The sequence below is a fragment of the Serratia ficaria genome, assembly GCF_900187015.1.
GTDB classification, from domain to species: Bacteria; Pseudomonadota; Gammaproteobacteria; order Enterobacterales; family Enterobacteriaceae; genus Serratia; species Serratia ficaria.
Genome location: NZ_LT906479.1, coordinates 2835992 through 2891848, shown reverse-complemented (window position 1 = coordinate 2891848; position 55857 = coordinate 2835992). Strand labels below are relative to the sequence as shown.

Here is a 55857-nt window from a genome sequence, read left to right as displayed (position 1 = left end):
CAGCATCCTTACACCAAGGCGCTGATGTCGGCGGTGCCGATCCCCGATCCGGACAAGGAAAAGGAAAAGCGGATCCAGTTGCTGGAAGGGGAACTGCCTTCGCCGATCAACCCGCCGTCGGGCTGCGTATTCCGCACCCGCTGCCCGATAGCCGGGCCGGAGTGCGCCAAAACGCGTCCGTTGCTGGAAGGCAGCTTCCGCCATGCGGTATCCTGCCTCAAGGTCGATCCTTTATAGCGTTTAGGGTTTATGCCAACAAAAAGCCCCGCTGATTCAGCGGGGCTTTTTTTATCCGGCGGAGCGGAAACTCACTCTTTCCACAAAATGTGGCACAGCTTGTGGTCTTTCTCGCGGCACAGCAGCACCCGGGCGAACACGTCGTTGATCGGTTCGCCGTCGCTGTCCGCCAGGCCAATCACCACTTCGGCGAAGAAGTCCGGGTTCAGATCGAAATCCACATGTTCCTGCCAGTCTTCGGCCGGGTCGTACAGCTCGGCGCCGCCGCGTTCCTCAAACTGCAGGTTGAACAGCAGAATATCCGCCGGATCCAGATTGTCGCCGGCCAACTCCAGGAAAATGTCGTAGGCCTGTTCCAGCGTTTCGTCTTCGGTAAGGCGGTTATTCAAATCCATAAAAAAATCCTGATAACAAATGATTTGGCGTTATTAAAGCACGCTCGCCGCGGCTTTTACAGCAGCGGGCTGAAAAAGTAGAACAGCCGCTCGAGCAGGCGGTGCCAGTATGGCCGTTTCAGCCACTCCTTGGCGTCCAGCAGCTGCGAACGGGCGATATAGTCTTCCTGCACGCAGGCCAGATCGCTGCCGAAGCCGTCGTCGTCGATCACCAGCGTGATCTCGAAGTTGAGCCACAGGCTGCGCATGTCGAGGTTGACGGTGCCGACCAGGCTGAGCTGGCCGTCGACCAATACGCTCTTGGTATGCAGCAGGCCGCCTTCGAACTGGTAGATGTTGACCCCGGCCTCCAGCAGCTCGGAGAAGAACGCCCGGCTGGCCCAGCGCACCATCATGGAGTCGTTGTCGCGCGGCACGATGATGCTGACCTCTACGCCGCGAAGGGCGGCGGTGCAGATGGCGTGCAGCAGATCGTCGCTCGGCACGAAGTAGGGGGTGGTCATGATCAACTGTTCGCGGGCGGAATAGACCGCGGTCAGCAGCGCCTGGTGGATCATCTCCTCCGGGAAGCCCGGACCGGAGGCGATTACCTGAATGGTATGGCCGCTTTCCTGCTCGAACGGCATGATATTGACGTCCGGCGGCGGCGGCAGAATGCGCTTGCCGGTTTCTATCTCCCAGTCGCAGGCGTAGACGATGCCCATGGTGGTGGCCACCGGGCCTTCCATGCGCGCCATCAGGTCAATCCACTGGCCGACGCCGGCGTCCTGTTTAAAGTAACGCGGGTCGACCATGTTCATGCTGCCGGTGTAGGCGATGTAGTTGTCGATCAGCACCACCTTGCGGTGCTGGCGCAAATCCATGCGGCGCAGGAACACGCGGAACAGATTCACCTTCAGCGCTTCGACCACTTCGATGCCGGCATTGCGCATCATTCCCGGGTAGGGGCTGCGGAAAAACTGCAGGCTGCCGGCGGAATCCAGCATCAGGCGGCAGTGCACGCCGCGCCGTGCGGCGGCCATCAGCGATTCGGCCACCTGATCGACCAGGCCGCCCGGCTGCCAGATATAGAACACCATCTCGATATTGTGGCGGGCCAGCTCGATGTCGCGGATCAGCGCCTTCAGGGTGTCATCGGTGGTGGTGAGCAGCTGGAGCTGGTTGCCCTTGACGCCGTCGATGCCTTGCCGGCGATCGCACAGCTGGAACAGCGGTCTGGCGACCTCGCTGTATTCGGTGGCAAAGATCCTGCGGCTTTCCTTCAGTTCGTTCAGCCAGCGGGCGGTGGAAGGCCACATCGCCTTGGCGCGCTCGGCGCGCCGCTTGCCCAAATGCAGTTCGCCAAAGGATAAATAGGCGACGATGCCGAACAGCGGCAGAATATAGATAACCAGCAGCCAGGCCATGGCCGAAGGCACGGTGCGGCGTTTCATCAGAATGCGCAGCGTCACCCCGGCGATAAGCAGCCAGTAACCGAACACCATGAGCCAACTGATTACAGTATAAAATGTTGTCATAAAGGCGAAAAATCCCGTTCGCAAACCACCAACGAAGAGTGTACGCACAGATTGATAAAGGGGAAACCTTTTATCGGCGCTTATGTTGCATAAATATGATGAAGTTAAGGCACTTGCTGAAAATAAAATGTGGCTTTTCGGACGCTTGCCCGGCAGCGGCCGCAGCGACGGCGACTTGGATCGCCGGCGGAAAGGGCTATAATGCCCGCGGTTGGCATTTGACGGACGAGTGATGAAATTATGAGACGCAGTAGAAACGAAGTGGGCCGCTGGCGGATGTTGCGGCAGAGCCAGCGCCGCAGGCATCGTTGGCTGGAGCGCCAGTCGTGCAGCAACCGGCATATCATCCGGGTGTGCCGCCGGCTGGACGACCAGCACCGGCGCTCGCTGCTGTTCGTGGTTTCCTGCGAATGGTAAAACGAAAACAGTCCCGTCAGGGACTGTTTTATCATGGCGGCAGGAATTATTTGCCCAGGTAGGCGTTGAGCATCCAAACCTGTTTTTCCTGCTCCTTGATGTAGTCGCTCATCAGCGAAGCGGTGCCTTCATCGCCCGCGTCGGCGGCCAGCGCCAGCAGCGCGCGCTGTTGCTGCAGCAGTACCGAATAACCGCCCAGCAAGCCGCCCAGCGTGCCTTTATCGTCGGTCACGTTGGTGTCCTCCTTGATATCGGCGGTTTTCAAATAGTCGCTGTATGCATGCCGCGGCTGTGAACCCAGCGTCAGAATACGCTCCGCCAGCTCATCCACCTTGGTCAGCAGATCGTTATAGGTCTCTTCGAATTTAACGTGCAGCTCAAAGAAATGCGGGCCGCTAATATTCCAGTGGTAGCCGCGCACGTTCATATATAACACCTGGTAATTCGCCAGCAGCGCGTTCAGCGCTTCGGCCAGCTTTGCCGATTGTTTACTGTCGAGGCCGATATGGGTCTTGGTCGCTTTCTTCGCCGTTGCCATAATAATCTTCTCCTGATTATTCGTTCCGAGGGTAGACAGGATAGTTTCCATAACACACACAGTAACCGGATTTATCACAGGGTTAAATGCGATTTAAAGCATCATTGCCATCGCTAAAACCAATGGCGATAAATCCGTGAAGCAAATTGCCCAATCAGTTTACGCAGGATCTGTTAACGGCAAAAGTCGGTTTTGCCGCTTATTTGCGCAATGCCAATTTGACCGCGCCGGCGCCCAGCGCCATTAATGACGCCGCGGCGATCAATACGGCAATAAACGCCTGGTCGAAGGCCTGACGCGCCAATTGGGTCAATTGCTGCGCTCGATCGGCCGCCAGACCGGCGGCCAGCCGCAGCGCTTCGTCGATGCTGTCATAGGCCAGGTTTCCCACCGCCAGATCGGCCGGCAACGCCAGGCTGTGGCTGTAAACCGCCGTCATCAATCCGCCGAGCAGCGTGATGCCCAATACGCCGCCCAGTTCATAGGACACATCCTCAATCGACGCCGCCATGCCGGATTTCTCCTCCGGCGCGCTTAGCATGATGGCGGTAGACGCGGAGGTGATTGCGCCGCCCAGCCCGAACCCGCTGATAAACAGGCAAACCAGCTGCAGCGCCAGGCCGCTTTGGTACAGCGCCGCCAACCCGGCGATGCCGAGCGCGGTCAGCATAAAACCGCCGAGGATGATGCGGCGTTCGCCATAACGCGGCAGCAGCAGGCCGGCCATGGGGGCGGCCAGCGCCGAGGCCAGCGGGATAGGCAAAATGAACAGCGCCGCCTGCAAGGGGCTCAGGCCCAATACCAGCTGCAGGCGTTGGCTCAACACCAGCTCGACGCCGATCAACGCCACCATCGACAGCAACGCCGCCGGCGAACAGCGGGTTGCGGAACAGCGAAAAGTCGATCATCGGGCTGTCGCTGCGCAGTTGGCGGCGCACGAACAGGGTGAGAAACAGCACGCCGATGATGGCGGCCATCGCCAGGGCGCCGAAAGAGGGCGCCGGCTTGCTCAACTCTTTCAGGGCGTAGATAGCGCCCACCAGTCCGGCCATGATTTGCACCGAACCGACAATGTCGTAAGGGCGCGGATTGTCTCCCCCGCAGTGCGGGATCAAGCGCCACGCCAGCGGCAATACCAGCAATACCACCGGCACGTTGATCAGGAATACCGATCCCCACCAGAAATACTCCAGCAGCAGGCCGCCGACCACCGGGCCGATGGCCGCGCCGCCGGACGCGACCGCCGCCCAGATGCCGATCGCCAGCGCGCGTTCGCCATCGTCGGTAAACACGTGGCGAACGATGGACAGGGTCGCCGGCATCATCATCGCCGCGCCCACGGCGAGGAACACCCGCGCGGCGATCAGCCATTCCGCGCTGGGCGAGAAGGCCGCGCACAGCGAAGCGGCGGCGAACACCGGCAGGCCGGAGATAAACAGCCGCTTATGGCCGATGCGATCGCTCAGCATGCCGGCGCCGGGCAACAGGCCGGCGACCACCAGCGGGTAGGCGTTGACGATCCAGAGTTTTTGCGAGGCGCCGGCGTCCAGCGCCTGGGTCAGCCGCGGCAGTGCGGTGTATAACACCGTCATATCGATGACAATCAGAAACAGTGCGCTGGAGATCATTGCCAGGATCAACCAGCGGTTATTGGCGTGCATAATAATATTCCACAAATGTGGGCGACGCGGTGGCGCCGCCATAGCGAGTAACCCACCGGGGTTGCCGGGTGATATACTGGTGCCAATATATATCCATACGTACGTATTGAAAAGAGGGGTTTCTCAATGGGGCGTCAACGCAGCATCGATCGCGACAAGGTTCTGGACGTGGCCGAAGAGATAGTCGCCACCCAGGGCGCCGCCGGCCTGACCATTGATTCCGTCGCCAAGGCGATGGGCATCTCCAAAGGCGGAGTGCAATATTGCTTCGGCAGTAAGGACGCGCTGATCGATGCGATGTTCGATCGCTGGGGCAAGGCTTACGACCGGGTATTCGACGCCATTGCCGGTGAGGATCCTTCGGCCATCACCAGCGTCAGGGCGCATATGCAGGCGACCTGCAGTTCGGATCAGGCCTCCAGCGCCAAGGCGGCGGGGCTGATGGCGACGTTGATCCAGACGCCGGAACACCTGGAAAGCTCGCGCGCATGGTATCGCAGCCGCATCGCCGGGCTGGATCTGCGCAGCGAAGAGGGCAAGCGCGCGCGGCTGGCTTTTCTGGCCACCGAAGGGGCTTTCATGCTGCGTTACTTTGGCTTAATGGATATCGATCAGGCTGAATGGGAAACGATGTTCACCGATATGCAGGCGTTGATTCTGGACCCCAAATAGCCGCCTATCGCAGCGATAGATGGAGCAACGCCGGCGGGCGGGAGTATGCTTGCCGGACAAGATATTCCCTCGAAGAACCCTTTGGCCAGCCGCTCCGTGCTGGCTTTTTTTTGTAAAAAAGCCGCGAAATTTCGCGGCTGTCGGCAAGGTTGGGCGATTAGACCTGTCGCAGATAGACATCGGTAATGCGCAGATCGAAATTGCTCTTCATTTTCGTCGTGTCAACCAACAGGAAAGCATGGGTAGCCCAATCCGGCGCTCGCTCAAATGACGGCGGCTGGGTGGCGTAACCTTGCATTTGCCCTGGAATAACTTCGGTTTTCAGCTGGGATTCGCTGCCGCTGAAATTATAGGTATACGAATGGCCGGTTTGCTGCATCAGGATTTTCGGTTCGACATCCTGTTGCGCGCCAAACTCGCTCAATTTTGCCCAAACGATTTTGACCTGACAGCTTTGCCCCTCTCCGGCATAGGTATTGGCGCGAATATGATGAATGACGCTGCCGTAACCTTTCAACTTGATGGTTCCCAGAACGGCCTGGAACACGCCGCTTCCTGCGGCAAGGTTGCGCCCCAGGGAAACGAAGCCGGTTTGCCGAATGATGCTGAAGTTGGTGCTGTTTTCGGTACCCCAACCATAGCGGGACTTGCGCACGGTGTTGACGCCGCCCGGCGGCAGTACCCACACTTCCTCGGTCCATTTTTCATTGCCGGCGCCGCTGGTATAGGTCGAACTGTCGAGCCAGTTGTCCTGCACCGCCGCATCGGTACGTACCTGCGTCAGCAGATACGGCCAGGCGATGGGCAGATGCGTATCGTGCAACGATACCGAGCCGGTGCCGTCGAACCAGCCGCTGACGTTGGCATCGCCGCCTTGTTGCATTTGGCCGATATTGACCTTTTCAAACACCACTCGCGCCAGGTTGCCGACATAAAAAGGGTTGCTGGTGGTCGGGTAGGTGGATGGACTGCCGCCGGCTTTGAAGGTGAACAGGCCGCCGATAACGTTAACTTTGCAACTTTTATCGTCGGGGACGTTCATGATGTAATTCTGCGGCCCGTAGCCCTCGACATGGCAATCGCGGAAAATATGCTGCCCGCCCTCGATGTGCATGTATTTTCCCACGTGACTGGTTGAGGTTTGTTCGCCATTTTTCCCGTAGATATAGTCGAAGGAGCAATTGAAGAAATAGCTGTAGCCGCCCTGCAGTTTTACGCCGCAGTTGCTTTGCGCGAACACACAGCTGTGGAAGTTCATTTCTTCGCCGGAGTCTGTGGCGTTGTTCGGGAAGTAGTAGCAGATGTCACAGTGGTTAAAGGTAAAGCCGTACATGCGCAGGAAGTAGAAATGGCTGGTTCCCGTCAGGCCGTAAGCAAAGCCTTCGACAGCGCCGCCCTGGAAAGTCAGCGAGTTGCGCGCATAGCTCTCCGACAGCGACGTGGAGAAGGTCATGCCATCGACGAATGAGTCTGCGCCGGGGCCAATCATGCGCAGATTGCGGGCGCTGAGATTGCCCTGGGTATAACCGGCGCCGTTTTGCCATGCGATGGCGGCCATGCGTTTCGCCTCGGTGCCGTGCGCGAGGGCCGAAAAGTCCAGCAGGGCGCCGGAGAAATCGTAATCGACCGTTTTTACATTGAGATTCAGCGTCGCCAGGCATTTGAAACGGCCATTGCCAAATACCAGGTTGCCGTTTTTCAGTATGCGCGAACCGCTGAGGGACGCCAGCGAACTGGCGTAGTCATGAGCCTGTTGAATGGCGGCGGTGTCATCATTGATGCCGTCACCCTTTGCGCCATACACATAAGGGGACAGCGTGCCGGCAACGTCGAGTGTACGCACCCAGACCCATGAGGCGTTGGGGCGAATAAACATGCCGCCGTCGTCAGCGGGGGTCGATTGCGCCTTGGCGACGAAGGTGCCGCCGCCGGTGGGTTGGCGGTTGTTGGCGCTCCAGTCGTCATAATAAGCCGCAACGGCGATCTGTTCACCGGCGGCAGTCGGTATGCGGCTTCTCAGCGTGGCGATGTCAGGGCAAGTATCCATATTTTTTATCCTCAAAGAATACTGTAATTATATACAGCAATTTGAGTCTATGCCTTGATGCGCCGGGTATCAAAGGAAGGCCGTTGTGCTATTCGTCAGTGAACGCGCCGCGCTCCGGCAGGCCAAACAGCCGGGCCGCATTGCCATCCAGAATGGCGGCGATCTGCGGCTCCGGCAGGCCGGAGCGCCGGATATACTCCACCGTGGTTTGGAACAAATCCCCTGGCTGGAACGGGAAATCGGTGCCGAACAGCAGCCGTTCGGCGCCGAACGAGTCTACCGCGGCGCGCAAGGCGGGAGGGTGATCATGGCCGACGGTGTCGTACCACAGGCGCTGTGCGGCGAGGCTCGGCCGTTCGGGGGTATTCGGCGCTTCCCAGGCCAGGGTTTGATCGATCCGTTCCAGCGCCATCGGCAACAGGCCGCCTAAATGCGGCACGATGATTTTCATCCGCGGGAAACGTTTAGGGATGCCGTTAACGATGAGGTGCATCGCCGCCACGGTATCCTCGACCGGAGCGCCGATCGCCCAGGTCAGCTGATAGTCGGCAATCAATGGAGACAGCGCGCCGCGGCCTGCCGGATGAAGGGCCAGCACGCTGCTGCGGCGATCGAGCTCCTGATAAAGCGGGTCGAACAGCGGGTTGGCGATGGAGAGGCCCAGCACCGAAGTGGTGATGCAGGCGCCCAGCATGCCCAGTTCGGAGAGCGCACGCTCCAGCTCGCGCAGAGAGGCGTCGATATGCGGCAGCGGCAGGGAGGCGATTGCGCGAAATCGGCGCGGATATTGCTGCACCACGGCGGCGTATTCGTCATTTATCCGCCGCGCCGCGTCGACGGCGGTTTTTTCATCTTCGAAGTGCGGGGAGAGCGGCGTCGCCGACAGAATTTGCATGTCGATATCGGCGGCGTCCAGCAGGGCGAAACGCGCGGCGAGTTCGCGCGCGGTGCTGCCCGCGCCCAACTGTCGATACTCGGCAACCTCCCGTACGCCTAGCGACTGCAAAAGGTCCAGATACTCCGCGCTCCACAGGTGGGCATGTACGTCCAGTCGCATCGGTCTTCTCCCGGTTGTCGAAAATCGCTCTTTGACAGTATAGGCGCGGCGGGTTTCACTCACCGCGGCCGGGCATTTTTTGGACCGGATGGATGGGGGAAAAGCACGTTCTGGACAGGGAACGCGCTTGGTTAATGCGCAGGAGTGGGGTCAGAACACCTGTTTGAACGGCTTGACCGTCACTTCGGCATAGACGCCGGCGGCGACGTAAGGATCCTGCTCGGCCCAGGCCTGGGCGTCGGCCAGCGAGGCGAATTCGGCAATCACCGTCGAACCGGTAAAGCCGGCGGCGCCCGGGTCGTTGCTGTCGATGGCCGGGTTCGGCCCCGCCAGCACCAGACGGCCGGCGTCGCGCAGCGCCTGCAGGCGCGCCAGGTGAGCCGGGCGCACCGACAGGCGATTTTCCAGCGAGTGGGGAACGTCTTGCGCGTAGATCAGATAAAGCATGTTTCACCTTTAAAATCATTGCTATAAAACGGTAAATCCAAGGTAACGCAAAAGGCGGGACAAGGGAACGGCGCCCGACGGATTTTCATTGCGGTTGGCGCTTATGCCTTGAAGCAGCTAGTTTTTATTCGTATAGTGCGCCGCGCGGTTAAACAGACATGTCTCGGAGGTGAGGAAATGACGGAACTGGTGAGGGAAAAACTCGATTTGCCCGAGGGGAAAAGCAAACTGCTGCTGCATTCTTGCTGTGCGCCCTGTTCCGGCGAAGTGATGGAGGCCATTCAGGCTTCCGGCATCGAGTACGCCATTTTCTTCTATAACCCGAATATTCACCCGCAAAAGGAATATTTGCTGCGCAAGGAGGAGAACATTCGCTTTGCCGAGCAGCACGGGGTGCCTATCATTGACGCCGACTATGATACCGACAACTGGTTTGCCCGCGCCAAGGGCATGGAGCATGAGCCGGAGCGCGGCATTCGCTGCACCATGTGTTTCGATATGCGCTTTGAACGCACCGCCCTGTATGCGCATGAACATGGCTATGACGCGATTTCCAGCTCGCTGGGCATTTCCCGCTGGAAGAACATGCAGCAGATCACCGATTGCGGCATCCGCGCGGCGGAGAAATACCCCGATCTGCTGTATTGGGACTACAACTGGCGCAAGAAGGGCGGCGCGTCGCGAATGATCGAAATCAGCAAGCGCGAACGCTTTTATCAGCAGGAATACTGCGGCTGCGTTTATTCGCTGCGCGATACCAACCTGCATCGCAAAGCGCAGGGACGACCGCTGATTAAGCTGGGCGTGCTGTACTATGGCGACGAAGAATAACCCGCAATCGCGATAACGACCCGCTACGGCGGGTTTTTTTATTTTTAGCGTGAGTGAAACAGGTTAACGAAGCGTGTAAATCGCTCAGTTAAAAGGCAACGCGAAGGTTAATATCCTTATGAGTTTGCTGGTTTTAACCGCCAATACTGACGATTAAAGCGATAGTTTGCCTTTCGTTATTGAATATGATTGCTATTTGCATTTAAACTTGGCGAACCAGAGGAAACAGAATCATTATGCCGCTAAAAAAGATGTTCCTTAATCGCCGTTTGTCAGTGCCGATTGTCCTGTCCGTTGGCTTACATAGCGCCCTGGTGGTGGGCTTGCTCTATGCTTCCGTCAAAGAAGTGATGGACCTGCCCAAGCCCGAGGACGCGCCGATCAGCGTCATGATGGTCAATACCGCCGCGATGGCGGAACCGCCGCCGCCCGCGCCGGCCGAACCCGAGCCGCCGCAGGTGGAGCCAGAACCCGAGCCGGAACCGATACCGGAGCCACCGCCGAAGGCGATCCTGAAGCCGGAGCCGGTAAAGCCCAAGCCCAAGCCGAAACCCAAGCCGAAGGTTGAGAAGCAGGTCAAGCCCGCGCCGAAGAAAGTGGAGCCGCGCGAACCTTCGCCGTTCGAAAACGACGCGCCGGCCAAGCCGATTGACAAAGCGCCGGTGAAGCAGGCGCCGTCTGCGCCGGTGCAGGGCAATTCGCGGGACGTAGGGCCGAAACCGATCAGCCGTGCCGATCCCATCTATCCGCCGCGCGCCAGAGCGTTGCAGATTGAAGGTAACGTGCGGGTGCAGTTCGACATCGACAGCGACGGCCGGGTGAGCAACGTGCGCATTCTGTCCGCCGAACCGCGTAATATGTTCGAGCGCGAAGTGAAGCAGGCGCTGCGTAAATGGCGTTATGAAGCGAAAGAGGCGAAAGATCGCTTCGTTACTATCCGCTTCAAATTGAACGGCACCACCGAAATGAACTGATATTGAGGCTTACGCCAAAAGAAAAGGGTCGCCGCGGCGACCCTTTTTACCTTCGGCAGTTCAGCTTATTCTTCGAAGCCGACGCGGAAGTTCATCTTGCCGTCGGGCAGGGCGCGCGAGTTGCCTTCGTCATCCACCGCCACATAGGTAAACACCGCTTCGGTCGCGCGGTAACGCTGGCCGATAGGGGCGGAAGAGACTTTCTTTACCCACACTTCAATGTTGATGGTGATGGAGCTGCGCCCGGTGCGGATACAGTTGGCATAGCAGCAAACCACGTCGCCCACGGCTACCGGTTTCAGAAAGGTCATGCCGTCGACGCGCACCGTGACTACGCGGCCTTCGGCGATTTCCTTGGCCTGGATGGCGCCGCCGATATCCATTTGCGACATGAGCCAGCCGCCGAAGATATCGCCGTTGGCGTTAGTGTCCGCCGGCATCGCCAACGTGCGCAGCACCAATTCGCCGCTCGGTAAAGGTCGTTGTTGTGTCATCGCTGTCTGCTTATCAAAGAAGGGATACCATCATACTGCCCGCGGCAAGCGCCGCAGGCATTAACAATTTTGTAACTATTTTTTCTGTTCTTCCGGCATGTGCCGGTAAATGTAAACGCCGCTGAGCAGGGTGAACACCAGCGTCAGCACCGTCAGGCCGAACACTTTAAAATTGACCCACACGCTTTGCGGCAGCCAGAAGGCGACGTAGATGTTCGCCAGGCCGCAGGCCAGGAAGAAGACCGCCCAGGCGAGGTTCAGATTGCTCCACACCTTGTCCGGCAGCGTCAGCTCTTTGCCCAACATGCGCTGTACCAGCGGTTTTTTCAGCACCAGCTGGCTGATCAGCAACGCCAGCGCAAACAGAGCGTAGATGACCGTCACTTTCCATTTGATAAACAAATCGTTATGGAATACCAGCGTCAGGGTGCCGAACACCAGCACCATCAGGAAGGTGATCAGCGTCATCTTCTCGACCTTGCGGTATTTCACCCAGGTGAACACCAACGCCAGGGCGGTAGCGACGATCAGCGCGCCGGAAGCGACGTAGATATCGTACAGCTTGTAAAAAGCAAAAAAGACAATTAGCGGGAGGAAATCTAGAAACTGCTTCATAAATCAATCCATCAACTGTTCATCGGCCGACTATACCGGATTCGACGGGCTCTGTGTACCGCCGGGAGCGGTCGATTATCGGCGTTTGGCCGGCGGATTTCTGCCGCGAAAGCAGGAATTTGCATAAACTTACGCTTGAAGTCGCGAGTTCGCAGCGGGCGGATTGCCAGTCTCGCCGGCGCGCCGCATAGTAAGCGTAATAATAGGCGCATAATTTACCACGGGAAATAGCATGCAGTGGAAATCTCTCCAGGCCCTGACGCCTGGTTTGACGCACTTGTTAGGGTATCAACGCAGCTGGCTCAAGCCGGACATGCGCGCCGGGCTTTCAGTGGCCGCCGTCGCGCTGCCGGTCGCCATCGCCTACGCCGAACTGGCCGGCGTCAGCCCGGTAGTGGGGCTTTATTCCTGCATTTTGCCGATGGTGGCCTATGCGCTGTTCGGCTCCTCCCGCCAACTGATCGTCGGGCCGGACGCCGCCACCTGCGCGGTGATCGCCGCGGTGGTCACGCCGCTGGCCGCCGGCAACATGGAGCGGCATTGGCAGTTGACCATCATGATGACGGCGATGATGGGGGGCTGGTGCCTGCTGGCCAGCCGCTTCAGGCTGGGTGCGCTGGCGGATTTGCTGTCGCGGCCGATCCTCAGCGGGCTGTTGAACGGGGTGGCCATTACCATCATCGTCGATCAGATCGGCAAAGTGCTGGGGTTCGCGGTGCGGCCGGCGCAGCTGATCGAGCGCATCTACGCGCTGCCCGGCAATCTGTTGCACAGCGACTGGCTGACCATGGCGGTATCGCTGCTGACCCTGATAACGCTGATCGGGTTTAAAAAATGGCGGCCCAACTGGCCGGCGCCGCTGTTCGCCATCGTGCTGGCGGCGTTCGTCACCTGGGCGGGCGGCCTGCAGCGGCACGGCGTGGTGACGGTCGGCGGGTTCAGCGGCGTATTGCCGATCGTCCAGTGGCCGGATTTTCAACCGGGGCTGCTGCGCGACATGGTGATCCCGGCGCTCAACCTGGCGGTGGTGAGCTTTGTCAGCATGATGCTGACCGCCCGCAGCTTTGCGGCCAAGAACGGTTATGAGGTGAACGCCGACGCCGAATTCCGCGCGCTGGGCCTGGTGAATATCGTGTCGGCGCTGTCGCAGGGGTTCGCCATCAGCGGCGCCGATTCGCGCACCGCGGTCAACGACGCCAACGGCGGCAAAAGCCAGCTGGTGTCGATCATCGCCGCGGTGGTCATCGCCTTCGTGCTGCTGTTCCTGATGGCGCCGCTGCAGTTCATTCCGGTGGCGGGGCTGGGCGTGGTGCTGATGTATGCGGCCTGGTCGCTGCTGGATTTCCGCGGTATCTGGCTCCTGCGTCGCCGCAACGCCCAGGCTTTCCGCCTGGCGATGTTCACCTTCCTGTGCGTGTTGCTGGTGGGGGTGATCAGCGGCATCGGGCTGGCGGTGCTGCTGGGGCTGATGCAGTTCTTGCGCACGGTGTTCCGGCCAACGGAGCAACTGCTGGGGGTTAACCAGGAGGGGATGATCCACTCGATGGGCCACAACAACGGCATCCGGCCGGTGCCGGGCGTGATGATGTATCGCTTCAACTCGCCGCTGACCTATTTTAACGTCGCCTATTTCAAGCGGCGCATTCTCAACCTGGTGGACGGCACGCCGTTCCAGCCGCGTTGGGTGGTGGTGGACGCGGTCGCCAGCTTTACCCACGCGGACATCAGCGTGCTGGCGGCCATCGATGAGTTAAAACGCGATCTGTTACAGCGTAACGTGAAGCTGGTGCTGGCGGGACGGCGCACCGAGCTGACGCGCTGGTTCCGCATCAATCGGCTGGGGCGCGACAAGGAGCTGATATTGGTGCCGGATTTGTATCTGGCGCTGAAGCTGATTCAGAGCAAAGAACAGGCGGATCCTCCGCCGGCGCCATAAAAAAGGGCACGCCGAGGCGTGCCCTTGATCTTGCCGGCCCACATTAGCTGCGCAGCAGCATATACAGGCGGAACAGGTAAATCAGCAGCAGCGCGGAAACCAGGTTGCTCAGCGCGGTCAGCACCACGCTGGCGACGTTTGGCGTCAGCACCGACAGATGGCTCACCATAAACAGCACCAGCAGCTTGGCCGCCAGCCACAGCATCATCGCCGGCACGATCACGCGCGCGTTGGCGAAGGCCAGCTTGCAGCTCAGCTTGATCGAGGCAAATACGCCCTTTTTGTCGGCGGTGGTGATCACCGGCGCCAGCGAGAAAGCGATGGCCATAATCACGCCGGGCACCACGAACAGCGTCAGGCCCAGTTGGATCAGCAGGGTGCAGATAAACAGCAGCAGCAGCAGGCGCGGCAGCTCCGGCGCCGAGATGCCGATGGCGCGCAGCGCGCTGGTACGTTGCCCCTGAGATACCAGGCGGATCAGCGTCAGCATCCCGCCGACCAGCAGCACGTTGCCCACCAGGGCGGAAAACGTGGCGGCGGCCGACACCCTCAGCAACACCATCTGCTGTTCCGGCGTCATTTGCTGGATGATCTCCTGGAGCCCCATGCCTGAAGTCGCGGCGAAATCGCTGGTCGTCGCGGCCAGGATCGTCAACTGTTCGGCGTCAGGACTGAATACCTGGTTGAGCAGCACGGAGATGAACGCAGTCAACAGCGCCAACATCAGGATGCTGGCCAGTTGATTACGGAAAAAATTAAAACTGTCACGGTACAAAGCGTTGGCCGTGATAGGCATGCAGACTCCTTGGCGTCGAGAAAACAGAGATAAATCAGTGGGCGATTGTACCCTGTTCCGCGCCGCTGTGGCACCCCGCGAGTTGCACTACGTCTAATTCTTCGACGATTGTCGTTTCCGGCAGCGACAAGGGCAGCGGAACCGGCAATGGCGGCAGGCCGTAGCGTTCACGGGCGCGATCGCAGGCTTCGTTGCGCAGCCCGTTTTCGCCCGACTGATCGAACTCGCGACAGGGGCTGGGGCGGTTGAGATAAATGGAACAGGACACCGCCTTGCCGATTTCGCCGTCCAGTGCCGTACAGCGCGGGGCCTTGCTGTTGGTCCCCTGCATGCAGCGCAGGAAAGGGGTTAAGGGTTCGGTCAGGGATAAAGGCACCGCGCCGCCGCCATCTTCCGCTTCGGCCCAATAGAATGACACTCGAAAATAACCGCAGCATGCGCCGCAGCTGACACAGGGATTGAGAATTTCGCTCATCTTGATTGCCGACCGACTCCTTACGGCACCAACCAAAACCAACACGGAAGATGAAATTACTCAGCGGTAATTTTTTTAGCAACCGAAATTTGAACATGCAGATAATTTGCAACAAATTTGATTTTTTGATTCAGATCAATTCTCTATTTATTAAGCGGTTAGGTAACCTTGTTTTTAGTGGGATTTTGAATTTTTACACATAAGATGTGATCCCTATGGGATCATGAATACCCGTAAGTAGGTATATTCCCCGAGAGTTTAAACCACACAAATGGAATGGATAATGAAAAAGACAACTCTGGTGGTATTGGCGGCGATGACGGCCCCTATGTTGGCAAGTGCGCATCAGGCGGGGGATTTCCTGTTCCGCGCCGGGACCGCGACGGTGCGGCCGAACGCGGGGTCGGACAACGTGCTGGGGCTGGGCTCGCTGGATGCCAAAAACAACACCCAACTCGGGCTGACCTTCGGCTATATGGTCACGGACAATATCGGCGTTGAGCTGCTGGCGGCGACGCCATACCGCCATAAGGTCACGCTGGGCGGCACCGATCTGGCCACCGTGCACCAGCTGCCGCCGACGCTGATGGCGCAATATTACTTTGGCAACAAGCAGGACAAGCTGCGTCCTTACCTCGGCGTGGGGGTGAACTACACCACCTTCTTCGACGAGAAGTTCAACGATTACGGCAAAGAGGCGGGGCTGAGCAATCTGAGCCTGAAAGATTCCTGGGGCGTGGCGGCGCAGGCCGGTATGGATTACAACCTGGACGAGCACTGGATGCTGAACATGTCGGTATGGTGGATGAATATCGAAACCAAAACCCGCTTCGACGATGCGTCGGGTGGGCACCACAGCATAGATACGCGTCTGGATCCGTGGGTGTTTATGTTCGGGGCGGGTTATCGCTTCTGATGGGCCGGGCTCAGGGAGGCGTCGCGCCTCCCTGCAAAGGTTATTTCAACTGCATGACGTTCTCGACGGATTTCACGCCCGCTACGCCACGGGTGGTTTGCACCGCGCGGTTGGCGTCTTCGCTGGAGGTGACAAAGCCGCTCAGCTGAACGCGCCCTTTAAAGGTCTCCACGCTGATCTCTCTCGACTTGATGTTTTTGTCCGCCAGCAGCGCCGATTTCACCTTGGTGGTAATCACCGTGTCGTCAATATAACCGCCAGTCCCTTCGGATTTCGCCGTCGGCGCGCAGGCGCTCACCGCGAAAGCCACCACGGCTGCCATGCACCAGACCGAAAGGGTTTTAAATAGCTTCATAAATTACTCTCCATGCAATGTTATTGTCGAAACTACATTCGGTTTTCACCTGAAAAGATAGCGCATTCCCCAACACAAAGAAATGCCTGGATAACCAAGCCAATTGTGATGCAACAAGCGAATTTGTTCAAATTTCAGGTGTAAAAAAACGCCATAACCTTGAGCGCAAACAAGATGTTATCAGCGGGCGCCATCGGCTGCGCCCGCTGCGGCGGTCAGGAACGGGTGGCGGCCTTCATGTCGCGGACAAAGCTCGCCAGCCTGGCCAGCATCTCGCCCGGATCGGCCTGGTTCTGTTCGATAATCTTGACGATCGCCGAACCGGAAATCGCACCGGCGGCGCCGGCCTGCAGCGCATCCCGCACCTGGCCCGGTTCGGAGATGCCAAAGCCCTGCAGCGGCGGCGCGGCGCGGTATTCGCGCAGCCGGTTCACCAGGTGATGCAGCGGCAACTGGGCGCGGCTTTCGGTGCCGGTAACGCCGGCGCGCGACAGCAGGTAGGTATAGCCGCGGCCGTGCGAGGAGATTTCGCGCAGCAGATCGTCGTCGGCGTTCGGCGGACAGATAAAGATCGGCGCAATGCCGTGACGCGCCGCCGCCGCGCGGAACGGGGCGGACTCTTCAAACGGCACGTCGGCAATCAACACCGAGTCCACGCCCACTTCGGCACAGCGTTGGTAAAACGCGTCTATGCCTTTATGGAACACCAGGTTGGCGTACATCAGCAGGCCGATCGGGATGGCCGGATGCTTTTGGCGGATCGTCGCCAGCATCTCGAAACACTGGGTCGGCGTCACGCCGGAAGCGAAGGCGCGCAGCGCCGCGCTCTGAATGGTCGGGCCGTCGGCCAGCGGATCGGAGAAGGGGATGCCCAGCTCCAACGCGTCCGCGCCGGACTCGACCAGGGTATCGATAATCTGCAGCGACAGCGCCGGGTTGGGATCGCCCAGCGTCACGAACGGGACGAATGCGCCTTCCTTGTCGTTTTCCAGGCGTTTGAACAGTTGCTGATAACGTTCCATCAGATTTCTCCCCGTGCTTTCAGAATGTCGTGAACGGTAAATATGTCTTTGTCGCCGCGGCCGGACAGGTTGACTACCAGGATCTGCTCTTTCTGCGGCGTTTCACGGATCATTTTCAGCGCGTGTGCCAGGGCATGGGAGGATTCCAGCGCCGGGATGATGCCTTCGCTGCGCGACAGCGCCTTGAAGGCGTCCAGCGCCTCGTCATCGGTGATCGACACGTATTCCGCGCGGCCGATGCTGTTCAGGTAAGCGTGCTGCGGCCCCACCGACGGGAAGTCCAGCCCGGCGGAAATCGAATAGGATTCTTCGATCTGGCCTTCGGAGGTCTGCATCATCGGCGCTTTCATGCCGAAATAGATGCCGACGTGGCCATGCTTCAGCGGTGCGCCGTGTTGGCCGGTTTCGATACCCAGCCCCGCCGGCTCAACGCCGATCAGGCCGACGCCGGCGTCATCGATAAAGTCGGCGAACATGCCGATGGCGTTGGAACCGCCGCCGACGCACGCCAGCACCGCATCCGGCAGGCGGCCTTCGCGCTCCAGCATCTGCGCCTTGGTCTCTTCGCCGATCATGCGCTGGAATTCGCGCACGATGGTCGGGTACGGGTGCGGGCCGGCGGCGGTGCCGAGCATATAATGCGATTTTTCATAGCTGCCGGACCAGTCGCGCAGCGCCTCGTTGCAGGCGTCTTTCAGGGTGGAGGAACCGCTGTGCACCGGGATCACTTCGGCGCCCATCAGCCGCATGCGGAACACGTTCGGCGACTGGCGCTCGATATCTTTGGCGCCCATATAGATGCGGCATTTCAGGCCGAGCAGGGCGCAGGCCAGCGCCGAGGCCACGCCATGCTGGCCGGCGCCGGTTTCCGCGATAATTTCGGTTTTGCCCATGCGCTTGGCCAACAGCGCCTGACCCAATACCTGGTTGGTTTTGTGCGCGCCGCCGTGCAGCAGATCTTCGCGCTTCAGATAAAGCTTGGTTTTGGTGCCGGCGGTGAGGTTTTTGCACAGCGTCAGCGCCGTCGGTCGGCCCGCGTAGTTTTTCAGCAGGTCGATAAATTCAGCCTGAAATTCTGGGTCGCGCTGGGCGCTGACGAAGGCTTCTTCCAGCTGTTTCAAGGCCGGCATCAGAATCTGCGGCACGTATTGACCACCGAATTCGCCGAAGTAGGGGTTAAGCAGCGTCATTATAGTTCCCGTTGTTATCCATTAATGTATACCCATTATTTAGGGTATAGAGTCGCATTCAGTAGGCGCGCAGGGTTTGGAACACCGCGGCCAGACGGGCGGCGTCTTTGATGCCGGGCTGGCTCTCCACGCCGGAATTAAAGTCCAGGCCGGCGCAGCCGAGCTTGGCCGCTTCGACGCAGTTGTCTGCGCCCAAGCCGCCGGCCAGCATCACGTTGCCCAGATCTTCGCCCTGCAATAACGACCAGTCGAAACGTTGGCCGGTGCCGCCGGCGCCGTTGTCCAGCAGGAAGCGATCGACGTGTTGCAGATCGCGCGCCGGCAGCCGGTCCTTCACGCTCAGCGCTTTCCAGATTTGGCAGCGAGCCGGCAATTGGGCGCGCAGGGCGGTGATATAGGCCTGATCTTCCGCGCCGTGCAGCTGCACCGCCTGCAGACCGAGGCGTTCGACGGTTTTCACCAGGGTGTCGACCTGCGCGTCGCAGAACACGCCGACATATTTCAGCGGCGCGCCGGAAATCACCTCGCGGGCGCGGTTGATGTCGACATAGCGCGGTGAGCGGCCGACGAAGATCAGCCCGCCGTAGAGGGCGCCGGCCTGATAAGCGGCGGCGGCGTCCTGCGGGCGGGTCAGGCCGCAGACCTTGTTGTCGCCGAGGATCACCCGGCGCACCGCGGCGCGCAGGTCGCTTTCCGACATCAGCGCACTGCCGATCAGGAAGCCGTTGGCGTAATGGCTCAGCTCGCGAATTTGGCCGTAGTTGTTGATGCCGGACTCGCTGATCACCGTCACGCCGTGCGGCACGCGCGGCGCCAGCTGGCGGGTGCGGCCCAGATCGATGCTCAGGTCGCGCAGGTCGCGGTTATTGATGCCCACCACCCGCGCCTCCAGGGCGATGGCCCGCTGCAGCTCTTCTTCACTGATCACTTCGGTCAGCACGCCCATGCCGAGGCTGTGCGCCACCGCCGCCAGCTGACGATATTGATCGTCGTTCAGCACCGACAGCATCAGCAGGATGGCGTCGGCCTGATAGAAGCGCGCCAGATAGATCTGATACGGATCGATAATAAAGTCTTTGCACAACACCGGCTGGGTCACGGTTTTGCTGACCAGCGGCAGGAAGTCGAAGCTGCCCTGGAAGTATTTCTCATCGGTCAGCACCGAGATGGCCGAAGCGAAATCCTTATAGACCGAGGCGATCTCCACCGGGTCGAAGTTTTCGCGGATCAGCCCCTTGGAGGGCGAGGCCTTTTTGCATTCAAGAATAAACGCCGTTCTGGTGCCCTGCAGCGCGTGATAGAAGCTGCGCTCGCTCGGGACGATGTCGTTCTGAAAGCTGGCCAGTGGCTGTTGTTGCTGTCGTGCTGCGACCCATTGCGCCTTGTCACGAACAATCTTGTTGAGCACGGTTTCCTGCATCATTTATCCTCTTGCCGCCAGTGCGATAACACGCTCGTAAGCCTGCCCGCTGTTAATCATGTCCAGGGCCTGCCGCGCATTGTGGCGCAGGTCTTCATGCCCGAATAACTTCAGCAGTAACGCCACGTTAGCGGCGACCGCTGCGGCGTGCGCCGGTTCGCCTTTACCTTGTAACAACCGTGCCAGAATGTCACGATTTTCTTCCGGCGTGCCGCCCAGCAGCGCCGCCAGCGGGTAGGTTTCCAGCCCGAAGGATTGCGGCGTCAGCTGGTAACTGGTGATTTCGCCGTTGTTCAGCTCGGCCACGTGGGTGGCGGCGTGGATCGCCACCTCATCCATCCCGCCGCCGTGCACCACCGCCGCGCGCTGGTAACCCAGCACCCGCAGGGTTTCGGCGATCGGCAGCACCAGCTCCGGGCTGTACACGCCGATCAGCGCCAGCGGCGGGCGCGCCGGGTTGATCAACGGCCCCAGCACGTTGAACAGCGTGCGGGTCTTCAACTGTTGGCGCACCGGCATCGCATGGCGGAAGCCGGTGTGATACTGCGGCGCGAACAGGAAGCAAACGCCGAGATCGTCCAGCGCCTTGCGCGCTTCTTCCGCCGGCAAATCCAGACGGATGCCGAACGCCGCCAGCAGATCGGACGATCCGGAACGGCTGGAGACGCTGCGGTTGCCGTGCTTGGCGATTTTCGCGCCGCAGGCCGCCGCGACGAAGGCGCTGGCGGTCGAGATGTTGATGCTGTTGGTGCCGTCGCCGCCGGTGCCGACGATATCGGCGAACGGATAGTCAGGGCGCGGGAACGGCTGGGCGTCGTCCAGCAACGCCATGGCGGCGCCGGCGATCTCTTCCGGGCGTTCGCCGCGCACTTTCATGCTGATCAACGCCGCCGCCAGCTGGCTCGGCTCCAGTTCGCCGCGCACGATGGCGCTGAATAACTGCTGGCTTTCCTGCTGGCTCATCGACTCGGCGCGGTACAGCTTTTCAAGAATAGGTTGCATCGTCGTTTTCCTTATTACTTCGCCAGCGCCCAGGCCAACGTCTGCTCAAGCAGGCGCGCGCCTTGGGTGGTCAGGATGGATTCCGGGTGGAACTGGAAACCGCATACGCGATGCCGGTCATCGCGCACCGCCATCACCATCTCGCCAAAGCGGGCGTTGACGGTGAGTTCGGCCGGGATATTGCTGCCGACCAGCGAGTGATAACGCGCCACCGGCAGCGGGTTGGCCATGCCGGCGAACATGCCTTCGCCGTCGTGAGCAATCGCCGACGCTTTGCCGTGCAGGATCTCGCCGGCCTGGCCGACGTGGCCGCCGTAGGCTTCGACAATCGCCTGATGGCCGAGGCAGATGCCGATAATCGGCAGCTGGCCGCGCAGGCGCTGCAGCAGTTCCGGCATGCAGCCGGCCTCGGCGGGGGTACCCGGTCCCGGCGACAGCATCAGCACCGGTTGCGCCATCTGCTGCAGGCGTTCGATAATCAGATCGGCGGCGATCTGGTTGCGGTAAATCACCACCTGATGGCCGCTGGCGCGCAGCTGATCGACCAGGTTGTAGGTAAAGGAATCGACGTTGTCGAGCAGTAAGATATCGGCCATCAGAACACCTCCCTGGCCTGATGCGCGGTAGCGATAGCGCGCAGCACGGCACGTGCTTTATTACGGGTTTCATCGGCTTCCGCCTGGGGAACAGAGTCCAGCACCACGCCGGCGCCGGCCTGCACGGTGGCAATGCCGTCTTCAACGTACGCGGAGCGGATGACAATACAGGTATCCAGATCGCCGGTGGCGGTGAAATATCCCACCGCGCCGCCGTAGCTGCCGCGGCGGGAGCCTTCGGAGGCGGCGATCAGTTGCATCGCGCGCACTTTCGGCGCGCCGCTCAGGGTACCCATGTTCATGCAGGCCTGATAGGCGTGCAGCACGTCGAGATCGGCGCGCAGGGTGCCGACCACGCGCGACACCAGGTGCATGACGAACGAGTAGCGATCCACCTTGGTCAGATCCGCCACGTAGCGGCTGCCGGCCTGGCAGATGCGCGCCAGATCGTTGCGCGCCAAGTCGACCAGCATCAGGTGCTCGGCCAGCTCTTTATGATCGGTACGCATTTCCAATTCGATGCGGCTGTCGAGATCCAGATCCAGCGCCCCCTCCTTGTTGCGTCCGCGCGGGCGAGTGCCGGCGATCGGGTAGATTTCAATTTGGCGGTTGCCGGCGTCGTACTTCAGCGCGCTCTCCGGCGAGGCGCCGAACAGGGTGAATTCGTCGTCCTGCATGAAGAACATGTACGGGCTCGGGTTGTTGTCCTTCAGCGTTTGATACGCCGCCAGCGGCGCCGGGCAAGGCAGGGAGAAGCGGCGCGACGGCACCACCTGGAAGATCTCGCCCTGGCGGATCGCCTGCTGCAGTTCGCTGACCACCGCGCCGTATTCTTCGTCGCTCTGGTTGCAGCTCAGCTGCATGCTTTCCAGTGTCTGATGCGGGATCGGCTGCGGGGTTTGCTTCAGCTGCAGCTGCAGCTGCTCCAGACGCTGCTGCAAACGTTGTTCCTCGGCCGGGTCGGCGGTGAATACGCTGGCCTGCAAACGGGCGAAGCCGCGCTGGTGGTCCAGCACCAGCAGCGTTTCCGCCAGGTAAAAGCAGAAGTCCGGGCAGCGCTGGTCCTGGCGCAGCGCCGGCAAGTCTTCAAAGCCGGCCACCAGGTCATAGGCGAACAGGCCGCCGAGCATCACGGCTTCGCGCTCGTCCGCCGGCGAGTCGACCAGCGTCAGCAGGGTGCGCAGCGCGTCAAATACCGACAGCGAACGCAGGCGGGCGTCTTCATCCTGCACCGCATCGATCGGCGGGAAGGTCAGCTCGCGGCCGTTGGGGCGAACCTGGATGCGCACTTCGCCCGGCAGCGCTTCGTCCAGCAGCGGCAGCAGCGCGGCGCCGTTGGCGGTCAGCGCTTGTACGTTGACGGTGCGGCCCAGCGCGGTGATGCGCAGGGCGCTGTCGATCACCAGCAGGCTTTGCAGGTTCTGCTTGCTGTTGATTTCAGCCGACTCCAGCAGCAGGGTGGCCGGGCGCGCGCCGCACAGCTGGTGGAAAATGGTGGTGGGGTCGCCCCGGTAACTGGCTTGCGCCTTTAACAACCTGAGTTGTGGTTTCTGGTTCATTATCGCTGGTTCCGCTTGAATTCTGTCCATAAAAAAGCCCGCTTCAGGGCGGGCTCAGGAAATCTGCATTGTCGGATGACAGGTATGCGCGATTACACCGCCCGCGAAAGGGAGGTACGCCACCAACGAAGAAGAGAAGTTTGCTTGTTCATTTCCGTGCTCTCTTGTTTATCATCCGACAGGGTATCCGTCGTGAACTTGTGTACTAGTTAACTGGTTCGAGGAAATAAAGTCAACCCTCTTTTCGCACAATGTTTTTAGCGTTGAGGATGAATTCTGTTCATCCTGACCCTGGGGCGGGCAGAATAGATTTCCGTCCGGTCGCCGATAACGGGTATGATAGAAAGCCAAGCCATTGCCGGATATTTGTTTTGACAGACAGCAGCCCACAGCCCTCCGCGTTTACCCTGTACGACCTCCACAGCCATACCACCGCCTCCGACGGCTACCTGACGCCGGCGCAGCTGGTGCAGCGGGCGGTGGAAATGCGCGTCGGCGTATTGGCGATCACCGATCATGACACCACCGCAGGGTTGGCCGCCGCCGCCGCGGCCATCGCCGAGCTGGCGCTGCCGCTGCAGCTGGTGAACGGGGTGGAAATCTCGACGCTGTGGGAAAATCACGAAATTCATATCGTCGGATTGGGCATCGATACCGCTCACCCGGCTATGGTGCGGCTGCTGGCTGAGCAGAGCGAGCGCCGCAACCTGCGGGCCGGGGAAATCGGCCTGCGGCTGGCGAAGGCGCGCATTCCCGACGCCTATGAGGGCGCGCAGCGGCTGGCTGCCGGCGGGGCGGTCACCCGCGGTCATTTTGCCCGTTATCTGGTGGAGACCGGGGTGGCCGACAATATGGCGCAGGTCTTCAAGAAGTATCTCGCCAAGGGCAAAACCGGCTACGTTCCGCCACACTGGTGTACAATAGAACAAGCCATTGATGTGATTCATCAATCTGGCGGGCAGGCGGTGATGGCACATCCGGGCCGCTACGATCTGACGGCCAAGTGGCTGAAACGCCTGTTGGCGTATTTTGCCGAACAGGGCGGCGACGCCATGGAAGTGGCGCAGTGCCAGCAGGCGCCGAATGAACGTTCGCAGCTGGCTAAATATGCCCAGGACTATCGGCTGCTGGCGTCGCAGGGATCCGATTTTCACCAGCCCTGTTCGTGGATCGAGCTGGGCCGCAAGCTGTGGTTGCCGGGCGGCGTTGAACCGGTATGGCGCGACTGGCCGCAGCCGGCGCGGGCCGGGGCCATCTGATTTAACGCGGGCGATGCCGCCTGCGTGCATCATTTTAGGAGCAAGTCATGAGTCAGCTTTTTTATATTCACCCGGACAACCCCCAACCGCGCCTGATCAATCAGGCGGTGGACGTCCTGCGCAAGGGCGGCGTGATCGTTTATCCGACCGACTCCGGCTACGCGCTGGGCTGCAAGCTGGAAGAGAAGGCGGCGATGGAGCGCATTTGCCGCATTCGTCAGTTGGACGGCAACCATAACTTCACGCTGATGTGTCGCGATCTGTCCGAGCTGTCGACCTATGCCTACGTCGACAACACCGCATTTCGACTGATCAAGAACAACACGCCGGGCAACTACACCTTCATTCTGAAAGCCACCAAGGAAGTGCCGCGTCGGCTGATGAACGATAAGCGCAAAACCATCGGTTTGCGCGTGCCTTCAAACCCGATCGCGCTGGCGCTGCTGGAAGTGCTGAATGAGCCGATGATGTCCACCACGCTGATGTTGCCGGGCAACGACTTTGCCGAATCCGACCCGGAAGAAATCAGCGATCATCTGGGAAAACAGGTGGATCTGGTGATCCACGGCGGCTTCCTTGGCCAGCAGCCGACCACGGTGGTCGACCTGACCGAATCCGCGCCGGAAGTGGTGCGCGAAGGGGCGGGCGATCCGGCGCCTTTCCGCTGATGTAAACTCTTGCCGCCTTGCTCATTATCTGAAAAGTGGCCGACGCGAGGTTATTTGCCGCGAAAGCCGCTATTCTACAGTTTCCAGAATTGATAATGAGCAGGATGCGTTACAATGATTAAACGGGTTTCTATTTTAGCGGCCTTATTATTTTCCTCTGCGGCCAGCGCAGGTTTCTATTCCGGCAGCGCCTTGCTGTCTGAGACCGGTGGCTACGTAAAAAACAAAAATGGCGAAGCCACCGTGGCCGAAGCGCTCGATGGCGGCATGTTTATGGGCTACGTGGCCGGGGTATTCGATACCTATTCCATGCAGGGCAACCGCAATATCTGCCCGGACGCCGGCATGAGCGTCGGCATGGCCGCCGATGCGGTGATGCAATATCTGAATGAGCATCCTGAGCAGCTGCATTATTCCGCCCCGTCGGTAATTATGCTGGCGTTAAGCGCCGCCTATCCCTGCGTGCGGCATTAACGGCCGGTCCATTTCATGCGCATTTTTTCTTAAGGTGCGCTCTCTCCTCTTTAGCACGAACTCCCCTGGATAACGCCGCACAACGCTGGCAATTTGCTTCGGCGCGTCCCCCTCCGAACGGGGCGGAGAACTGCGTTTACCGGAGGTAAATATGACCGCGTTTCACTGTGCCAATATCACGTTCGATTATCAGGACGTCGGCGCCGGAGCGTTTTGTCACTCTGTCGGTGGCGCTGGCGGAAGCGATGCCGCAGCGGGTGCAGGGCATGCTGTTTCTCGACTGGATCATGACGCGGCCGGAAGCGACCTTTTTTCAGGCGGTCGAGCAGATGCAACAGCCTCGCCACTGGCCATCGAGCGGGCCTATCGGCAATACGGTTCACCCCTGCAACGGCTGGCGGGGCTTTCGCCGGCGCCGCGCTGTCGGCATGTTTATTCGCTGGATCGCCACGAAGATTATCTGCACCGGCAGCAGGACTTCGCCGCCGAACATCGGTTCTTTTCGGTCGTGCGGCTGGAGCAGGCCCGCACCCACCTCGGCATTCTCGAGCGGCCTGAGGCGGTGTTGGGGGCGGTGGATGACTTTTTCGCCTATGGGACCTGAGGGAATGGCGGCCGCGCGCCCGGGAAAACACAATATATAATCTTATTTATAAATAAAAACAGTCATATAAAACATAGCCAGTTTGGGGCCGTGGGTTTGTGTTACAGCCGACAGTGCATTATTAATGCCTGTTGCCTTGGTTGAGGATTAGCTATTAGTATCAGCTTCTCTAAAGTGATGAGGATTCAGGGATGGATACTGTAGAGCAGTTAAACGGGACCTACTTCTACGCAGGACGGCCAAACCTGAGCGCAGGTGAAATGTTTTTCATGGTGTTCTGTGAACAGGTAGCCGAACAGTTAGGAGTTGATGATTTTGGCGCGATCGTTGCGATTGTGTCGGGTCTCAACGTTTCAAAGACGCGGGGCAAGTTTAGAGGGAACATTGAAGATACCTCCTATGCATCGCGCGGCGCTCGAAAAGTGTTCGGAAAAAAAAACTTTCCCGGTAATGTGAAATTGCCGTCTGTTGTAGGCGGGTATCCACTATCCACGATGAGAGTCATCCTAACGCGTAAAATGGGAACATTTGTAGGTCGTGCTGTCCCTGTTGTTGGTTGGATCATCCTCGCAAAAGACGTAACAGAGATTTCATTCAAATCCGTTACCAGATACAACAGCATAGCGCGAGGAGACGATAAATTATGGTAACGACCGAAGAAGTATTAGAGTTTTTCCGCAATGAACTATCCACGCCCGTAACATGGAAAGGAAAGGTTGAGCATCTCCAACTTGATACCCTACTTCAGGATTATGCTGAGGGGGATGAGTTTCCGTATGCGATTGAGGATTACGCTGAAAAGTTTGGCGTGGACGTATCCGTCATCGACATGACTCATTATTACCCGTGGGAAAATTTATCTCGCTGGGAACGCTGGTTTAAATGTAAAAAGAGTGACATAGAGAAAAACAGAAAGCCTTTAACCGTGCGTATGTTCGCGGAGTCTGCCAAGGCCGGTAAATGGTTATATGACTAATCTTCATCATCGAAAGTATTGAGCGATAAACCAACAAACTTTTTAGAATCATTGACTCTAAAATTTGTGTAGAATGTCCGGCCACGCTGTATCGTGTGTGACAGTTTGTGTGACACCTTGTTTGACATGCTGTGTTCCAAAATGTATGCAAGATTATAGGGTTATGGCGTTACTGGCCGTAACTGATTGAAAGTATAGTATACGTTGACGTCTGTGAAGGCGACACTAGAGGTTGCTCAATGAGCGAGAAGTTACAGAAAGTTTTAGCGCGCGCCGGCCATGGCTCGCGTCGTGAAATCGAAACCATGATTGAAGCCGGCCGCGTCAGCGTCGACGGCAAGATAGCCAAACTGGGCGATCGCGTCGAGGTGAATCCTGCGATGAAAATTCGTATGGATGGCCACGTGGTGTCGATCAAGGAATCCGAAGAGGCGGTTTGCCGCGTGCTGGCTTATTACAAGCCGGAAGGCGAACTCTGCACCCGCAGCGACCCAGAAGGCCGCCCAACGGTGTTCGATCGCCTGCCCAAGCTGCGCGGTTCCCGCTGGGTGGCGGTAGGGCGCCTGGACGTTAACACCTCCGGCCTGCTGTTGTTCACCACCGACGGTGAGCTGGCTAACCGCCTGATGCACCCGAGCCGCGAAGTTGAACGCGAATACGCCGTGCGCGTGTTTGGCCAGATCGACGACGCCAAGGTAAAGCAGCTGAGCAAGGGCGTGCAGCTGGAAGACGGCCCGGCCGCCTTCCGCACCATCAGTTTCCAGGGCGGCGAGGGGCTGAACCAGTGGTATAACGTCACCCTGACCGAGGGCCGCAACCGTGAGGTGCGTCGCCTGTGGGAAGCGGTGGGCGTGCAGGTCAGCCGCCTGATCCGCGTGCGCTACGGCGATATCGATCTGCCGAAGGGCCTGCCGCGCGGCGGTTGGGCCGAGCTGGATCTGCCGGCGATCAACTACCTGCGCGAGCTGGTAGAGCTGAAGCCGGAAACGGTCAGCAAGATGCCGGTGGAGCGTGAACGCCGCCGCGTGAAGGCCAACCAGATCCGTCGTGCGGTCAAGCGGCATACTCAGGTCGCCGGCAACGGCGGCCGCCGCAGCGCGCCGGGCGGCAAATCCGGCAAGCCAGGCAAGCGCAGTTAAGCATGCCACTCTGGCCCCGTGCGGGGCCAGAGTGGGTTCCCGCTACCAGTCGATTCCCTGTTGCGCCTTGATGCCCGCGTCAAACGCGTGTTTCACCGGCCGCATCTCCGTCACCGTATCCGCCAGCTCCAGCACATCGCGATGGCAGCCGCGCCCGGTAACGATCACCGTCTGGTGCTCGGGACGCCGCCGCAGCGCCTCCAGCACCTCTTCCAGCGCCAGATAACCATAGGTCAGCATATAGGTCAGTTCGTCCAACAGCACCAGATCCAGGCTGCTGTCGGCCAGCATGCGTTTGCCGTGCTGCCATACCGCCTGACAGGCGGCGGTATCAGCGGCCTTGTTCTGCGTCTCCCAGGTGAAGCCGGTGGCCATCACCTGAAATTCGACGCCGTGCTGCTGCAGCAAATTCTTTTCGCCGTTGGGCCACTCGCCCTTGATGAACTGGATCACGCCGGCCTGCATGCCGTGGCCGACGGCTCGCGTCACGGTGCCGAAGGCGGCGGTGGTTTTGCCCTTGCCGTTGCCGGTAAACACCAGCAGCAGGCCGCGCGTTTCCTGGGCGGCGGCGATGCGCGCGTCCACCTGTTCTTTCAGCCGCTGCTGGCGCTGCTGGTGACGATCTTCAGCCATAAAACGGCTCCTTTATTCGGCGGCGCCGGGTTTGCGGTTCGGTTGCGCGTCGAAGGTCATGCCGGTTTTACGGCGGCTGTCATCCCCCATCAGATAAAGGTACAGCGGCATGATATCGGCCGGCGTTTTCAGCTTGTTCTTGTCTTCGTGCGGGAAGGCGGAAGCGCGCATTTTGGTGCGAGTTCCGCCCGGATTGATGCAGTTTACCCGAAGATGGCGGCTTTTGTACTCGTCCGCCAGCACCTGCATCATGCCCTCGGTGGCGAACTTGGACACCGCGTAAGCCCCCCAGGTGGCGCGCCCGGTGCGGCCCACGCTGGAACTGGTGAACACCAGCGAACCGGCGTTGGATTTCAGCAGCAGCGGCAGCAGCGCCTGGGTCAGCATAAAGGTGGCGTTGACGTTAACCTGCATCACCTCCTGCCACATCGGCATCGTCAGCTCAATCATCGGGGCGATATCCCCCAGCAGCCCGGCATTGTGCAATACGCCGTCGAGCCGCGGGATTTTCGCCGCCAAATCGTCCGCGACCTGTTGGCAGCGTTCCGGCGTGGCGTGCAGCAGATCCAGAGTGACGACCGAGGCCGGCGCGCCGCCCAGTGCGGCAATTTCGGCCTGAACCGCCTGCAGTTTGCTCTCGGTGCGGCCCAGCAGCACCAGTTGGGCGCCGAAGCGCGCGTAGGTCAGCGCCGCTTCACGGCCGATGCCGTCGCCGGCGCCGGTAACCAAAATAATGCGTTGTTCGAGCAGGTCTTGTTTAGGTTGGTAGTGCACAATAATTCCTCGCGCCTCGGTGGCTGGTCTCCCGCTTACGTCGGGGAGAAAGGGTGAATTGCCGGGCCGCGGCGGGAGCTAAGGCTCGACCGCATGACTGGCCCTGCAGCGAATCTGTCTCATCATGTTGATGAATAATGCGTGTTATATGCCTTAAATGGATCGCATTTTCAATGATTAGGCGGCGGAATCGGCATTCTTTTGTAACAAAAGTGGAATGGCGCCGGCTTGGTTAAGCCCGAAATTGCCCCCATAGTGCTTCACAGGGAACAAGGAATTTTTATTTAGCCGCGACAGCAGCCGCTGCGGATGGCTAAAATGAACCCGATCATACTAACAACCTGTAAATAAAGGCGGAATCTGTGGAGTTTATATCTGTTTATGGTCTGTTCCTGGCCAAGGTCGCCACTGTGGTGCTCGCCATCGCTGCATTGGCCGTGCTGGCGGTCAGCCTGGGGCAACGCAAGAACCGGCAGAAAGGGGAGCTGCAGCTGACCGATCTGGGCGAGCAGTATCGCGAGATGCAGCGCGAGATGCGCCTGGCGCGCATGGGTGACGCCGAACAAAAAATCTGGAGCAAGCAGTTCAAGAAGCAGACCAAAGCCGACGGCAAACTGAAAAAGCAACGCGCCAAATCCGGTGCGGTCGAAGTGACCAAGCCCTGCCTGTACGTGCTGGATTTTAAAGGCAGCATGGACGCGCATGAGGTGACCTCGTTGCGCGAAGAAATTTCGGCGGTACTGGCGGCGGCCACCCCGCAGGACGAAGTGCTGCTGCGGCTGGAAAGCCCCGGCGGCGTGGTGCACGGCTACGGCCTGGCGGCTTCGCAGCTGGAGCGCCTGCGCAAGGGCGGCATTCGCCTGACGGTGGCGGTAGACAAGGTGGCGGCCAGCGGCGGCTACATGATGGCCTGCGTGGCGGATCGCATCGTGGCTGCGCCGTTCGCCATCATCGGATCGATCGGCGTGGTGGCGCAGATCCCCAACTTCCACCGCCTGTTGAAAAAGAACGACATCGACGTGGAGCTGCACACCGCCGGGCAATTCAAGCGCACGCTGACGCTGTTTGGCGAAAACACCGAGCAGGGGCGCGAGAAGTTCCGCGAAGACCTGAACGAGACCCACGAACTGTTCAAGCAGTTCGTGCATCAGCAGCGCCCGTCGCTGGATATCGACAGCGTGGCGACCGGCGAGCACTGGTTCGGCAGCCAGGCCAAGGAGAAAGGGCTGGTCGACGCCATCGGCACCAGCGACGATCTGCTGATCGCCGAGCTGGACAACCATGAAGTGATCGCCGTGCGCTATGCGCGCCGCAAACGCCTGATGGATCGTTTCACCGGCAGCGCGGCGGAGAGCGTCGATCGTCTGCTGTTGCGCTGGTGGCAGCGCGGGGAAAAGCCGCTGCTTTAAGCGCGGATTAAACCGACCGCGGGGGCCAGGCGCCCCCGTTTTTTATTTCTCATCGACCAGGTGATATTTTTCGGAAAGCAGGTGGGCCAAATGTTTAAACATATTAAATACTGCGGTGGTTTTGGCGGTAGGCAATCCATCCGCGTCCAAAAAGAATTCGCCGCGGAAAACTAAAACGCTGCCTTTTTGTTCAACGTCGGTGGCGAGCATGCCGTGCAGATAATCTTCATGTTGACGAATGAGGTTATTTGCTTCCGCCAGCAGGGCTTCACGAGTGATGGGTGAGGTATTAGTGCGCATTTATTACACTCCAAACATAAATTCTGTGCATATTCTAACGCCGGTTCGCATTTATCCGCAAACCTACTAAGGTTTATTTGCCGTCTGGATGGCCAGCGTCAGCGGCCAGTTGGCGAAATCCGTCTTTCCGTGCTAATTAGGTTGCGTGACGCTTTTTATCAGGTACAGTGTGGGATTTTGCGGCGTCGGGTGGAAGGTTTTGTTTACGCCATGAATGAGTTTCACCCGGCCATACTTCTGGGGCATGGGTGAATAGCGGGCAGGATCAACAACTTGCGTTCAGGTTGAGCAATCAGTCAGCCAAAAGAAAAAAACCTGTTGATCTCTTGCCAGACTGCCGCAATATAAAAAAGAGACACGAATTGCCGCGGCACGGCGAGATAAAAGACTTCTTTTTAGAAGAAATAAATTAGGTAAAGGTAAATATGGGTAAAGCTCTCGTAATAGTTGAGTCCCCGGCAAAAGCCAAAACTATTAATAAATACTTAGGCAATGACTACGTGGTGAAGTCCAGCGTCGGTCATATCCGCGATTTGCCGACCAGTGGCTCAGCCAGCAAAAAGAGCGCTGACTCATCCGAAGACAAAGCCAAGAAGAAAGTTAAAAAAGATGAGAAGACGGCGCTGGTCAATCGTATGGGCGTCGATCCTTATCACGGCTGGAAAGCGCATTACGAAATCCTGCCGGGCAAAGAAAAAGTTGTCGCCGAGTTAAAATCGTTAGCGGAAAACGCCGACCATATTTATCTCGCAACCGACCTTGACCGCGAAGGGGAAGCCATCGCCTGGCACCTGCGGGAAGTGATCGGCGGGGACGACAAGCGTTTTAGCCGCGTGGTGTTTAACGAAATCACCAAAAACGCGATCCAGCAGGCGTTCAAACAGCCGGGCGAGCTGAACATCGACCGCGTCAACGCACAGCAGGCGCGCCGCTTTATGGACCGCGTAGTGGGTTACATGGTCTCTCCGCTGCTGTGGAAAAAAATCGCCCGTGGCCTGTCCGCCGGGCGAGTCCAGTCGGTGGCCGTGCGTCTGGTGGTGGAGCGCGAACGCGACATCAAGGCGTTCGTGCCGGAAGAATACTGGGAGCTGCACGCCGATCTGCTGGCGAAAGGCGATACCGCGCTGCAGATGGAAGTGACGCACGCCCACGACAAGCCGTTCAAACCGGTTAATCGCGAGCAGACCCACGCCGCCGTCAAGCTGCTGGAGAAAGCCCGCTATACCGTGCTGGATCGCGAAGACAAACCGACCAGCAGCAAGCCGGGCGCGCCGTTCATTACCTCCACGCTGCAACAGGCCGCCAGTACCCGCCTGAGCTTCGGCGTGAAGAAAACCATGATGATGGCCCAGCGGCTGTATGAAGCCGGCCACATTACCTACATGCGTACCGACTCCACCAACCTGAGCCAGGATGCGCTCAACATGGTGCGTGGCTACATCGGCGACAACTTCGGCGCCAAGTACCTGCCGAAAGCGCCGAATCAGTACAGCAGCAAGGAAAACTCGCAGGAAGCGCACGAAGCCATTCGTCCTTCGGATGTGAACGTGCTCGCCGAGCAACTGAAAGATATGGAAGCGGACGCGCAGAAGCTGTATCAGCTGATCTGGCGTCAGTTCGTCGCCTGTCAGATGACGCCGGCGCAGTACGATTCCACAACGCTGTCGGTCAAGGCCGGCGATTACCAGCTGCGCGCCAAGGGCCGCACGCTGCGTTTCGACGGTTGGACCAAGGTGATGCCCGCGCTGCGCAAGGGCGATGAAGACCGCACGCTGCCGTTTGTTGAAGTCGGCAGCGAGCTGGAACTGCAAAAGCTGATCCCAAGCCAGCACTTCACCAAGCCGCCGGCGCGTTACAGCGAAGCTTCGCTGGTGAAAGAGTTGGAAAAACGCGGCATCGGCCGCCCGTCGACCTACGCGTCGATCATTTCCACCATCCAGGATCGTGGCTATGTGCGGGTGGAAAGCCGCCGTTTCTACGCCGAGAAAATGGGTGAAATCGTTACCGACCGCCTGGAGGAAAACTTCCGCGAGCTGATGAATTACGATTTCACCGCGCGCATGGAAGACGGCCTGGATCAGGTCGCGAACAACCACGCCGAGTGGAAAGCGGTGCTGGACGAGTTCTTCGTCGACTTCAGCGAACAGCTGGGTACGGCGGAAAAGGATCCCGAAGAGGGCGGCATGCGCCCGAACCAGATGGTGATGACCAGCATCGACTGCCCGACCTGCGGTCGCAAGATGGGCATTCGCACCGCCAGCACCGGCGTGTTCCTCGGCTGTTCCGGCTATGCGCTGCCGCCGAAGGAGCGCTGCAAAACCACCATCAACTTGGTGCCGGAAGCGGAAGTGCTCAACATCCTCGAAGGCGACGATGCGGAAACCAACGCGTTGCGCGCCCGTCGCCGCTGCCAGAAATGCGGCACGGCGATGGACAGCTACCTGATAGACAACCAGCGCAAGCTGCACGTCTGCGGCAACAACCCGGCGTGTGACGGTTACGAGATCGAAGAGGGCGAGTTCCGCCTGAAAGGCTATGACGGCCCGGTGGTCGAGTGCGACAAGTGCGGTTCTGAAATGCACCTGAAAATGGGGCGTTTCGGCAAGTACATGGGCTGCACCAACGAAAACTGCAAAAACACCCGCAAGATCCTGCGTAACGGCGACGTTGCGCCGCCGAAGGAGGATCCGGTGCCGTTGCCGGAGCTGCCGTGCGAGAAGTCCGACGCGTACTTTGTGCTGCGCGACGGCGCCGCCGGCGTATTCCTGGCGGCCAACACCTTCCCTAAATCGCGCGAAACCCGCGCGCCGCTGGTGGAAGAGCTGGCCCGCTTCAAGGATCGCTTGCCGGAGAAGCTGCGTTATCTGGCGGATGCGCCGGTGGCGGATGCCGAAGGCAATAAAACCATGGTGCGCTTCAGCCGCAAGACCAAGCAGCAATACGTCTCTTCGGAGAAGGACGGCAAGGCCACCGGCTGGTCCGCTTTCTACGTGGACGGCAAGTGGGTCGAAGGCAAAAAGTAACTTTGCAGCCTGAATGCAACAATCGAAAACCAGCCCCCGGGCTGGTTTTTTGTTGAAGAAACTCCGAAAAGGGATCTATCCTTTGCTGCTTTTGGTCCACCGGGGGCTGGGTTTCACGTTGATAGCAATGCAAAATAATCGTTATCATAGTGTGACGCGGATCTATACTTGAAGCTGCGGCGTGATATAGTGGTTATATAAAAAGTTTTTTTATGATTAAAGCTTATTAACGACGGCGTTTTCTTCAGCATCTGGGTGAAACACTGTGTTTAAGGCTTGTTACTTTCAGCATACCGGGGCGACACCGATATACCTGGCTGCGGGTAAGCCGCAGTGTTTAACCTAGGATGGTATAAGATATGAAATTGCAGCAGCTTCGTTACATCGTGGAAGTGGTTAACCACAACCTGAATGTCTCCTCGACGGCAGAAGGGCTTTACACCTCGCAACCCGGCATCAGTAAACAGGTGCGCATGCTGGAGGATGAGCTGGGCATCCAGATTTTTGCCCGCAGCGGCAAGCACCTGACCCAGGTTACCCCGGCTGGCCAGGAAATAATCCGCATTGCGCGCGAAGTGCTGTCCAAGGTGGATGCGATCAAAGCCGTCGCCGGCGAGCACACCTACCCGGATAAGGGCTCGCTGTACGTCGCCACCACGCACACCCAGGCGCGCTACGCCTTGCCTAACGTGATCAAAGGCTTTATCGAGCGCTATCCGCGCGTGTCGCTGCACATGCATCAGGGCTCGCCGACGCAGATTGCCGAAGCGGTTTCCAAAGGCACCGCCGATTTCGCCATCGCCACCGAAGCGCTGCACCTGTATGACGATTTAATCATGCTGCCGTGCTACCACTGGAATCGCGCGGTGGTAGTGAAGCCCGATCATCCGTTGGCCGGCAAAAGTCACATTACCATTGAAGAGCTGGCCGCTTACCCGATCGTCACCTATACCTTCGGCTTTACCGGCCGCTCGGAGCTGGACACCGCGTTCAACCGCGCCGGCCTGACGCCGCGCATCGTCTTCACCGCCACCGACGCCGACGTGATTAAAACCTACGTTCGCCTGGGGTTGGGGGTGGGGGTCATCGCCAGCATGGCGGTGGACCCGGTGCAGGATCCGGATCTGGTAACGGTAGATGCGCGCGATATCTTTACCTACAGCACCACCAAGATCGGTTTCCGCCGCAGCACCTTCCTGCGCAGCTACATGTATGATTTCATCCAGCGTTTCGCTCCGCACCTGACGCGCGACGTGGTCGACAACGCCGTGGCGTTGCGCTCCAACGAAGAGATCGAACTGATGTTCAAGGACATCAAGCTGCCGAGCAAGTAAGCCGGTAAATCGCTATCCGCTCACAACACGGGAGAGGGCAAACCTCTCCTGTTTTCGTTTGGGGCAGAAATCGGTTAGTTCTGACGTTTCTCAGGATCATCCTGAAAAACACTTCCCTTGTTTTCAATACGTTTGCAGCCAGGCATACTCCAGAGCGGCCAAACAAATTGAATAGGGAAATCCAATGTTATGCAGATATGCAGGCTCGACTACAACACTGCTTCGTCAGATCGCCGTGTGCTAACGCTTCACGTGTATGGCGTAAGCGCCTTCCCAGTATTCTCCGGTAAGCCGAGTATGCTAAACCGTCCAGATTGCTCATTCAGAGAAAAGGCGGCGTTACCGCCTGGCCAGTACTGGATTGTGGATCGCCCATTAGGCAGTATGCGTAATCGGCTAGAGGCTCTCGGTAAGGATCTATGGAATGGTACAAATCACAATAGCTGGTTTGGGCTGTACAACTTCCAAACGCTAACGGATAGTCTGTGGGTGAACGGTAAAGATCGCGGTGGTTTTCGCATTCATCCGTTGGGGCCAGACGGAAAAGGTGAGTCGCATGGCTGCATTACTTTCTTCAACATTCCTGACTTCAATCGATTCCGGCAGGCAATCATCCAACGTAAAAAGTTCAAGATACCTGGCTCACGAAAAGGAATATTGGCTTATGGTCGGGTAGATGTGACAGGCACGGCAAATTATGAGGCATGTGATGTTTAAGAATTTAATGCTGTTTGTTGTGTGCTTCGTTGCATCGTTTTTCATCCTCAACAAGATATCGCCTCTGAAGTGGCTGGTGGATACAACAGTGAATCAGATAGGGGATTGGATGAACTCCGCCAACTGGGCAATGAGCGATGGAGAGTTTGATCCGGCGTTCCTGACTGTTGTACTGGTTTACATGCTGATTGTAACTGTCATCCTGATGGCTATCGCTAGACGCGTGATTAAGAAATGATCTGAGTCGTCGAGCGTGATTTAGACACTTCCGAGGGAGTGTTAGAAATTCTGAACGCTCTCACTTCCGAGCCGACCCCGGTACCGCAAAAAGAGCCTGTGGATCGTCTTGTTTTTATGGTTAACCCTCCTTCTGTTGTTCTTCCTCCCCGATGGCGTTTGCAACGGTTTCGTATCCAATAACATAGAAATCAGCGGTGACGGTGAAGTGTCAATGAACAACTACGATACCGCCGTCATCCTCATTAAATTGGGTGTGTCCGCCGTTATCGCCCTTATTTTAATGGTCCTCATCCGGCGGATACAGCGTTCTCTGGCGCGCAGCTAAAGCGAGCGGTTTGATGACGGCGGACGCGAGCAATCATCCTTGCCGCTTTTTGTGCCGACGGCCCGCGTTGAATCTAACCCTTTGGCCAGACAGCAACTTCCCCGTCCCTGATTGTTTCCACCTATCGTTCTGATCAAAACGTGTTGTTATCAAAACGTTAATGCCTCTTTGTGGTATCTTTAAACAAGACCTCAGTGATTACCCTGTTTTAGTCATAATAAGAAATGGAGGAGCTATGTCGTCCGATCTTAGTGAAGCGAGTATGGATAAGCTGGTTGCGCTGAATAGCGAGTATTACTATTACAGCTTGCCGCTGGCGGCGAAGCAGTTGGGGGATATCGACCGGCTGCCCAAATCAATGAAAGTGCTGTTGGAAAACCTGCTGCGCCATGTGGATGGCGACACCGTGCAGGTTGACGACCTGAAAGCCATCGTCGGTTGGCTGCAAAGCGGCCATGCCGACCGCGAGATTGCCTACCGCCCGGCGCGCGTACTGATGCAGGACTTTACCGGCGTGCCGGCGGTGGTGGATCTGGCGGCGATGCGCGAAGCGGTGCAGCGCCTCGGCGGCAACGTCGACCAGGTGAATCCGTTGTCGCCGGTGGATCTGGTGATTGACCACTCGGTCACCGTCGACGAGTTCGGCGACGACGACGCCTTTGAAGAAAACGTGCGCATCGAAATGCAGCGCAATCATGAACGTTACACCTTCCTGCGCTGGGGGCAAAAAGCCTTCAACCGCTTCCGCGTGGTGCCGCCGGGTACCGGCATCTGCCACCAGGTGAACCTGGAATACCTCGGCCAGACCGTCTGGCACAGCGACGAAAGCGGCCGACGCATCGCCTATCCGGATACCTTGGTGGGCACCGACTCCCATACCACCATGATCAACGGCCTGGGCATTCTCGGCTGGGGCGTGGGCGGCATCGAAGCCGAAGCGGCGATGCTGGGCCAGCCGGTGTCGATGCTGATCCCCGACGTGGTCGGCTTCAAGCTGACCGGCAAGCTCAGCGAAGGCATCACCGCCACCGACCTGGTGTTGACCGTCACCCAAATGCTGCGCAAGCACGGGGTCGTCGGCAAGTTTGTCGAATTCTACGGCGACGGCCTGGCCGATCTGCCGCTGGCGGACCGGGCGACCATCGCCAACATGTCGCCGGAGTTCGGCGCTACCTGCGGCTTCTTCCCGGTGGATGACGTCACCCTGGGCTATATGAAGCTCAGCGGCCGCAGCGAAGAGCAAATCGCGCTGGTGGAAGCCTACGCCAAGGCGCAGGGCATGTGGCGCAACCCGGGCGACGAACCGGTGTTTACCAGCTCGCTGGCGTTGGATATGTCGACGGTGGAAGCCAGCCTGGCGGGCCCGAAACGCCCGCAGGATCGCGTGGCGCTGCCAAATGTGCCGCAGGCGTTCCAGGCGGCGACCGAGCTGGACATCGGCGGCCAGCAGGCCAAGGCCGAAAGCAAAACCTTTACCCTGGATGGCCGGCAGCATGAGTTGCACAACGGCGCGGTCGTGATTGCCGCCATCACCTCTTGTACCAACACCTCCAACCCGAGCGTAATGATGGCGGCCGGGCTGCTGGCGAAAAACGCGGTCAAAAAGGGCCTGCGCACCAAGCCATGGGTCAAAACCTCGCTGGCGCCGGGTTCCAAGGTGGTAACCGACTATTTCGACAGCGCCAAACTGACGGCCTATCTGGAAGAGCTCGGCTTTAACCTGGTGGGTTACGGCTGCACCACCTGTATCGGTAACTCCGGGCCGCTGCCGGATCCGATCGAACAGGCGATTAAAGAGGGCGATCTGACCGTGGGCGCGGTGTTGTCCGGCAACCGTAACTTCGAAGGCCGCATCCATCCGCTGGTGAAAACCAACTGGCTGGCCTCGCCGCCGCTGGTGGTGGCCTACGCGCTGGCGGGCAGCATGAAGATAGACCTCACCGCGGAGCCGCTGGGCGAGGGTAACGACGGTCAGCCGGTGTTCCTGAAAGATATCTGGCCGAGCAGCAAGGACATCGCTCAGGCGGTGGAAGAGGTGCGCACCGAGATGTTCCACAAGGAATATGGCGAGGTGTTCGATGGCGACGCCAACTGGCAGTCTATCCAGGTGACCGGTTCGGCGACCTATCAGTGGCAGGATGACTCCACCTACATTCGTCATCCGCCGTTCTTCAGCACCATGAAAGTGCAGCCGGATCCGGTGCGGGACATCAAGGACGCGCGCATTCTGGCCATCCTGGCAGACTCGGTGACCACCGACCACATCTCGCCGGCGGGGAACATCAAGAACGACAGCCCGGCGGGGCGCTATCTCAGCGAGCACGGCGTGGCGCCGCAGGACTTCAACTCCTACGGCTCGCGGCGCGGCAACCATGAAGTGATGATGCGCGGCACCTTCGCCAATATCCGCATCCGCAACGAAATGGTGCCGGGCGTTGAGGGCGGTTATACCCGCCACATCCCGTCGCAGGCCCCGCTGTCGATTTATGACGCCGCCATGCGGTACCAGCAGGAAAAGGTGCCGCTGGCGGTGATCGCCGGCAAAGAGTACGGCTCCGGCTCCAGCCGCGACTGGGCGGCGAAGGGGCCGCGCTTGCTGGGGGTGCGGGTGGTGATCGCCGAATCGTTCGAACGTATTCACCGCTCCAACCTGATCGGCATGGGCATTCTGCCGCTGGAGTTCCCGCAGGGCGTCACGCGTAAAACGCTGGGCCTGAGCGGCGACGAGCGGATCAGCGTCAGCGGGCTGCAAACGCTGCAGCCGGGCCAGACGGTGCCGGTGCACATCACCTACGCCGACGGCCGACAGGAAGTGGTCAACACCCGCTGCCGCATCGACACCGGCAATGAGCTGGTTTACTACGAGAACGACGGCATCCTGCACTACGTGATCAGGAAAATGCTGTAAGCAATAAAAAGGGCGCCGCAAGGCGCCCTGATTGTTTCCGCCGCGGCGGTGTTATTTCTGGTCCAGCAGGTGACCCATTTTGGCGGCCTTGGTGGCCAGATAACGCTCGTTCTTCGGGTTGCGCCCGACGATCAACGGCACGCGCTCGGTGATGTTGATGCCGGCCTCGGTCAGGATCTCAACCTTTTTCGGGTTGTTGGTCAGCAAACGCACCGCGTCTACGCCCAGCAGCTTGAACATGTCGGCGCACAGGGTGAAGTCGCGTTCGTCGGCGGCGAAGCCGAGCTGGTGGTTGGCTTCCACGGTATCGGCGCCCTTGTCCTGCAGGGCATAGGCGCGGATCTTGTTCAGCAGGCCGATATTGCGGCCTTCCTGACGGTGGTAGAGCAGAATGCCGCGGCCTTCTTCGGCGATGTGCTCCAGCGCGGCTTCCAGCTGGAAGCCGCAGTCGCAGCGCAGGCTGAACAACGCGTCACCGGTCAGACACTCGGAATGCACGCGCGCGAGCACCGGCGTTTCGCCAGAAATATCACCAAAAACCAACGCCAGATGGTCGTGACCGGTCGCCAATTCTTCGAATCCTACCATCAGGAAGTCGCCCCAAGGTGTCGGCAGTTTAGCCTCTGCCACCCGTTTAAGCTGCATGTCACTCTCCACAAACGCATCCGATTCAATCATTGTTGCGCATCCTACGTCCGGTGCAGCGAACTGACCAGTACTAAAACGTGCTACGCCGATCTCTATTTCGTTAATTATCGGCTATTTTGCCACAACTTCTTGCCCGGCGGTGCTCAGCAAAGCAGCAGATGGCGTATTAACGCCGGCTATTATTGCAATAGGTTGCTTATCTGTTTAATTTTTCGCGTGTTATCGATATTGCAACATTGTTACACTGCAGCCTGATTCACGCAGAGGAAAAATGGAATGTATGAGATAGCGAAACGCACCGCGGGCGGCGCTCTGCTGCTGCTGTTGATGCCCCTGGCGGTGTGGGTGTCCGGCTGGCAATGGCAGCCGGGCGGCAATGAACGGCTGCTCAGGGGGCTTTACTGGGTCACGGAAACCGTCACTTCGCCCTGGGGCGTTCTCACCAGCGTCATTCTCAGCGCCTGGTTTCTGTGGTGCCTGCGCTTTCGTCTCAAGGCGGCCATCGGCCTGGTGATTTTGCTTTCCGCCGCGGTATTGATCGGCCAGGGCGTCAAATCGCTGATAAAGGATCGGGTGCAGGAGCCGCGGCCGTTCGTGGTGTGGCTGGAGCAGAATCACGGCGTGGACGGAAAATACTTCTATTCGCTGCACCGCAAGGAGCGCAGCGCGCTGGTGGGCGAGCAGCTGCAGGATCAGCCGCTGGTGCCGAGCTGGCTGCGCAAGCACTGGCAGTTTGAAACCGGCTTCGCTTTCCCGTCGGGGCATACGATGTTCGCCGCCACCTGGGCGCTGCTGGGGGTGGGGCTGCTGTGGCCGCGCCGCCATTATAAAACCGTGGCGCTGCTGATGCTGTGGGCGGCCGGCGTCATGGGCAGCCGCCTGTTGCTGGGCATGCACTGGCCACGCGATCTGGCGATGGCGACGCTGATCAGCTGGCTGTTGGTCACCGTCGCCTGTTGGCTGGCGCAGCGCTGGTTCGGGCCATTGGCGCCGCCGCCGCAGGAACAGCAGGAAATTGCGGCGCGCAAGCCGGAGAAGTAACGATTTTGTGACTGCGTCACTTATCTGCGGCGCCGAAACGGCGCCGCATTAACCGCTTACATTTGGCCGCCATTGCAATTCGCTCCGCCGCCCCCATATCGTTATAAATCCGCTATTTTGAGAAGCTTTCTCATTAATTTGCGCGGCAGCGTCGTTTACTGCCGAATATGCCGGCAGATATGTGGTTTTATCGTGCCGCAGGGTTTCCCTGCCACGATGTGAAATGCTAACTTAATGGTTAGGGACGCCACGTATTGGCATAGTTCATCCGATTAACTCGGCATGCGGGAAAGAATGTGAAATATTTGCTGATTTTTTTGTTGGTTCTGGTGATCTTCGTGATTTCCGTCACGTTAGGCGCGCATAACGATCAGGTAGTGAGTTTTAACTACTTAATTGCGCAGGGCGACTATCGCGTTTCGACCCTGCTGGCTGCGCTGTTCGGCGCCGGTTTTGTCCTTGGCTGGATCATTTGCGGCCTGTTCTATCTGCGCACCCGCATTGCGCTGGGGCGCGCCGAACGCAAAATCAAAAGGCTGGAGCTGCAGCTTGAACAGCCTGCCGAGCCAGCGGCTCAGCCCGTTGTCAGCAAGGAATAATCCTCTATGTTAGAACTGCTGTTTCTGTTGCTGCCTGTGGCTGCCGCGTACGGTTGGTACATGGGGCGCAGAAGTGCTCAGCAGGATAAACAGCAGGAGGCTAACCGCCTGTCGCGCGAATACGTGGCCGGGGTGAACTTCCTGCTTTCCAACCAGCAGGACAAAGCGGTCGACCTGTTCCTCGACATGTTGAAAGAGGACAGCAATACCGTCGAGGCCCACCTGACGTTGGGTAACCTGTTCCGTTCGCGCGGCGAAGTCGACCGCGCTATCCGCATCCATCAGGCGCTGATGGAAAGCGCTTCTCTCACCTTCGAACAACGCCTGTTGGCGGTGCAGCAGCTGGGCCGCGACTATATGGCCGCCGGCCTGTACGATCGCGCCGAGGATATGTTCAGCCAACTGATTGGCGAAGAAGATTTCCGCATTTCAGCGCTGCAGCAGCTGTTGGTGATCCACCAGGCCACCAGCGACTGGCTGAAGGCGATCGACGTGGCCGAGCGGCTGGTCAAGCTGGGCAAGGAGAAACAACGCGTCGAGATCGCTCATTTTTACTGTGAGCTGGCGCTGCAGGCGATGGGCAGCGACGATCTCGACAAGGCGATGAGCCTGTTGAAGCGCGCCGCCGCGGCGGATAAACAGTGCGCGCGCGTGTCGATCATGTTCGGGCGCATATACATGGCGCAAAACGACTATGGCAAGGCGATAGAATCGCTGCAGCGGGTGCTGAGCCAGGATAAGGAACTGGTCAGCGAAACCCTGCCGATGCTGCACGAGTGCTACCAGCACCTGCCGAATCAGCAGCAGGATTGGGCCGACTTCCTCAAGCGTTGCGTGGAGGAAAACACCGGCGCCACCGCCGAGCTGATGCTGGCGGAGATTATCGAACAGCATGAGGGGCGCGACGTGGTGCAGGTGTACATCAACCGTCAGCTGCAGCGCCATCCTACCATGCGCGTATTCTACCGGCTGATGGATTACCATCTGGCGGACGCCGAAGACGGCCGGGCAAAAGAGAGCCTGCTGCTGCTGCGCGACATGGTCGGCGAACAGATCCGCACCAAGCCGCGTTACCGCTGCCACAAATGCGGTTTTACCGCCCATTCGCTTTACTGGCATTGCCCGTCATGCCGGGCCTGGTCATCGGTTAAACCGATCCGCGGCCTGGACGGGCAGTAGCGATCGATAACCAATAAAAAGGGGCGAAGATTCGCCCCGTTATTATGTTCGCGTTTTATTACTTCTTCTTGCCGCCCTTGGCGCCGCTCTTCAACAGCTGACGCAGTTTCTTCAGCTCCTTTTGGCTCAGCGGCTGCTCGTTCTGCTCTTCGATACCCTGATTATCAATCTCGTCATGCTGCAGCTCGGCCGGCTTCTTGGCCGCTTTGCTCGGCGCGGCGAAGCTGTTTTCCAGCCGTTGGCACACTTCGGCGCTCAGCGAGAATTCGTTGTCGGCGGCGGCGGCGCGGATTTTCTCTTTAAGTTCCAGAGGAATTTTAATGGTTAGTGTAGATATCTCGCTCATTTTGAAAGCCTTTCTGCGGGAAGATGCCTTCAAGCTAAGCCACCGGCGACCGGGTGTCTAGTGTGTAATAAAAATTTAATATTCATGTAACATTTTGGCGGGGGAGGATTGAGCGATCGGCGGCGAGAAATACAGGCAGGGCCCGGCGTGCCGGGCCCTGTACCAGGGGGAACTTATTTGTAAATAACCGCGGTGCCGCTCAGCATGTTGTTGCCGCCTGCAGAGACGATGCGATAGCTGCTGGCGCCTTGCGCGTCGGCTTTGGCGGCCAGTTTGGCTTCAAGGCCGCTGAGGGTGGTCGCATGGCCGGCGGACACGACGCCGGCGGCGGTCAGGCCGTCGGCCTGCTGCAGGTTAACCGGCTCAGCGGCCAGGGTGGCGAAAGAGCTCAGGGCGATGGCCGTTGCGGCCGCAAAATATTTGATGCTTTTCATGGGTGACTCCAGTCTATTCATTTAGGAGGGAAGCCGTTCGCTTCCGATGTGATGAATAATAAAGCATCTGCGCAGCTTTAAAATCTGATAATGCTGATAATCTCATTCAAAATATCTGATCGAGTATTTACACGTCTTTACGACGCTTTACGTTGGTTGGGTTATCGCCATCGCGCCTTCGCTGACGTTCGATGACTCAGACCGGGATTAACATTACTTAATCGCCTGGCGTGCTGCGGCTGGGATTTCTGCCGGCCGGCATGTAGAATGCGGCGGTCAGTTTGGCGGGTTATACCCTGATTATGTCCATTTTATAGAAGGTAGAAGAAATGAAGTCTGAAAATAACATTAATAACAATGACTTAAAATCATCTCCGATCGTCGTCGCGCTGGATTACGCCGACCGGGACGCCGCGCTGGCGTTCGCCGACCGTATCGATCCGCAGGACTGCCGGTTAAAAGTGGGCAAAGAGATGTTCACCCTGTTTGGGCCGCAGCTGGTGCGTGATCTGCACGCGCGCGGTTTCGAGGTATTCCTCGATCTGAAGTTTCACGATATTCCCAACACCACCGCGCACGCGGTGGCCGCGGCGGCTGAGCTGGGCGTTTGGATGGTCAACGTCCACGCCAGCGGCGGTGCGCGCATGATGACCGCCGCCAAACAGGCGCTGCTGCCGTATGGCTCTGCTGCGCCATTGCTGATAGCCGTGACCGTATTGACCAGCATGGAGGCGGAGGATCTGCGCGGCATCGGCATCGACGTCAGCCCGGCGGAACACGCCGAACGGCTGGCGCGCCTGACCCGAGACTGCGGTCTGGATGGCGTGGTGTGTTCCGCCCACGAAGCGCAGCGGCTGAAGGCGGCCTGTGGTCAGCAATTCCAGCTGGTGACGCCGGGCATTCGTCCTGAAGGCAGCGCCGCCGGCGATCAGCGCCGCATCATGACGCCGGTGCAGGCGCAGGCCGCCGGCGTTGATTACATGGTGATCGGCCGCCCGATCACCCAATCCGCCGATCCGGCCGCCACGCTGCGCGCCATCCGCACGTCACTGGCCTGAGGGGAAAGCCGATGAACGACGACAACAGCCGCCTGGTGTACTCCACCGACAGCGGGCGCATCAAACAGGAAGAGGCCAAGCCGCAGCGCGCCAAGGGCGACGGCATCGTGCGCCTTCAGCGCCAGACCAGCGGGCGCAAGGGCAAGGGCGTATGCCTGATCACCGGCGTGGATCTGGATGACGCGGCGCTGGACAAGCTGGCGGCCGAGCTGAAAAAGAAGTGCGGCTGCGGCGGTTCGGTCAAGGATGGCGTGATCGAAATCCAGGGCGATAAGCGCGACCTGCTGAAACAGCTGCTGGAAGCCAAGGGCATGAAGGTCAAGCTGGCGGGCGGTTAAGGCGGAGCGCCATGCCGCGGTGCAACGCTGCGGCATGGCTTAAGGGTAATAGCTGCCGGGCCGAGACCCGTAACGGCGAAAAGCCATAGACTCAATGAAAAACAGACCTGAAATAATCTTTATTATGGTTAATGCGTCAAAGCGCGAGCGCTTTTGCCAGCCTGTCGGCAGAGGTATTTTAAATTAGCCGGTAAGGTTATTTACCCACCTGATGACCAATGATACCCCCAACGGCGGCCCCACCCAGGGTGCCCAATGCGCTGCCGTCGGTCAGCACTGCGCCGCCGACTGCCCCGGCGCCGGCACCGATCGCGGTGTTACGGTCACGCTTGGACATGTTGGAACATGCGCTGAGTGAAAACGCCAGGGTCAATGCCAGAGCGGCGGTGGCGAAACGTTTATTGATAATCATCATAATGACTTCTCCTTAGCAGTGGCTATATGGAAGTGCCCTATAAGTATAGGCGTTAACCATAAAACGGGCCTGCTGTTGGCTCCCATACAGTATTGATATAAAAAATGGCATTTTTTGTTAAAGGCCGAATAATTAAAAAGTTACGGCCAAAAATATGCCCAAATTCAGTATAAGCCGCTATGCGCGGATAAACAGGTAAATTGTCTTAAAATCCGCCGGCCGGCCAAACTGTCGCAGTCAGCAGAAGGTAACGCGGTCTTCAGCGATTTAACCCATACCGCCCAGCCGTCGGCCTGTCGACAATTGTTCCCGGACAGTTTTTCAACGGGACCAGGCAAATGCTCAACGATCTTAAACAACAGGTGCTGGAAGCCAATCTGGCGCTGCCGCGCCACCATCTGGTGACCTTCACCTGGGGCAACGTCAGCGCCGTCGATCGTCGGCAGGGGCTGATGGTCATCAAGCCGTCGGGCGTGGCCTATGAGGCGATGACCCGCAACGATATGGTGGTGGTGGAGCTGGAGAGCGGCAAGGTGGTGGAGGGCGAGAAGAAACCCTCGTCGGACAGCGATACCCACCGCGCGCTCTACCTGGCGTTCAGCGGTGCGGGCGGCATCGTGCATACCCATTCGCGCCACGCCACCATCTGGGCGCAGGCCGGGCTGGACATTCCCGCCTGGGGCACCACCCACGCCGACTATTTCTACGGCGACATTCCCTGCACGCGGCCGATGAGCGATGACGAAATCAACGGACGCTATGAATGGCAAACCGGGCGGGTGATCGTCGAAACCTTTGCGCAACGCGGCCTGGATCCGGCCAGCGTGCCGGCGGTGCTGGTGCATTCCCACGGGCCTTTCGCCTGGGGGCCGGATGCGGACCACGCGGTGCACAATGCGGTGGTGCTGGAAGAAGTTGCCTATATGGGGATATTTTCCCGGCAACTGGCGCCTGCGCTGGCGAACATGCAGCAAACGCTGCTGGACAAGCATTACCTGCGCAAGCACGGCGAACACGCCTATTACGGCCAGTAACGGCTACTCTTTCACCATATCCAGCTGCACGCCCTGGCGTTTCAGCTGGTGCTGATACTCCAGCGGCAGGCGGGAATCGGTGATCACCCGGCTGATCTGCCCCGGCTGCGCCAGCGGGTTGGCCTGGATCTGGCCAAACTTGCTGGAGTCGGTCAATACGATATTTTCCACGCCCTTCGCCAGCACCGCGCCGACCACGTCGGCGCGCATCATATCGCGGCCGGTAAAGCCGGTTTCGGCGTGGTAGCCGTCAATGCCGATAAACGCCTTGTTGAAATGCACCTGCTGAATGCACAGCCGCGTTAACGGGCCGACCACGGTCTCGCTTTTTTTCTGATACATGCCGCCCAGCACTATCACCTCGCAGTCGGTTTCCTTCAGCAGGTTGGCGATGTAATGGCTGACGGTGATCAGCGTGATGCGTTTGCGTTCGGCGATATAACGGGCCAGCAGGGCGTTGGCGCTGCCGCTTTCGATAAACACGGTTTCGCCGTCGTTGACCTGCGAAGCGGCGTACTGCGCCAGATGCTGCTTGAGGGTGAAGTTGGACATCATGCGGGCGTCGACGTCGTCGCTTTCCAGCGCCACGGCGGAACCGTGCACCCGCTTCAAATAGCTGCGTTTCTCGAGCAGGTTGAGATCCTGACGAATGGTCACCTCGGAAACGCCGGAGGCGCGCGCCAGTTCGTTGACGCTGATCCGCCGGCGATCGTTAACCAGCTGCAAAATGGTCTGTTGTCTTGAATTCATATCGGCCTGATGATGCGGCCGCCAATGCGCGGCCGCTAATATTCATTGTTTAAATAGTATGTTCTGTTCGCGCAATAATATCATCCTGTGCGTCAGGGGATAATGCGGTAAAGAACGCGGAATATCCAGCGACCCGAACCACTAAATCACGATACTGGTCAGGATGTTGCCTGGCCGCCAGCAGCGTTTCCCGCGACACGATATTGTACTGCACGTGCCACCCGCGATAGGACTCGAAGAAGGTGCGCAACATCAGCATCAGCTTCTCGCGATCGCGCGGGTTGTCCAGCGTGGCGGGGTTCAGCTTCTGATTGAGCAGCACGCCGCCGAGGATCGCGGCGGTCGGCAGCTTGGCCAGCGAGTTGAAGACCGCCGTCGGGCCGAGATGGTCGGTGCCGGAGGCCGGGCTGGCGCCCTCCGCCAGCGGGGCGTGCGCCTTGCGGCCGTCCGGGGTGGCCAGGGTGGCCGCGCCGAACGGCACGTTGGCCGAGATGGAGGAGGTGCCGGCATAGTAGCCGCCGCCGATCGGCCCCCGGCCGAAGCGGGTGTTGCGGTACTGCTTCAGTTCTTCGATGTAAGTCCGGTAGGCGCGCACCAGCAGTTGGTCGACCTCGTCCACGTCGTTGCCGTATTTGGGCGCGGCGTTGAGCAAGCGCAGCCGCAGCCGCTCGCCGTCCAGCCCGTCAAAATCGTTCGCCAGCGCCGCCGCCAGCTGTTGCTGGCCGATGACGCCCTGCTCGAACACCAGCCTGCGCACCGCCGCCAGGCCGTTGCCCAGGTTGGCGATGCCGACCTGCAGGCCCGATACCCAGTCGTATTTGGCGCCGCCTTGCTTGATGCTTTTGCCGCGTTCTATGCAGTCGTCCACCAGCGCCGAGCAGAGGATATCCGGCGCGTTCTCCTCCAGCACGCTGTCAACCACGCACTCAATCTCGACTGATTTGCGGGTGTAGTAACGGATCTGTCGGTCCCAGGCGTCCATCACCTGCCCGAAGTCGCTGAAATTGCCTCTGGACAACGCCTGCTCCTGCGGCAGGAAAATTTTGCCGGAGGTGGCGTCGCGCCCCTGTTCCAGCGCCGCCAGCAGCACCCGGGCGAAGTTGATGAAGCTCATGCCGGTGCAGCGGTAGCCCCATTTGCCGCCGACCGCGGTCTCGATGCAGCCGATGGCGGCATAGTCGTAGGCGTCCTGCGCTTCGACGCCCAGCTTGATAAATTCGGGGATGACGATTTCGTCGTTGTTGAACGCCGGCATGCCGAAGCCGCAGCGGATCACCTGCACGCAGGCGTCGAGGAAGTCGCCGCTCATGCCGGCGTGATAGCGCACGCTGAGGTTAGGCTGAGTGGAACGCAGGCGCCCGCAGGACTCGAGAATGGCGTAAGACAGGGGATTGACCGCATCGACGGGGCGGCCGTTCACCAGCCGCTGCCCGCCGATGGTGACGTTCTGGTACAGCGGGCTGCCGGCCGAGGCCTTGGAGTGCGAACCGGAACGGATTTTGTTGACCTCGAGCAGCTTCAGCCAGCAGCCGTGCAGCAGCTCGATGGCGTCTTCGCGCGGCAGGGTTTGCTCCAGCTCCACGTCGCGGCGATACCAGGGATACAGATATTGGTCGAGGCGGCCGAACGACACCGAATGGCCGTTGGACTCGATCTGCAGCATCAGCTGGATGAAATAGCACAGCTGCAGCGCCTGCCGGAAGCTGTGCGGCGGCCGGTGCGCAATCAACTCGCAGCTTTCCGCGATGGTCAGCAGCTCGGCACGCCGCCAGCCGCGGGCTTCGTGCTGCGCCATCTCGCGCGCCAAGTGCGCAAAGCGCAGAATATGTTCGCTCAGCGCCGCCAGCACGATGTCGATGGCCTGAAGAAACTGCTCTTGGTGCAGGTCCTGCCAGTCGGTCAGGCGCAGGCGGCCGCACCGTTCCTTCACCTGGTCGCGCAGGCCGTCGAGACCTTGCTCCAGCAGCCGCGGGAAGTTGACCGCCAGGTGGGCGTCGCCGGAAGTCATGTTGCCTTCCGCTTTAATGATGCCGCTGGCCAGCAGCGCCTGTTGCTCGTCGCTGAACATGCCATAGCAGCGGTCCTGCACCGTCTGGCCGCGCCACCAGGGGCAAATCCGCCGCAACACCGCCTTGTTTTCCTCGCTGACCCTGAAGCCGGCGCCGGGACGATCGGCCAGGCGGTCGATCTCGTCCTCAATCCAGCTGACGGTATATTCCGGGAAGATCGGCGCGGCGCGCAGTTCGCTGGCCTGATTGCCGACGATCAGCTCATCGTTGGCGATCCAAATCTGGCGTTTCGCCAGGTGATTGGCCAGCGCCAGCGCCCGGCGCACCGGCAGCGGCTTGTCCTGATGCCGCTGGTAAACCTCGGTATAGTGCTGTGCCCGTTCGGTGCATACCGGCGGTTTGACGATGTGGATCAGCGCGTTTTTATGCGCGCGAATGCGTTCGGTCAGGGTAGTCAAATCCAACGTGGTCATGGCGTTATCCTCGTAAAATGGCGGTCAGGCCCTTGGCGCCGGCGTAGTGCTCGGCATAGGCCAGCAGTTCGGGCGCGTCCAGCGGGGCGCGCGCGGCGCGGTAGGGTTCGCCGAGCAGCTGATATTTGTGGATGCCCAAGGTGTGATAAGGCAAAAAGTGGATTTCTTTCACGCCGATCTGGTCGGCGGCGAAGTCGACAATCGAGCGGATCGATTGAGGGTCGGCGTTGAAGTCAGGGATCAAGGGCACGCGCACCGTCATCCGCACGCTCTCGGCCGCCAGCCGGCGAAAGTTGTCCATGACCCGCCGCGCCGAGCCGCCGGTCCACTGGCGAAAACGCGCCGGGTCGGTATGTTTCAGGTCGGCCAGCAGCAGGTCAAGCCAGGGCAGCGCCGGCGCGATATAAGACCAGGGGATATGCAGGCAGGATCCCACGGCGGTATGAATGCCGGCTTCGCGGCTGCGGCGCAGCAGCGCGGCCGCCACGTCCGGCTGCAGGAAGGGCTCGCCGCCGGACAGCGTCAGGCCACCGCCGCTGCGCAGGTAGAAAGGCTTATCCCGCAGCACCTCGGCCATGATATCGTCGAGGTTGACTGCGCTGCCGCACAGGCTCAGCGCGCCGCTGGGGCAGCAGTCCGCCAGGGCGGCGTAGTCTGCTGCGCTGAGGCGTTCGCGCCGCAGCTGCGGTTGGCCGTTCGTTCGCCGAATGCCTTGCGGACAGCGTTCGGCGCACAGCGCGCAGCCGCTGAGGCACAGCCGCGGATCGTACAGCAGCTCCGCTCGGCGCGAACGGCTTTCCGGGTTTTGGCACCAGCGACAGGCGAGCGGGCAGCCCTTCAGAAACACCACGCTGCGAATGCCCGGCCCATCATGGGTTGAATAGCGTTGCAGATTGAAAATCATCGTTCACCCGTATCGCGTTGCTGAATCTTTCGCCATTAAAGGCATTTCGAATGAAAGTTGAATTGATTTTGGTCAAAGGTTGACGGGGTTTTTACCCTATGATGACCAGAGTTTGAATCCGCCCACATAACCTGACACAGGAGTCCGTGATGGAGCTTTATCTCGATACCGCCGACGTGAGCGCGGTAAAACGCCTGGCGCGCATTTTGCCGCTGCATGGCGTAACCACCAACCCGAGCATTGTGGCGAAAGAGGGCAAGCCGATTTGGGAAGTGCTGCCCGCGCTGCGCGACGCCCTGGGCGGCACCGGCAAGCTGTTCGCCCAGGTAATGGCCAGCGACGCGGAACGCATGGTGGCCGAGGCCGCGCTGCTGAGCCAGCGCGTGCCGGGGCTGGTGGTCAAAATCCCGGCGACCGCCGAAGGATTGGCGGCGATCAAGAAGCTCAAGGCGATGTCGATCCCCACGCTGGGCACCGCGGTCTACGGCGCCGGTCAGGGGCTGCTGGCGGCGCTGGCGGGGGCGGAGTACGTGGCGCCTTACGTCAATCGTCTCGACGCGCAGGGCGGCGACGGTATCGAAATGGTGCACGAGCTGCAGCAGCTGTTGAGCCTGCATGCGCCCAACGCCCGGGTGCTGGCGGCCAGCTTCAAAACCCCGCGTCAGGCGCTGGAGTGTCTGCTGGCGGGCTGTCAGGCCATCACGCTGCCGGTGGAGGTGGCGGAACAGTTCCTGGCGGCGCCGGCGGTGCAGGCCGCGGTGGAGAAATTTGAGCAGGACTGGCAGGGCGCTTTTGGCACTCAGCTGCTGAGCTGATCGCTGCGAACCCCATAGGGCGGCCATGTGCCGCCTTTTTTGTGCGCCGATAAACACTTTCAAAACAATGAATCTTTAAAATTAAAACATTGTTTTAATTTTACGTGTTCGATCACTTTTATTCACATGATGAACAGTTAGCTTAAGTGACCAAATCATCACGATGTTTGCACGCCCGGGACGGCGGCTGTCGGCGATGCGTTGCGTTAACCAATTCATTATCAGGGTGGAATGAGTGATGCAGATTAAACGTGCGATAGACAAGATCCCTGGCGGCATGATGCTGGTGCCGCTGTTCATTGGCGCGGTGTGCCACACCTTTGCGCCGGGGGCCGGCAAGTATTTCGGCTCTTTCACCAACGGTTTGATCGGCGGCACGGTGCCGATCCTGGCGGTGTGGTTCTTCTGTATGGGCGCGTCGATCAAGCTGAGCGCGACCGGCACGGTGTTGCGCAAGTCCGGCACGCTGGTGGTGACTAAAATCGCCGTCGCCTGGCTGGTGGCGGCGGTGGCGTCGCGGGTGATGCCGGAAAACGGCGTCGAGGTCGGTTTCTTCGCCGGACTGTCGACGCTGGCGCTGGTGGCGGCGATGGACATGACCAATGGCGGCCTGTACGCCTCAATCATGCAGCAGTACGGCAGTAAGGAGGAGGCGGGCGCCTTTGTGCTGATGTCGCTGGAGTCCGGCCCGCTGATGACCATGATCATTCTCGGCACCGCCGGCATCGCCTCGTTCGAGCCGCACGTGTTTGTCGGCGCGGTGCTGCCGTTCCTGGTCGGTTTCGCTCTGGGCAACCTGGATCCGGAGCTGCGCGAGTTCTTCGGCAAAGCGGTGCAGACGCTGATCCCGTTCTTCGCCTTCGCGCTGGGCAACACCATCGATCTGACGGTGATCGCGCAGACCGGGCTGCTGGGCGTACTGCTGGGCGTGGCGGTGATCGTCATCACCGGCGTTCCGCTGATCATCGCCGACCGGCTGATCGGCGGCGGTGACGGCACGGCCGGGGTGGCCGCCTCCAGCTCCGCCGGCGCCGCGGTCGCGACCCCGGTATTGATCGCCGAGATGGTGCCGCAGTTCAAACCGGTGGCGCCGGCCGCCACCGCGCTGGTGGCCACCTCGGTGATCGTCACCTCGATCCTGGTGCCGATCGTCACCGCAATGTGGTCGAAACGCGCCAAGGCCAGGGCGGCGCTGCGCGAACAGATGGCGGTGGTGAAGTAAAAACCATGAAAAAGGGCGCCGCGGCGCCCTTGACGTTTTTGGCCGTTAGCCTCAAGTGCGGCCCGCCTCCTCGCGCAGGGCGATATCGACCTCATGCGCCGTCGGCTGAGCCGAGTTGAGCGCGCGGCGGATCACGAAGAAGGCGGAAATCAGCATGGTGACCGCCACCAGCATAAAGAACCCGCACAGCGCGGCGTTGATCTGGTTGCTGAACACGATGGTTTCCATATCTTTCAGCGTTTTGGCCGGGGCGATCAGCGTGCCTTGCTCAATGCCGGCGGAGAATTTCTTCGCCTGCGCCAGGAAGCCGATGCTCGGCTTTTCATGGAAGATTTTTTGCCAGCCGGCGGTCATCGAGGTGATGAACAGCCAAACGGTCGGCACTATGGTCACCCAGGCGTAACGCTGTTTTTTCATTTTGAACAGCACCACGGTGCCGAGGATCAGCGCCATCGAGGCCAGCATCTGGTTGCCGATGCCGAACAGCGGCCACAGGGTGTTGATGCCGCCCAACGGATCGACCACCCCCTGATAGACGAAGAATCCCCAGCCGGCCACCGCCACCGTGGTGCCCGCCAGGTTGCCGAACCAGGAGCGGTTGTTGGCCAGCCGCGGCACCGCCACGCCAACCAGATCCTGCACCATAAAGCGGCAGGCGCGGGTGCCGGCGTCGACCGCGGTCAGAATGAACAGCGCTTCAAACAGAATGGCGAAGTGATACCAGAACGCCATCATCGCCCGGCTGTTGAACACCTCGCTGATGATGTGCGCCATACCGACGGCGAAGGTCGGCGCGCCGCCGGCGCGAGACAGGATCGAGTTCTCTCCCACCTCTTTGGCGATCAGCGCCAGCGTTTCCGGCGTGACGATAAAGCCCCAGCCGTTAATCACCTGCGAAGCGTTTTCCACCGTGGTGCCGATCAGCGCCGCCGGCGAGTTCATGGCGAAGTAAACGCCCGGATCCAGCACCGAGGCGCAGATCAGCGCCATGATGGCGACGAAGGATTCCATCAGCATGGCGCCGTAGCCGATAAAGCGGATATGGCTTTCACGCTCCACCAGCTTCGGCGTGGTACCGCTGGAGACCAGCGCATGGAAGCCCGAGATCGAGCCGCAGGCGATGGTGATGAACAGGAACGGGAACAGCGCGCCGGCGAATACCGGGCCGCTGCCGTCGATAAACCGCGACACCGCCGGCATTTTCATCTCCGGCATGGCGAAGACGATGCCGATCGCCAGACCGATGATGACGCCGATTTTCATAAAGGTGGACAGGTAGTCACGCGGCGCCAGCAGCAGCCACACCGGCAGCACCGAGGCGACGAAGCCATAGATCACCAGCACCCAGGTCAGGGTGGTGCCGTGCAGGGTAAAGATCGGTCCCCAGTATGGATCCTGCGCCACGTTGCCGCCGTAAACGATCGCCAGCAGCATCAGCACGAAGCCGATGATCGAAATCTCGGCGATCTTGCCCGGCCGGATAAAGCGCATGTACACGCCCATAAACAGCGCGATGGGGATGGTGGCGGCGATGGTGAACAGGCCCCAGGGGCTGTCGGCCAGCGCTTTCACCACCACCAGCGCCAGCGCCGACAGGATGATGATCATCACCCCCAGCGCCCCGAGCATGGTGATCACGCCGGCAAAGGCGCCCAGCTCTTGCTTGGCCATTTCGCCCAGCGAGCGGCCGTCGCGGCGGGTGGAGATGAACAGGATCAGGAAGTCTTGCACCGCGCCGGCCAGCATGACGCCGACCAGGATCCAGATGGTGCCGGGCAGAAAGCCCATCTGCGCGGCCAGGATCGGCCCGACCAGCGGCCCGGCGCCGGCGATGGCGGCGAAATGGTGGCCGAACAGCACCCATTTGTTGGTGGGCACATAGTCCAGCCCGTCGTTGTGGCGTTCGGCCGGCGTCAGGCGACGGTCGTCCAGCTCAAACACTTTTTTGGCGATAAACAGGCTATAGAAACGGTAGGCAATGCTGTAACAGGCGACGGCGGCCACCACCAGCCAAACCGCGTTGACGTGCTCCCCGCGGCTGAGCGCCAGCATGGCGAAAGCGAATGCCCCGACCAACGCCACCACCAGCCAGATAATTCCGGACCTGACGTTTTTCATGATCAACAGCTCCTCGGTGTGCAGAAGTAAAAATCGACGTTCTTATAAAAAAGGACAACGTCTTAAAAATAGGAGTTTTGCGGCTGAACAGAAGCAGGTCGGATGAGAAATGTGAAGCCGGTGGGGTTTTATTGTAAAAACAAAGTGATGAACCCACGGCGGAGCAGCATGCCGCGGCGCTCTTGGTATACAGCTTTTCGTTCTGCCATTTTAATTTGCACGCAGCGAATAATGTTATTTTTTTAATTCGATGCCGCGCCAAGAGGATTATTAACGCATCTGGCTGGCGGCGGTGAAAAAATTGGCGCATGGCGTGTTATATCTTTATTTGATTTGTGAGCGCAATGATTCATTCATTAAGTGAATAATAAACCTAAAAAAGGAGTTTAATTATGATAGATAAAGTTATCGATGGGTATTTATCGCAGCTGACGGCGATCCGCCGCGATATTCATCAACACCCGGAGCTGGGCTTTGAAGAGTTCCGCACCAGCGACCTGGTGGCGGATTATCTGAACTCCT

General features: G+C 59.4%; 55 protein-coding genes, 2 pseudogenes and 1 other annotated feature (2 of these 58 only partly in view). Of the genes and pseudogenes, 29 read left to right on the top strand and 28 right to left on the bottom strand.

The features are described from left to right. Positions 1-237, top strand: the final stretch of a protein-coding gene (gene oppF, locus CKW09_RS13680) for a murein tripeptide/oligopeptide ABC transporter ATP binding protein OppF (protein WP_061794482.1). It extends 765 nt beyond the left edge of the window; only the last 237 of its 1002 coding nucleotides appear in the window; its start codon lies off the left edge, out of view; it ends in the stop codon at positions 235-237. A gap of 71 nt (positions 238-308) precedes the next feature. On the opposite strand, the gene CKW09_RS13675 is transcribed toward oppF, so the two are convergent. Together CKW09_RS13675 and cls are read right to left on the bottom strand one after the other, a co-directional pair. Beyond that, positions 309-632, bottom strand: a complete 324-nt coding sequence (locus CKW09_RS13675) for an HI1450 family dsDNA-mimic protein (RefSeq protein ID WP_061794481.1) — start codon at positions 630-632, stop codon at positions 309-311. Between the two features lie 56 nt (positions 633-688). Next, a complete protein-coding gene (cls, locus tag CKW09_RS13670) occupies positions 689-2149 on the bottom strand; it encodes a cardiolipin synthase (RefSeq protein ID WP_061794480.1) in 1461 nt (486 codons plus the stop codon). Between the two features lie 240 nt (positions 2150-2389). On the opposite strand from cls, the gene CKW09_RS13665 reads away from it, so the two are divergent. After that, the gene (locus CKW09_RS13665) at positions 2390-2566 is read left to right on the top strand and encodes a YciY family protein (protein WP_095097809.1); all 177 of its coding nucleotides are present in this window, start codon (positions 2390-2392) and stop codon (positions 2564-2566) included. A gap of 46 nt (positions 2567-2612) precedes the next feature. On the opposite strand, the gene CKW09_RS13660 is transcribed toward CKW09_RS13665, so the two are convergent. Next, entirely contained in the window at positions 2613-3104 is a 492-nt protein-coding gene (locus CKW09_RS13660) for a Dps family protein (protein WP_061794478.1), read from the bottom strand. 199 nt (positions 3105-3303) lie between these two features. Further along, positions 3304-4765 (bottom strand): annotated as a pseudogene (locus CKW09_RS13655) (MFS transporter). A gap of 126 nt (positions 4766-4891) precedes the next feature. Here CKW09_RS13655 and CKW09_RS13650 point away from each other — a divergent pair. Further along, entirely contained in the window at positions 4892-5437 is a 546-nt protein-coding gene (locus CKW09_RS13650; RefSeq protein WP_061794476.1) for a TetR/AcrR family transcriptional regulator, read from the top strand. A 157-nt stretch (positions 5438-5594) separates the two neighbouring features. Here CKW09_RS13650 and CKW09_RS13645 read toward each other — a convergent pair whose 3' ends face one another. The 3 genes from CKW09_RS13645 to CKW09_RS13635 form a co-directional block, all read right to left on the bottom strand. After that, entirely contained in the window at positions 5595-7484 is a 1890-nt protein-coding gene (locus CKW09_RS13645; protein ID WP_095097806.1) for a hypothetical protein, read from the bottom strand. Between the two features lie 88 nt (positions 7485-7572). Then, positions 7573-8541 (bottom strand): amidohydrolase family protein, encoded by a 969-nt coding sequence (locus tag CKW09_RS13640; RefSeq protein ID WP_095097803.1) that lies wholly within the window; start codon positions 8539-8541, stop codon positions 7573-7575. A 150-nt stretch (positions 8542-8691) separates the two neighbouring features. Then, positions 8692-8988: a YciI family protein gene (locus tag CKW09_RS13635; protein ID WP_061794473.1), complete on the bottom strand. Its 297-nt coding sequence runs from the start codon at positions 8986-8988 to the stop codon at positions 8692-8694. Between the two features lie 177 nt (positions 8989-9165). On the opposite strand from CKW09_RS13635, the gene CKW09_RS13630 reads away from it, so the two are divergent. Both CKW09_RS13630 and tonB read left to right on the top strand, forming a co-directional pair. Next, positions 9166-9819, top strand: a complete 654-nt coding sequence (locus CKW09_RS13630; protein ID WP_061794472.1) for an epoxyqueuosine reductase QueH — start codon at positions 9166-9168, stop codon at positions 9817-9819. 236 nt (positions 9820-10055) lie between these two features. Next, positions 10056-10793, top strand: coding sequence for a TonB system transport protein TonB (gene tonB / locus CKW09_RS13625; protein WP_095097800.1), 738 nt, complete (start codon positions 10056-10058; stop codon positions 10791-10793). Positions 10794-10858: 65 nt separating this feature from the next. Here the strand turns inward: tonB and yciA are convergent, their stop codons facing one another. Both yciA and CKW09_RS13615 read right to left on the bottom strand, forming a co-directional pair. After that, positions 10859-11287 (bottom strand): acyl-CoA thioester hydrolase YciA, encoded by a 429-nt coding sequence (yciA, locus tag CKW09_RS13620; RefSeq protein ID WP_061795080.1) that lies wholly within the window; start codon positions 11285-11287, stop codon positions 10859-10861. A 75-nt stretch (positions 11288-11362) separates the two neighbouring features. Continuing rightward, a complete protein-coding gene (locus CKW09_RS13615; protein WP_061795081.1) occupies positions 11363-11902 on the bottom strand; it encodes a septation protein A in 540 nt (179 codons plus the stop codon). 232 nt (positions 11903-12134) lie between these two features. Here CKW09_RS13615 and CKW09_RS13610 point away from each other — a divergent pair, with 232 nt between their 5' ends. Next, positions 12135-13838 carry a SulP family inorganic anion transporter gene (locus CKW09_RS13610; protein WP_061795082.1) on the top strand — a complete coding sequence of 568 codons (1704 nt, stop codon included), beginning with the start codon at positions 12135-12137 and terminating at the stop codon, positions 13836-13838. A 43-nt stretch (positions 13839-13881) separates the two neighbouring features. Here CKW09_RS13610 and CKW09_RS13605 read toward each other — a convergent pair whose 3' ends face one another. Continuing rightward, complete coding sequence (locus CKW09_RS13605) at positions 13882-14634, bottom strand: YciC family protein (protein ID WP_061795083.1); 753 nt, start codon at positions 14632-14634, stop codon at positions 13882-13884. Between the two features lie 34 nt (positions 14635-14668). Further along, the gene (locus tag CKW09_RS13600; RefSeq protein WP_095097798.1) at positions 14669-15109 is read right to left on the bottom strand and encodes a YkgJ family cysteine cluster protein; all 441 of its coding nucleotides are present in this window, start codon (positions 15107-15109) and stop codon (positions 14669-14671) included. Positions 15110-15392: 283 nt separating this feature from the next. Between CKW09_RS13600 and ompW the strand changes: the two genes are divergently transcribed. Next, positions 15393-16025 carry an outer membrane protein OmpW gene (gene ompW, locus CKW09_RS13595; protein WP_145957251.1) on the top strand — a complete coding sequence of 211 codons (633 nt, stop codon included), beginning with the start codon at positions 15393-15395 and terminating at the stop codon, positions 16023-16025. Positions 16026-16065: 40 nt separating this feature from the next. On the opposite strand, the gene CKW09_RS13590 is transcribed toward ompW, so the two are convergent. From CKW09_RS13590 to CKW09_RS13560, 6 genes and pseudogenes are all read right to left on the bottom strand, one after another. Further along, positions 16066-16380, bottom strand: coding sequence for a BON domain-containing protein (locus CKW09_RS13590; protein WP_061795086.1), 315 nt, complete (start codon positions 16378-16380; stop codon positions 16066-16068). Between the two features lie 215 nt (positions 16381-16595). Beyond that, a complete protein-coding gene (trpA, locus tag CKW09_RS13585) occupies positions 16596-17402 on the bottom strand; it encodes a tryptophan synthase subunit alpha (RefSeq protein ID WP_061795087.1) in 807 nt (268 codons plus the stop codon). After that, complete coding sequence (gene trpB, locus CKW09_RS13580; RefSeq protein ID WP_061795088.1) at positions 17402-18592, bottom strand: tryptophan synthase subunit beta; 1191 nt, start codon at positions 18590-18592, stop codon at positions 17402-17404. Before trpB ends, trpA begins: the two co-directional genes overlap by 1 nt. A 58-nt stretch (positions 18593-18650) precedes the next feature. Further along, a complete protein-coding gene (trpCF, locus tag CKW09_RS13575; RefSeq protein WP_174524329.1) occupies positions 18651-20012 on the bottom strand; it encodes a bifunctional indole-3-glycerol-phosphate synthase TrpC/phosphoribosylanthranilate isomerase TrpF in 1362 nt (453 codons plus the stop codon). Between the two features lie 3 nt (positions 20013-20015). Then, a pseudogene (gene trpD / locus CKW09_RS24880) lies at positions 20016-21610 on the bottom strand (bifunctional anthranilate synthase glutamate amidotransferase component TrpG/anthranilate phosphoribosyltransferase TrpD). Then, positions 21610-23169, bottom strand: a complete 1560-nt coding sequence (locus tag CKW09_RS13560; protein ID WP_370671105.1) for an anthranilate synthase component 1 — start codon at positions 23167-23169, stop codon at positions 21610-21612. The pseudogene trpD and the gene CKW09_RS13560 overlap by 1 nt, the downstream one beginning before the upstream one ends. 28 nt (positions 23170-23197) lie before the next feature. Continuing rightward, positions 23198-23300 (bottom strand) — a sequence feature (Trp leader region). A 240-nt stretch (positions 23301-23540) separates the two neighbouring features. Here CKW09_RS13560 and rnm point away from each other — a divergent pair. The 7 genes from rnm to rluB all read left to right on the top strand — a co-directional run bounded on the left by rnm (position 23541) and on the right by rluB (position 28289). Then, positions 23541-24428: an RNase RNM gene (gene rnm, locus CKW09_RS13555; protein ID WP_095097790.1), complete on the top strand. Its 888-nt coding sequence runs from the start codon at positions 23541-23543 to the stop codon at positions 24426-24428. 47 nt (positions 24429-24475) lie between these two features. After that, positions 24476-25096, top strand: a complete 621-nt coding sequence (locus tag CKW09_RS13550) for an L-threonylcarbamoyladenylate synthase (RefSeq protein ID WP_061795093.1) — start codon at positions 24476-24478, stop codon at positions 25094-25096. 114 nt (positions 25097-25210) lie between these two features. Continuing rightward, entirely contained in the window at positions 25211-25570 is a 360-nt protein-coding gene (locus CKW09_RS13545; RefSeq protein WP_061795094.1) for a Rap1a/Tai family immunity protein, read from the top strand. A 151-nt stretch (positions 25571-25721) separates the two neighbouring features. Further along, a complete protein-coding gene (locus CKW09_RS13540) occupies positions 25722-26174 on the top strand; it encodes a hypothetical protein (protein ID WP_231922046.1) in 453 nt (150 codons plus the stop codon). A gap of 191 nt (positions 26175-26365) precedes the next feature. Then, on the top strand, positions 26366-26824 hold the full coding sequence (locus tag CKW09_RS13535) for an STM2901 family protein (protein WP_095097787.1): 459 nt from the start codon (positions 26366-26368) through the stop codon (positions 26822-26824). After that, positions 26818-27150, top strand: coding sequence for a DUF1493 family protein (locus CKW09_RS13530; RefSeq protein ID WP_095097784.1), 333 nt, complete (start codon positions 26818-26820; stop codon positions 27148-27150). Before CKW09_RS13535 ends, CKW09_RS13530 begins: the two co-directional genes overlap by 7 nt. Positions 27151-27389: 239 nt before the next feature. Further along, positions 27390-28289, top strand: a complete 900-nt coding sequence (gene rluB, locus CKW09_RS13525) for a 23S rRNA pseudouridine(2605) synthase RluB (RefSeq protein WP_061795095.1) — start codon at positions 27390-27392, stop codon at positions 28287-28289. A gap of 42 nt (positions 28290-28331) precedes the next feature. Here rluB and cobO read toward each other — a convergent pair whose 3' ends face one another. Together cobO and CKW09_RS13515 are read right to left on the bottom strand one after the other, a co-directional pair. Further along, complete coding sequence (cobO, locus tag CKW09_RS13520; protein WP_061795096.1) at positions 28332-28922, bottom strand: cob(I)yrinic acid a,c-diamide adenosyltransferase; 591 nt, start codon at positions 28920-28922, stop codon at positions 28332-28334. A gap of 12 nt (positions 28923-28934) precedes the next feature. Next, the gene (locus CKW09_RS13515) at positions 28935-29696 is read right to left on the bottom strand and encodes a YciK family oxidoreductase (protein ID WP_095097781.1); all 762 of its coding nucleotides are present in this window, start codon (positions 29694-29696) and stop codon (positions 28935-28937) included. A gap of 362 nt (positions 29697-30058) precedes the next feature. Between CKW09_RS13515 and sohB the strand changes: the two genes are divergently transcribed. Continuing rightward, positions 30059-31105, top strand: coding sequence for a protease SohB (gene sohB / locus CKW09_RS13510; protein ID WP_095097778.1), 1047 nt, complete (start codon positions 30059-30061; stop codon positions 31103-31105). Between the two features lie 42 nt (positions 31106-31147). Here the strand turns inward: sohB and CKW09_RS13505 are convergent, their stop codons facing one another. Further along, a complete protein-coding gene (locus tag CKW09_RS13505; protein WP_061795099.1) occupies positions 31148-31405 on the bottom strand; it encodes a YciN family protein in 258 nt (85 codons plus the stop codon). Positions 31406-31830: 425 nt separating this feature from the next. Here CKW09_RS13505 and topA point away from each other — a divergent pair, with 425 nt between their 5' ends. The 5 genes from topA to acnA all read left to right on the top strand — a co-directional run bounded on the left by topA (position 31831) and on the right by acnA (position 39952). Further along, positions 31831-34428 (top strand): type I DNA topoisomerase, encoded by a 2598-nt coding sequence (topA, locus tag CKW09_RS13500; protein ID WP_061795100.1) that lies wholly within the window; start codon positions 31831-31833, stop codon positions 34426-34428. 359 nt (positions 34429-34787) lie between these two features. Beyond that, positions 34788-35762 (top strand): HTH-type transcriptional regulator CysB, encoded by a 975-nt coding sequence (gene cysB, locus CKW09_RS13495; RefSeq protein WP_061795101.1) that lies wholly within the window; start codon positions 34788-34790, stop codon positions 35760-35762. 297 nt (positions 35763-36059) lie between these two features. Further along, entirely contained in the window at positions 36060-36479 is a 420-nt protein-coding gene (locus tag CKW09_RS13490) for a DUF2778 domain-containing protein (RefSeq protein ID WP_231922044.1), read from the top strand. Continuing rightward, positions 36472-36717, top strand: a complete 246-nt coding sequence (locus CKW09_RS13485; protein WP_095097772.1) for a hypothetical protein — start codon at positions 36472-36474, stop codon at positions 36715-36717. The genes CKW09_RS13490 and CKW09_RS13485 overlap by 8 nt, the downstream gene beginning before the upstream one ends. Before the next feature lie 562 nt (positions 36718-37279). After that, complete coding sequence (acnA, locus tag CKW09_RS13475; RefSeq protein WP_095097766.1) at positions 37280-39952, top strand: aconitate hydratase AcnA; 2673 nt, start codon at positions 37280-37282, stop codon at positions 39950-39952. Positions 39953-40003: 51 nt separating this feature from the next. Here the strand turns inward: acnA and ribA are convergent, their stop codons facing one another. Then, positions 40004-40597, bottom strand: coding sequence for a GTP cyclohydrolase II (gene ribA, locus CKW09_RS13470; RefSeq protein WP_061795104.1), 594 nt, complete (start codon positions 40595-40597; stop codon positions 40004-40006). 279 nt (positions 40598-40876) lie between these two features. Between ribA and pgpB the strand changes: the two genes are divergently transcribed. The 3 genes from pgpB to lapB all read left to right on the top strand — a co-directional run bounded on the left by pgpB (position 40877) and on the right by lapB (position 43419). After that, positions 40877-41641, top strand: a complete 765-nt coding sequence (pgpB, locus tag CKW09_RS13465; RefSeq protein ID WP_061795105.1) for a phosphatidylglycerophosphatase B — start codon at positions 40877-40879, stop codon at positions 41639-41641. A 296-nt stretch (positions 41642-41937) separates the two neighbouring features. Further along, complete coding sequence (locus CKW09_RS13460) at positions 41938-42240, top strand: LapA family protein (RefSeq protein ID WP_061795106.1); 303 nt, start codon at positions 41938-41940, stop codon at positions 42238-42240. 6 nt (positions 42241-42246) lie between these two features. Next, on the top strand, positions 42247-43419 hold the full coding sequence (lapB, locus tag CKW09_RS13455) for a lipopolysaccharide assembly protein LapB (protein WP_061795107.1): 1173 nt from the start codon (positions 42247-42249) through the stop codon (positions 43417-43419). Positions 43420-43477: 58 nt separating this feature from the next. On the opposite strand, the gene CKW09_RS13450 is transcribed toward lapB, so the two are convergent. Both CKW09_RS13450 and bhsA read right to left on the bottom strand, forming a co-directional pair. Beyond that, positions 43478-43765 (bottom strand): Arc family DNA-binding protein, encoded by a 288-nt coding sequence (locus tag CKW09_RS13450; protein WP_061795108.1) that lies wholly within the window; start codon positions 43763-43765, stop codon positions 43478-43480. Positions 43766-43938: 173 nt separating this feature from the next. Then, entirely contained in the window at positions 43939-44199 is a 261-nt protein-coding gene (bhsA, locus tag CKW09_RS13445; RefSeq protein WP_061795109.1) for a multiple stress resistance protein BhsA, read from the bottom strand. A 329-nt stretch (positions 44200-44528) separates the two neighbouring features. Between bhsA and pyrF the strand changes: the two genes are divergently transcribed. Continuing rightward, entirely contained in the window at positions 44529-45257 is a 729-nt protein-coding gene (gene pyrF / locus CKW09_RS13440) for an orotidine-5'-phosphate decarboxylase (protein ID WP_095097763.1), read from the top strand. A gap of 11 nt (positions 45258-45268) precedes the next feature. Next, the gene (yciH, locus tag CKW09_RS13435; RefSeq protein ID WP_061795111.1) at positions 45269-45595 is read left to right on the top strand and encodes a stress response translation initiation inhibitor YciH; all 327 of its coding nucleotides are present in this window, start codon (positions 45269-45271) and stop codon (positions 45593-45595) included. A gap of 196 nt (positions 45596-45791) precedes the next feature. Here the strand turns inward: yciH and osmB are convergent, their stop codons facing one another. Next, complete coding sequence (gene osmB / locus CKW09_RS13430) at positions 45792-46010, bottom strand: osmotically-inducible lipoprotein OsmB (protein ID WP_004945176.1); 219 nt, start codon at positions 46008-46010, stop codon at positions 45792-45794. Positions 46011-46348: 338 nt separating this feature from the next. On the opposite strand from osmB, the gene araD reads away from it, so the two are divergent. Beyond that, entirely contained in the window at positions 46349-47044 is a 696-nt protein-coding gene (gene araD / locus CKW09_RS13425; protein ID WP_061795112.1) for an L-ribulose-5-phosphate 4-epimerase, read from the top strand. Between the two features lie 3 nt (positions 47045-47047). On the opposite strand, the gene CKW09_RS13420 is transcribed toward araD, so the two are convergent. The 3 genes from CKW09_RS13420 to CKW09_RS13410 are packed head-to-tail and all read right to left on the bottom strand — an operon-like array spanning position 47048 to position 51180. After that, a complete protein-coding gene (locus CKW09_RS13420) occupies positions 47048-47794 on the bottom strand; it encodes a DeoR/GlpR family DNA-binding transcription regulator (RefSeq protein WP_061795113.1) in 747 nt (248 codons plus the stop codon). Between the two features lie 49 nt (positions 47795-47843). Continuing rightward, on the bottom strand, positions 47844-50276 hold the full coding sequence (locus CKW09_RS13415; protein WP_095097760.1) for a formate C-acetyltransferase/glycerol dehydratase family glycyl radical enzyme: 2433 nt from the start codon (positions 50274-50276) through the stop codon (positions 47844-47846). Between the two features lie 4 nt (positions 50277-50280). Then, positions 50281-51180: a glycyl-radical enzyme activating protein gene (locus CKW09_RS13410; RefSeq protein ID WP_095097757.1), complete on the bottom strand. Its 900-nt coding sequence runs from the start codon at positions 51178-51180 to the stop codon at positions 50281-50283. A 149-nt stretch (positions 51181-51329) separates the two neighbouring features. Here CKW09_RS13410 and fsa point away from each other — a divergent pair, with 149 nt between their 5' ends. Together fsa and kdgT are read left to right on the top strand one after the other, a co-directional pair. Next, a complete protein-coding gene (fsa, locus tag CKW09_RS13405) occupies positions 51330-51995 on the top strand; it encodes a fructose-6-phosphate aldolase (protein WP_061795116.1) in 666 nt (221 codons plus the stop codon). A 238-nt stretch (positions 51996-52233) separates the two neighbouring features. Beyond that, on the top strand, positions 52234-53217 hold the full coding sequence (gene kdgT, locus CKW09_RS13400; RefSeq protein WP_061795117.1) for a 2-keto-3-deoxygluconate transporter: 984 nt from the start codon (positions 52234-52236) through the stop codon (positions 53215-53217). Between the two features lie 51 nt (positions 53218-53268). On the opposite strand, the gene CKW09_RS13395 is transcribed toward kdgT, so the two are convergent. Continuing rightward, positions 53269-55335, bottom strand: coding sequence for a carbon starvation CstA family protein (locus CKW09_RS13395; protein ID WP_061795118.1), 2067 nt, complete (start codon positions 55333-55335; stop codon positions 53269-53271). Positions 55336-55727: 392 nt separating this feature from the next. Between CKW09_RS13395 and CKW09_RS13390 the strand changes: the two genes are divergently transcribed. After that, positions 55728-55857: the start of a M20 aminoacylase family protein gene (locus tag CKW09_RS13390; RefSeq protein WP_061795119.1), read on the top strand. 1034 nt of this gene lie beyond the right edge of the window; only the first 130 of its 1164 coding nucleotides appear in the window; it begins with the start codon at positions 55728-55730; its stop codon lies off the right edge, out of view.

Excerpts from the sequence above, each read along its gene's own strand:
- CKW09_RS13545 (WP_061795094.1), top strand. The coding sequence starts at position 25,211 with ATGATTAAACGGGTTTCTATTTTAGCGGCCTTATTATTTTCCTCTGCG.
- CKW09_RS13635 (WP_061794473.1), bottom strand. The coding sequence starts at position 8,988 with ATGCTTTATCTGATCTACGCGCAAGACGTTCCCCACTCGCTGGAAAAT.
- trpA (WP_061795087.1), bottom strand. The coding sequence starts at position 17,402 with ATGGAACGTTATCAGCAACTGTTCAAACGCCTGGAAAACGACAAGGAA.
- CKW09_RS13610 (WP_061795082.1), top strand. The coding sequence starts at position 12,135 with ATGCAGTGGAAATCTCTCCAGGCCCTGACGCCTGGTTTGACGCACTTG.
- CKW09_RS13630 (WP_061794472.1), top strand. The coding sequence starts at position 9,166 with ATGACGGAACTGGTGAGGGAAAAACTCGATTTGCCCGAGGGGAAAAGC.
- CKW09_RS13675 (WP_061794481.1), bottom strand. The coding sequence starts at position 632 with ATGGATTTGAATAACCGCCTTACCGAAGACGAAACGCTGGAACAGGCC.
- CKW09_RS13600 (WP_095097798.1), bottom strand. The coding sequence starts at position 15,109 with ATGAGCGAAATTCTCAATCCCTGTGTCAGCTGCGGCGCATGCTGCGGT.
- CKW09_RS13550 (WP_061795093.1), top strand. The coding sequence starts at position 24,476 with ATGAGTCAGCTTTTTTATATTCACCCGGACAACCCCCAACCGCGCCTG.
- bhsA (WP_061795109.1), bottom strand. The coding sequence starts at position 44,199 with ATGAAAAGCATCAAATATTTTGCGGCCGCAACGGCCATCGCCCTGAGC.
- CKW09_RS13560 (WP_370671105.1), bottom strand. The coding sequence starts at position 23,169 with ATGAACCAGAAACCACAACTCAGGTTGTTAAAGGCGCAAGCCAGTTAC.
- CKW09_RS13540 (WP_231922046.1), top strand. The coding sequence starts at position 25,722 with ATGACCGCGTTTCACTGTGCCAATATCACGTTCGATTATCAGGACGTC.
- trpB (WP_061795088.1), bottom strand. The coding sequence starts at position 18,592 with ATGACGCTGCTTAACCCCTACTTCGGCGAATTCGGTGGTCAATACGTG.
- trpCF (WP_174524329.1), bottom strand. The coding sequence starts at position 20,012 with ATGCAGGAAACCGTGCTCAACAAGATTGTTCGTGACAAGGCGCAATGG.
- ompW (WP_145957251.1), top strand. The coding sequence starts at position 15,393 with ATGAAAAAGACAACTCTGGTGGTATTGGCGGCGATGACGGCCCCTATG.
- CKW09_RS13640 (WP_095097803.1), bottom strand. The coding sequence starts at position 8,541 with ATGCGACTGGACGTACATGCCCACCTGTGGAGCGCGGAGTATCTGGAC.
- araD (WP_061795112.1), top strand. The coding sequence starts at position 46,349 with ATGCTCAACGATCTTAAACAACAGGTGCTGGAAGCCAATCTGGCGCTG.
- CKW09_RS13485 (WP_095097772.1), top strand. The coding sequence starts at position 36,472 with ATGTTTAAGAATTTAATGCTGTTTGTTGTGTGCTTCGTTGCATCGTTT.
- yciA (WP_061795080.1), bottom strand. The coding sequence starts at position 11,287 with ATGACACAACAACGACCTTTACCGAGCGGCGAATTGGTGCTGCGCACG.
- tonB (WP_095097800.1), top strand. The coding sequence starts at position 10,056 with ATGCCGCTAAAAAAGATGTTCCTTAATCGCCGTTTGTCAGTGCCGATT.
- cobO (WP_061795096.1), bottom strand. The coding sequence starts at position 28,922 with ATGGCTGAAGATCGTCACCAGCAGCGCCAGCAGCGGCTGAAAGAACAG.
- CKW09_RS13605 (WP_061795083.1), bottom strand. The coding sequence starts at position 14,634 with ATGCCTATCACGGCCAACGCTTTGTACCGTGACAGTTTTAATTTTTTC.
- CKW09_RS13415 (WP_095097760.1), bottom strand. The coding sequence starts at position 50,276 with ATGACCACGTTGGATTTGACTACCCTGACCGAACGCATTCGCGCGCAT.
- pgpB (WP_061795105.1), top strand. The coding sequence starts at position 40,877 with ATGTATGAGATAGCGAAACGCACCGCGGGCGGCGCTCTGCTGCTGCTG.
- CKW09_RS13535 (WP_095097787.1), top strand. The coding sequence starts at position 26,366 with ATGGATACTGTAGAGCAGTTAAACGGGACCTACTTCTACGCAGGACGG.
- CKW09_RS13650 (WP_061794476.1), top strand. The coding sequence starts at position 4,892 with ATGGGGCGTCAACGCAGCATCGATCGCGACAAGGTTCTGGACGTGGCC.
- ribA (WP_061795104.1), bottom strand. The coding sequence starts at position 40,597 with ATGCAGCTTAAACGGGTGGCAGAGGCTAAACTGCCGACACCTTGGGGC.
- kdgT (WP_061795117.1), top strand. The coding sequence starts at position 52,234 with ATGCAGATTAAACGTGCGATAGACAAGATCCCTGGCGGCATGATGCTG.
- lapB (WP_061795107.1), top strand. The coding sequence starts at position 42,247 with ATGTTAGAACTGCTGTTTCTGTTGCTGCCTGTGGCTGCCGCGTACGGT.
- CKW09_RS13505 (WP_061795099.1), bottom strand. The coding sequence starts at position 31,405 with ATGCGCACTAATACCTCACCCATCACTCGTGAAGCCCTGCTGGCGGAA.
- CKW09_RS13450 (WP_061795108.1), bottom strand. The coding sequence starts at position 43,765 with ATGAGCGAGATATCTACACTAACCATTAAAATTCCTCTGGAACTTAAA.
- CKW09_RS13590 (WP_061795086.1), bottom strand. The coding sequence starts at position 16,380 with ATGAAGCTATTTAAAACCCTTTCGGTCTGGTGCATGGCAGCCGTGGTG.
- CKW09_RS13530 (WP_095097784.1), top strand. The coding sequence starts at position 26,818 with ATGGTAACGACCGAAGAAGTATTAGAGTTTTTCCGCAATGAACTATCC.
- cls (WP_061794480.1), bottom strand. The coding sequence starts at position 2,149 with ATGACAACATTTTATACTGTAATCAGTTGGCTCATGGTGTTCGGTTAC.
- CKW09_RS13410 (WP_095097757.1), bottom strand. The coding sequence starts at position 51,180 with ATGATTTTCAATCTGCAACGCTATTCAACCCATGATGGGCCGGGCATT.
- CKW09_RS13645 (WP_095097806.1), bottom strand. The coding sequence starts at position 7,484 with ATGGATACTTGCCCTGACATCGCCACGCTGAGAAGCCGCATACCGACT.
- osmB (WP_004945176.1), bottom strand. The coding sequence starts at position 46,010 with ATGATGATTATCAATAAACGTTTCGCCACCGCCGCTCTGGCATTGACC.
- acnA (WP_095097766.1), top strand. The coding sequence starts at position 37,280 with ATGTCGTCCGATCTTAGTGAAGCGAGTATGGATAAGCTGGTTGCGCTG.
- CKW09_RS13615 (WP_061795081.1), bottom strand. The coding sequence starts at position 11,902 with ATGAAGCAGTTTCTAGATTTCCTCCCGCTAATTGTCTTTTTTGCTTTT.
- CKW09_RS13660 (WP_061794478.1), bottom strand. The coding sequence starts at position 3,104 with ATGGCAACGGCGAAGAAAGCGACCAAGACCCATATCGGCCTCGACAGT.
- CKW09_RS13490 (WP_231922044.1), top strand. The coding sequence starts at position 36,060 with ATGCTAAACCGTCCAGATTGCTCATTCAGAGAAAAGGCGGCGTTACCG.
- CKW09_RS13665 (WP_095097809.1), top strand. The coding sequence starts at position 2,390 with ATGAGACGCAGTAGAAACGAAGTGGGCCGCTGGCGGATGTTGCGGCAG.
- topA (WP_061795100.1), top strand. The coding sequence starts at position 31,831 with ATGGGTAAAGCTCTCGTAATAGTTGAGTCCCCGGCAAAAGCCAAAACT.
- cysB (WP_061795101.1), top strand. The coding sequence starts at position 34,788 with ATGAAATTGCAGCAGCTTCGTTACATCGTGGAAGTGGTTAACCACAAC.
- yciH (WP_061795111.1), top strand. The coding sequence starts at position 45,269 with ATGAACGACGACAACAGCCGCCTGGTGTACTCCACCGACAGCGGGCGC.
- rluB (WP_061795095.1), top strand. The coding sequence starts at position 27,390 with ATGAGCGAGAAGTTACAGAAAGTTTTAGCGCGCGCCGGCCATGGCTCG.
- fsa (WP_061795116.1), top strand. The coding sequence starts at position 51,330 with ATGGAGCTTTATCTCGATACCGCCGACGTGAGCGCGGTAAAACGCCTG.
- pyrF (WP_095097763.1), top strand. The coding sequence starts at position 44,529 with ATGAAGTCTGAAAATAACATTAATAACAATGACTTAAAATCATCTCCG.
- CKW09_RS13420 (WP_061795113.1), bottom strand. The coding sequence starts at position 47,794 with ATGAATTCAAGACAACAGACCATTTTGCAGCTGGTTAACGATCGCCGG.
- CKW09_RS13395 (WP_061795118.1), bottom strand. The coding sequence starts at position 55,335 with ATGAAAAACGTCAGGTCCGGAATTATCTGGCTGGTGGTGGCGTTGGTC.